We start from the raw sequence: 57,413 nt of genomic DNA on the forward strand, positions 1-57,413 counted from the left end.
GTGCCTTCGGGTTGAGCGGGTGACGATCAGACCAGCCGAACGTTTCCAAGCAGTGTCGGTCGCGGTTCACGTGTCGAACCTCGGCCAGCCACGTGATCAGGTACGGTGCGGCGGCGTTGATTCCCACCCTGACGGGCGGTTGTGGCGTGCGCGTAGCTCCTCTTCGACAAAGGTCGTCGGCGCACCTATCCGGCGTACCGGATCTGAGTGGGCGCCAGAAAAGTCAGCAGGGAGTCAGCATCCATCCGACCAGACCCTGTCGCAGGCTCCCAGAACTGAGACTGCGCGGGCCGTGATGGCGAGCGCCTGAGAGGGGCACAGTCGATCGATCGCCGGCCCCCCCGGCCGGCCGGAGAGCCCGCACGGCGATTCGGCCAGGGCTCCACCGGCTGCACGGAATGCATTTCCGCAGGTCAGCAGGCACTTTCAGGGGGACGTTGGGGAGCTGCGGGGCCGGCAGGCCGACACCACCACGAGCAGCGGCATCGTCTACAGCGCCGCCCACGCCAGCGCGAAGCTCGGCGAGCGGGTCGCCGGCCAGATCGCCCGGCAGCTCGCCGAGGCCGTCCTGCGGGAGTTCACCGCGCCCCTCCCGTTCTGACCCCGGGTCCGCGGGCCCGGCCGGGGACCCCTCGAAGCAGGTCCACCTCATGTCCGTCAGCACCGACCTGTTCGTGTTCTCGCCCTCCGCTTCCTACCCGCGGCCGTTCCGCAGCCGTCATCGACGACCACGCCCGGATCGTCCACGCTTGGTCAAGCCCGGTCGATCAGCCCGACATCGAGACCAGCCCGCCGTCCTAGGGCGCTCTGGGCGATCTTCCCGGCGCCACCGGCCGGGTGCCTCACGGAGGCCACCGAGGGCCGCCGGGCCGCCGGCGGATGATGGAACGGCGGCTCCAGATGTAGTGCTGTCTTCACTGGGCGCTCGAGCGAACGGTCATCGAGCCCGCTCCCGAGCACCCATGCCCGTCCGATCTCGCAGCCTCCTCCCGTTGCTGGGGGAGAGGCGGGCGTCGCGGCCATCCTTCGGGCACGCAAGAGACAGAATGTCCAGCCGGATAAGCCACCGCGTGGCAGTCAGGCGGTGGTCGCCGTGGGGGTGAGCAGGTGTCCCATCGCAGCCAGGACGGACGGCTCCACGCGGTAGTACACCCAGGTACCGCGGCGCTCTGAGAGCAAAAGTCCGGCGTCCTTGAGCTTCTTTAGGTGGTGGGAGACGGTCGGCTGCGAGACGCCCACGTCCGAGATGTCGCAGACGCAGGCCTCACTGTCAGGGTGCGAAGCGACCTTGGAGAACAAGCGCAGCCTTACCGGGTCGCCGAGCGCCTTGAACATGGCGGCAGTGATCTCTGACTCTTCCACCGTCAATTCGCGCTCGGTCAGGGCAGGACAGCACGGCGCGGCGGGGAGCGGGGCCGCCGCCTCCCCCTGAAGCTTTGACATGTGTCTATGTTGACACCTATATAACGCTGCTGCCAAGATCGAATAATTAGATGTCTGTCTAATCACTAAGGAAGCCGTTCATGGCCATACCCACGCAGGCTCCGCGGCAGCCCACGGCGGTAGTGACGGGGGCGAGCAGCGGTATCGGGGCGGCCACCGCACGCGATCTGGCCCGGGCCGGGTTCGCGGTGGTTCTCACCGCTCGGCGGACCGACCGTCTGGAGGCCCTCGCCAAGGAGATCCAGGCCGACGGTGGGACCGCTGTCCCGTACACGCTGGACGTCACCGACCGCGACGCCGTCGCTGCCTTCGCCGGCGGGCTGGGCGCCTGCGATGTGCTGGTGAATATCGCCGGTGGTGCGTTCGGCGTCGAGGAAGTGGCCACCGCCGATCCCGGGGACTGGCGGCACATGTTCGAGGTGAACGTGGTGGGCGCGCTTCAGATGACACAAGCGCTTCTGCCTACATTGGTGGCCGGCGGTGACGGGGTGGTGGTTGTGCTGACCTCGACGGCCTCCTTCACCTGTTACGAGGGCGGCGGCGGTTACAGCGCCGCCAAGCACGGGGCGCACGTGCTCGCGCAGACACTGCGGCTGGAAACGGTCGGGCAGCCGCTGCGGGTGGTCGAGATCGCGCCAGGGATGGTCCACACCGAGGAGTTCTCCCTCAACCGCTACCGCGGCGACTCGGATAAGGCCGACGCGGTGTACGCGGGTGTGCCGGGGCCGTTGGTGGCCGATGACGTCGCCGAAATGGTGACATGGGCGGTGACTCGGCCGCCGCACGTCAACGTCGACCTTCTGGTGGTGCGGCCGCGGGCGCAGGCAGCACAGCACAAGGTGCACCGCACTTCCTGAGCCACCCTCTCCCGCCCACCCGCCGGGGTCCTCGGCCGCGCTGATGCCTGCACCCGGATTCAGGGGTACAGGCATCCGCGTATTGGCGGGTGGAATCAGCAGCCGGTGGCGCCAGGGGCGTCGAACAGCTCGGCGGCGTAGGCGGCCAATTGCAGGGCGGCTGTCTCGTCCACGCCGAGCTCGGCCGCCGCGGCCAGCACGGCGTCCGCGGCGCTGGAGGCGGTGCCCAGGTGCCGGGCAGTGACGTGCAGCAGCTGCTCGTGCTGCTCCGGGGACAGGCCCAGGCGCAGCGCGAGAGCCTCTCCGCCGGCGGTGGCCGAGCAGACGCCGGTCTCGGGCAGCTGCAGTTCGACGGACTGGGCGGCCTCCAGATCGCCGGCCAGGAAGGCGGCGATGGAGCGGACCTGCTCGTAGCCGGTGAGCATCAAGAAGGTGGGGGCGCGGCCGTAGCTCTTCATGCCCACGGCCCAGTAGCCGGGCTCGGGGTGGGCCAGTTCGCGGTATCCGTGGGGGGTGACGGTGCCACAGGAGTGCTGGTTGGGGTCGATCAGGGGTGCCAGGGCCCGGGGGGCGGACATGATCGGGTCGAGTTCCAGGCGCAGTTCGCTGCTGATGCCGTGGTCGGGGCGAAAGCCGGTGGCGGCCACGATGCGGTCGGCGGTGACGGTCTGCTCGCTGCCGTCGGGGCCTCGGGAGATCAGCTGGACCTGGTCTCGGGTAGGGTCGTCGCCCAGTCGGCGGATGGTGTGGGCGCGGAAGTTGGCGGCCAGGGTGACGCGGCCGGTGTCGACGAGCATCTTCAGGCCGGAGCCGAGGGCGCCGCGGGCGGGCAGTTCATCGTCGCTGCCGCCGCCGAAGGAAGCGGCCGGGTCGGTGGCGCGGATGGCCCAGGTGATGGTAGTGCCGTCTTCGGCGTCCGCGAGCTCGGCCAGGGCGAGCAGGGTGTTGGCGGCGGAGTGCCCGGCGCCGACGACGACGGTGTGGCGGCCGGCGTGCTGGGCGCGGTCGGCGCCGAAGACGTCGGGCAGGCCGTGGGTGATCCAGGCGGCGGCGTCCGGCTCGCCGTGGGCGGGCAGGCCGTTGGCGCCGACGTGGTTGGGCTGGCGCCAGGTTCCGGAGGCGTCGATGACGGCGCGGGCCAGCAGTTCCTCGCCGTCGGCCAGACGCAGCACGAAGGGGGCGTCCTCGCGGTAGGCGGTGCGCAGCCGGTCGATGCCCAGGCGGCTGATGGCGGTGACGATGGCGTTGCAGCGGATGTGCGGGGCCAGGGCGGGGAGTTCGGCCAGGGGCTGGAGGTATTGCTTGACCAGGTCGCCGCCGGTGGGGAGTTCGGTGGCGTCGGGTTCCTGCCAGCCGGTGGCGGCCAGCAGGCGGCGGGCGGCCGGGTCGGTGTTGTACTCCCAGGGGCTGAACAGCTGGATGTGGGACCAGGCCCGGACGGCTGCCGCGGGGGTGTCACCGGCTTCCACGACAGTGAAGGGGACGCCGCGTTCGGAAAGATGCGCGGCGGCCGCCAGGCCGATGGGGCCGGCTCCGATCACGGCGACGGGAAGCTGGTCGAGGCTGTGGTCAACCACGGTGTGGTGTCCTTTCAGGCACTGGGGCAGGCAGCGATGGGGGTCAGGCGCCGGGCGCGGGTTCGTGCGAGGCGGACGCGAAGGCTTCTGCCTGCGCGCGCTCGGCGGCGCGCTGCTGGACCCGGCGCTGTAATTCGGCGATGGCCGCGCAGCAGGGGCTGGCGTCGGCCGCGGGGGCGTCGGCTGGGGGCTGCGGCGGTATCTGTTCGCTCAACGGTGTCGGCTCCTGTCGCGACGGGTCCGGCGGTTGCCGGGAAGGGTCCCGCATCACAACCGCCTATATAGATAAACGACGAATCAACCTCCAGGGTCGCCGTTGATTCGATGAATGTCAACCTGGCGGCGCGGCATCGCCGGCTGTGACGAGGGTCACCTTGAGCCTCGTTGCGTCTGGCCCCCTGAGGAGCCAATCTCGATACATGTCGAAACAACGGGGGGAGTTCGGCGCGGGCAACCAGCCCGCGTCGTAACGCCATTGGGAACCGGTGGCTGATGCCGAAACGCCGCCTTCGACCCGTGAACCGCACGACGCGCTCGCCACGCGCCGCACGGTCCGCCTGACGGGACCGGCCGTTCCCTCACCCCTCGCACACCCTTTTGCGTGCACGCCCGCCACCGGGCCCGGCACTGTCGCCGGCCCGCCCGCGTGCACGCCATGGGCCTTCCCGTGCTGCGCACCGTGAACAGCTTCACCATGCCCGGAAGGACACCCATGCCCCACGACCCCACCACCACGGCCGCAGCCGGTGAGCCGATCGCCATCGTCGGCATGGCCGGACGGTTCGCCGATGCCACCAGCCCGCAAGAGCTCTGGGACATGCTGCTGCAGGGCCGCGACGCCATCACCGAGATACCTCCCGATCGCTACGACATCGACGCCGTCTACGACCCCGCGCCCCGCACGCCCGGCCGTACCGTCAGCCGGTGGGGCGGCCTGCTGCGCGACATCGACGCCTTCGACGCGGAGTTCTTCGGCATCTCCCCCCGCGAGGCCGACCGGATGGACCCCCAGCAGCGCCTGCTGCTGGAGACCGCCTACGAGGCCCTCGAAGACGCCGGCCAGCCGCTGGGCCGTATCGCCGGAACCGACACCGGCGTGTTCATCGGGCAGCTCGGCGGCGACTACTGGCACCTGCAGTACGCCGACCGTGACAAGCTCGACCTGTACGCGATGACCGGCGCCGCCTCACGCGCCATCACCTCCGGCCGCTTGTCCTACGCCTTCGACCTGCGCGGCCCCAGCTTCACCGTCGACACCGCCTGCTCCTCCGCGCTGGTCGCCGTCCACAACGCCGTCCAGGCCCTGCGGCTGGGCGAATGCCCCCTGGCCATCGCCGGCGGCGTCAACATCGTGCTGCTCCCCGAGGAAGGCGTCGTCTACTCCGGCGCCGGCATGCTCGCCTCCGACGGCCGCTGCAAGTTCGCCGACGCTTCCGGCGACGGCTTCGTGCGCAGCGACGGCATCGGCGTGGTGGTCCTCAAGCCGCTGTCCGCGGCGCTCGCCGACGGCGACCGCATCCGCGCCGTCATCCGCGGCTCGGCCGTCGGTAACGACGGTCAAAGCAGCGGCTACCTCGTCACCCCGGCCGTCGAAGGCCAGCGCGACGTGCTGCGCCGCGCCTACACAAACGCCGGAGTCGACCCCGCCGACGTCGATTACGTCGAGGCCCACGGCACAGGCACCAGCGTGGGCGACCCCGTCGAACTGCAAGCTCTTGCCGACGTCCTCGGCCCCCGCGAAGACGGCCGCCACTGCCTTGTCGGCTCGGTCAAGACCAACATCGGGCACGCCGAAGCCGCCGCCGGCATCGCCGGCCTCATCAAGGCGGTGCTGTGCCTGGAACACCGCACCGTGCCGCCCAACCTGCACCTGAACAACCCCAACCCCGCCGTCGCCTGGGACACCCTGCCCCTGGCCGTCCCCACCCAGGCCACCGCGCTGCCCGACCGGGGCCGGCCCGCCATCGCGGGCGTGAGCAGCTTCGGCTTCTCCGGCACCAACGCCCACCTGGTCATCGAAGCCGCCCCCCAGCCCGCCCCCGCCGCCACTGCGGCCGCGGCGCCCGAGCGCACCGAACTGCTGGCGCTGTCGGCGTACAGCCCCGAAGCCCTGGCCGACCTGGCCCGCCGCACCGCCGACCACCTCGACGGCGACGGCGCCGGCCACAGCCTGCGCGACATCTGCCACTCCGCCGCGCTGCGCCGCACCACCCACGACGCCCGCCTGGCGCTGCCGGTCGACAACCACACCGACGCCGCCGCCGCGCTCCGCGCGTTCGCCGACGGCGAGGACGAGCCGGGGCTGTCCTTCAGCGACTACACCGACCCCACAGGCCGTCCCCGGATCGCGTTCGTCTTCCCCGGCCAGGGCTCCCAGTGGCCCGGCATGGGCCGTGAACTCCTCGACACTGAACCGGTCTTCCACCAGGCCATGCAGGCCTGCGACACCGCGATCAAGGCCGAGACCGGCTGGTCGGTCATCGAGCTGCTGCGCTCCGCCGACGAGGAGCGCATGAAGGAACTCGACGTCATCCAGCCCACCTTGTGGGCCATGGAGATCGCGCTGGCCCAGCTGTGGCGGTCCTGGGGCGTGGAGCCCGACGTCGTCATCGGGCACAGCATGGGCGAGTCCGCGGCCGCCTACATCGCCGGTGCCCTGTCACTGGCCGACGCCGCCGCCGTCATCTGCCGCCGCAGCCGCCTGGCCAAGCGCCTGTCCGGGCGCGGCACCATGGCCTGGGTCGCGCTGCCCGCCGACGAGGCCGCCGCCGCGCTGGCCGGCCACGAGGACCTCGTCGCGGTCGCCGCCGCCAACAGCCCCACCTCCACCCTGCTGTCCGGGGACGGCAACGCCCTCGCCAAGGTCCTGGCCGGACTCGACGCCCGCGGCGTCGACGGCCGCAAGGTCAACGTCGACTTCGCCTCGCACTGCCCGCAGATGGACGCTCTGCGCGAGGACCTGCTCGCCGAACTCGCCCACCTCACCCCCCGGGCCGGCAGCATTCCGCTGCACTCCACGCTGCTCAACGAGGTGATCGACGGCTCCGGCATGGACGCCGACTACTGGGTGCGCAACATCCGCCAGCCCGTCGACTTTGTCGGCGCCGTCCGCGGCCAGCTCGACGCCGGTGACACCGTCTTCGTCGAAGTCAGCCCGCACCCGCTGCTCGTGGCCGGCATCCGCGAGACCAGCTGCGCCCACACCGGCAGCGACACCACCGCCGTCGGCAGCCTGCGCCGCCACACCGGCGAACGCGCCTGCCTGCTCACCAATGCCGGTGCCCTGCACACCGCCGGCACCGCCCTGGACTGGAACGCGCTCACCGACGGCGGCCGCTTCGTGCCGCTACCCGCCTACCCCTGGCAGCGCACCCGCCACTGGATCAGCCCTGCGCCGGCTGCTGCCGCCGAGGCCAAAGCGGCCGCAGCACCCACCCAGGCCTCGGATCAGCGGGCCGAGCACCCGCTGCTGGGACGCCCGATGCCCGCGCAGGACACCACCTTGGTCTGGCAGGGCCCGCTCGACCTGGCCGGCAACGCCTACCTGCGCGACCACCGCATCCAGGACACCATCATCCTGCCGGGCACCGCCCACCTCGAGCTCGTCGCCGCGGCCGCCCGCACCGTCCTGACCAGCGGCCCGCTGTCGGTGACCGACGTGCACTACCACCGCGCGCTGTTCCTCGACGACCACGGGCCCGCGCCCGAGGTCAAGGTCACCCTCACCCCGCGCCCGGACGGATCGCTGCACTGCTGCATCCACAGCCTGCAGGAGGGCGACGACGGCGAGTGGCTCCTGCACACCGAGGCCACCGCGCGCATGGCCCCCTCCCCCGGCGCCACCGCGCCCGCGCCCGAGTCGCTGGAGGACCTCCGCGGCCGCCTCACCGAGCACCAGGACGCCGCCGGTTTCTACCCCTGGAACGCCGAACGCGGCAACCAGTGGAACGGCACCTTCCAAGGCATCCGGGAACTGTGGCGCACCGACGGCGAGGTCCTGGCCCGCCTGGCCTGCCCAGCCCCGCTCACCGACACCTTGGCACGTCACCACTTCCACCCGGCCCTGCTGGACGCCAGCGGCCACGCCATGGCCGCCGCCCGGCCGCTGACCGTCCCCGGCGAGGAGGGCGTCTTCGTCCTCGGCGGCATCGACGAAGTCGTCTTCCACCAGCAGCCGCCCGCGTCGCTGTGGAGCCACGCCAGGCTGCTGCCCGCCGCGCGTGAGGACTCCTTTAGCGCCGACATCGGCATCCGCGCCGACGACGGGCGCCTGATCGCCCAGATGCGCGGCCTGCGCCTGCAGTACCTGGCCGGGCACGCTCCCGCCCCCCTCGCCTCCCGCCCCAAGGACACGCCCGTGATCGACCCGACCCCCGCGCCCGCCTCCGCTGCAGGCGGCAGCGGCATGGACATCTGGCTGCACACCCTCACCTGGGACAGCGCCCCGCTGCCCGCCCCCGACGGGCCTTCCGGTGCGGACGGCTTCTGGCTCGTGCTCACCGACAGCGGCCCCACCGGCCGCGCCCTGGTGCGGGAGCTGACCGGCCGCGGGCAGCGCGTCGTGGCCCTCACCACCGGATCCGGCCGCACCGCCGGGGCCGGGGACCGCTACCGCATCGACCCGGCGCGCGAAGACCAGTACGCCCACGTCCTCAAAGACATCGCCCGCGACGGCACCTGCCGCGGCGTCATCCACCTGTGGGCGCTGGACGCGCACGCCGGACTGGACGCCACTGCCACCGAGATCCGCCGCGCCCAGCTGCTGGCCGCCCACAGCGTCCTGCACCTGACACGCGCCCTGGAGCAGCAGGACCTGGGCTGGCCGCCGCTGTGGCTGGTCACCCAGCACGCCCAGGCCACCGGCACTGGCGACGGCGTCCGCAACCCCTTCCAGGCCGTGCTGTGGGGCCTGGGCCGGACTCTTGCCGCCGAAGCACCCGCGCTGGCCTGCCGCCTGGTCGACCTGGACCGCTCGGCCGCCAGCATCACGGCCCTTGCCGACCTGCTGCACCGCCCCGACGCCGAGGACCAGATGGCCCTGCGCGACGGCCACCGCTACGCCGCCCGGCTGCGTCCCGCCCCGGCCGCCCCTGCCGCCCCGCGCGCCCTGTCGCTGCCGGCCCCGGGCGTGATCGACGACCTGCAGCTGCTCGACGTGTCCCGGCGGGACGTCGCCGCCGACGAGGTCCGGATCCAGGTCAGCCACGCCGGGGTCAACTACCGGGACGTGCTGCTGGCTCTGGGCATGTATCCCGGCCAGGACAACCGGCCGCCCGTCATGGGCTGGGAGTGCTCCGGCACGGTCATTCAGACCGGGCCCGCGGTCACCGGTGTCGCCGTCGGCGACGAGGTCGTCGCCTTCGCCGAGGGCGCCCTGGCCGGGGAAGTCGTCACCCGCGCCTGTCTGACCGCTCCCAAGCCCGCCCGCCTGACCTTCGCACAGGCCGCGACGGTGCCCGCCGCCTACCTCACCGCCTACCACGCCCTTATCGACCTGGCCGGCCTGCGGAAGGGCCAGAAGATCCTCATCCACTCCGCGACCGGTGGGACCGGGCAGGCCGCACTGACCATCGCGCGGTGGAAGGGCGCCCGCATCTTCGCGACCGCCGGCAGCGACGCCAAGCGGGACCTGCTGCTGCGGCTCGGGGCCGAACAGGTCGCCGACTCCCGCTCCCTGCAGTTCGCCGACGCCTTCCGGCCCGCCGTCGGTGACGGCTTCGACGTCATCGTCAACACCCTGGCCGGCGACGCCATCGCGGCCAACCTGTCGCTGATGGCGCCCTACGGGCACTACCTGGAGCTGAGCAAGCGCGACATCCTCGAGGACAACCCGCTGCCGCTCGGCGCGTTCGCCCGCAACCTGTCCTTCCACGCGGTCGACGTCGTCCACATGATCCAGCACGCGCCCGAGCGGGCCGGGCGGGTCCTGCGCGACGCCGCCGCCCTGATCGACCAGGGCGCCCTGGATGCGCTCCCGCACACCGTGTTCCCCGCCGAACAGGCCGCCGACGCCTTCCGCCTGATGGCCCAGTCCCGCCACACCGGGAAGATCGTCTTGTCCTTCGACGGCGCCGCCACCGGAGCAGCGGCCCCGGTCCGCACCCGGCCCGCGGCCATCCACGCCGACGGCACCTACCTGGTCACCGGCGGCGCTGGCGGCATCGGCGGCCGCCTGGCGCTGTGGCTGGCCGACCAGGGAGCCCGCCACCTGCTGCTGACCGGCCGCAGCGCCCTGCCCGACCCCGGCACCCCCCTGCCCGACGGCCACCCGCAGGCCGGTGCGCTGGCCGTGCTGAAGGAACTGTCCGACCGGGGCGTGGACGTCACCTACGCGGCTGTCGACGTCGCCGACCAGCACGCCATGCGCGACCTGCTGCAGGCCCGCAGCAAGCAGGGCCTGCCGCCCGTGCGGGGGGTGTTCCACGCGGCCGGCGTCATCGACTACACCCCGCTCGCCGACCTGGACCCGGCCGGCCTGGAGCAGGTCCTGGCCGCAAAGGTCTCCGGCGCCTGGAACCTGCACCGGCTTTTGAGCAGCCACGACCTGGACGCGTTCGTGCTGTTCTCCTCCGGCTCCGCGCTGCTCAGCTCCCCCATGCTCGGCGGGTACGCGGCTGGGAACGCGTTCCTGGACGCCCTGGCCCACTACCGGCACACCCACGGCCTGCCGGCGACCGTGGTCAACTGGGGCTTCTGGGACAGCGTCGGCATGGTCGCCCGCAAGGAACAGCAGGAAGAGCGCACCCTGCTGCCGCAGGGCATGGCCTCCTTCAGCCCGAAGGACGGGCTGGCCGTTCTGGGGCGGATCCTTGGCGAGGGCCGGCTGCACACCGCGGTGCTGCGCGCCGACTGGCCGGCCTGGGCCGCCGCCTACCCGTCGGCTGCGACCGCTCCCCTGCTCACTCCGCTGACCACCGCCCGGCCCACAGCCAAGCCCACTTCTGCCGCCACGGCGGTGCAGGCGCCCGCCCGGACGCCGGCGGCCCCGGCCCCGGCGCGGGCCTCGCAGTCCGCCCCAGCACCGGTGGTGGCGGCCGAGCCGGCCGAACCGGCGGCTCCTGCACCCGCTCCCGCCGCCGCGCCTGCGGCGTCCCGACCCGACACCGCTCACGACGAGGACGTCCTGGCGTTCGTCAAGCAGGAAGTCGCCCTCGTCATCGGACTGCGCCCCGAACGCCTCAACCTCAGCCGACCCCTCAACCGGCTCGGCATGGACTCCCTCATGGCCGTCGAACTGCGCAACCGCATCGAACGCCGCTACCACGTCAAGCTGCCCATGGTGCAGCTCCTCAAGGACGGCACCATCACCACCGTCGCCCAGGCCCTGACCACCGCACTCGCCCCCGCCCCGCAGACCGCCGCGCCCGCGCCGGCTCCTTCACCGGCCGCCGAGCCTGCGGCCGCCCCCGCTCCCGCATCGGCGGTGGCGGCTGAAGCAGCAGGCGAGGCCGAAGCACCAGCCCCCGCAGCCCCGGCGCCCGCGCCTGTGGCGTCCCGGCCCGACACCGCCGCCGACGAAGAGGTCCTGGCGTTCGTCAAGCAGGAAGTCGCCCTCGTTATCGGACTGCGCCCCGAACGCCTCAACCTCAGCCGACCCCTCAACCGGCTCGGCATGGACTCCCTCATGGCCGTCGAACTGCGCAACCGCATCGAACGTCGCTACCACGTCAAGCTGCCCATGGTGCAGCTCCTCAAGGACGGCACCATCACCACCGTCGCCCAGGCCCTGACCACCGCACTCGCCCCCGCCGACACCACGGCCTGACCCGACGAGGACCTCGCAGCCCATGAAGACCACCGACATCCGCATAGCCGGACTCGGCACCTACATCCCCGACATCGTCGACGCCCGCAAGGCCGTCGCCCTGGGCCTGTACGACGCCGACGACTACGAGTTCTACGGCTGGACCGGGGCCGCCGTCGCCGACGACATGCCCGCCCCCGACATGGCCGTCGCCGCAGCCCGCCAGGCCATGGAACGCTCCCGGCTCCACCCGCACGACATCGACCTGCACATCCACGCCTGCGGCCATGAGCAGGGCCCCGAAGGCTGGTCGCCGCAGCACTACATCCTGCGGCACATCACCGACCGCGACGTGCCCTCCTTCCGCGTCTGGCAGGCCTGCAGCGGCCTGATCGGTTCCCTGGAGATGGCCGCCTGCTATCTCATGGCCGTCCCCGAACGCACCACCGCGCTGCTGACCGGTGCCGACAACGTCGGTACCCCCAACTTCAACCGGTGGGCATTCGGCATCCAAAACGGCGTCCTGGGCGACGGCGCCAGCTCGGTCCTGCTGTCCAAGACCGACGGCTTCGCCAGCCTCCTGTCGATCAACACCGGCTCCACCGCCGAAGTCGAGGAGCAGTACCGCGGCTCGGAGCCGCTGTTCCCACCGTCCCTGACCGTCGGCCGCGGCATGGACTTCAAGGAGCGCCTGGCCGCCGCTGGAGGGCTGGAGGAGACAGTCGCCGAAGTCGTGCGCCGCCAGGGCGAGCTGCGCACCGAGATCGCGCTGCGCACGCTGGCCGAGGCCGGCCTGGAACCGGGCGACGTCACCCGCGTCGCCCACGTCTTCACCGGCCAGGAGAGCTACCTGAAGGTCATACTCGACCCGATGGGACTGTCCCCGCAGCAGGGCCTGCTCGACTTCGGCCGGAACCTGGGCCACATGACGGTCAACGACCAGGTCGTGGGCCTGACCCACCTCGTGGAGACCGGCCAGGTCGGACCCGGCGACCACGTCCTGATCGTCGCTCACGGCGGGGGTGTCTCCATCACCTGCGCCGTCGTGCGCATCGACCAGCGGCCCGCCTGGGCCGCCGGTTGAGCACCCCCGCACCGTGTGCCGGCCCCGTCACAGGGGCCGGCACACGGGCATGACCACCCGCTGGCACCACCACATCCCAGGGATTGACGTCCATGCTGACCACTGCCGCATCACCCTTGCTCAACGCCGAGGCGCTGATATCCACCTTCGGCCTGCTCGGCATCATGGCCACCGTCTTCGCCGAGTCCGGCCTGATCGTCTGCTTCTTCCTGCCCGGCGACTCGCTGCTGTTCACCGCGGGCCTGCTGGTCGCCAACGACCAGATCCTGCACCAGCCGCTGTGGCTGGTCATGCTCGCCATCGCCGTCGCCGCCGTGCTGGGCGACCAGTTCGGCTACGCCTTCGGCCGCAAGATCGGGCCGGCGCTGTTCCGGCGGCCCAACTCGCGGTTGTTCAAGCAGGAAAACGCGCAGCGCGCCCAGGAATTCATGCTCAAGCACGGCCCCAAGGCGCTGGTGATGGCCCGCTTCATCCCGGTCTTCCGCACCTTCATCCCGATCACCGCCGGCGTCGGCCGGATGGCGTACCGCACGTTCTTCCTCTTCAACGTCATCGGTGCCGTGCTGTGGTCGGTCAGCCTCACCCTGGTCGGCTACTACCTCGGCCAGATCGCGTTCGTCCGCGACAACATCGAGGGCATCGTCATCGGCATCGTCCTGGTCTCCGGGATCCCGATCATCATCGAGGGCATCCGGATGCGGCGCCGTGCCCGCGCCGCGAAGACTGAGCAGACTCCCGCCGCCCCCGCAACCCCCGCCGCCAGCCCGGAAACGGAGATGCCCCGCGCATGATTTCCGCTGAAGACTTCTGCGTCATCCTCGCCGACCGCGGCTTCACCACCGCCAGCGGTGTGCCCTGCTCCCACTTCGGCGGGCCGATCGCCCACCTGAGCACACAGAGCGGCCGGTACGTGCCGGCTCCGAACGAGGGCAGTGCCCTCGCGGTGGCCGCCGGCGCCGCCCTGGCCGGCCGGCGCGCCTACGTCATGCTCCAGAACTCCGGGCTGGGCAACCTCATCAACCCGCTCACCTCGCTGGTGATGACGTACCAGCTGCCGATCCTGACCTTCACCAGCCTGCGCGGCTGGCCCGACCCGGCCACCGACGAGCCCCAGCACGCCGTGATGGGCCCGGCCACACCCGCGCTCCTGGACAGTGTGGGCAGCCCGCACTACACGCTGCACGCGGCCGACACCGCCGAGGAGTTCCAGGCGATCCTCGACGCGGCGGAGAAGGATCTGGCCGCCCAACGAGCGCCGTTCGTGCTCGTCGAGCGCGGCGCCATCGGCAAGGCCACGGCTGCCGCCGAGCCAGCAGACCAAGGCCTGGAAGCGGCCGTGGCCATCGGTGTGGTCACCGCCGCCGCGCCGCAGGCCGCGGTCATCGCCACCACCGGCTACACCGGACGGGACGTGTTCGCCGTCGCCGACCGACCCGGCAACTTCTACATGCAAGGCTCCATGGGGCACGCCGGTTCCCTCGGCCTGGGCGTGGCGTTGTCCCAGCCGGAACGGACCGTGGTCGTGCTGGACGGGGACGGGGCGGTGCTCATGCACCTGGGGGCGCTGTCAATGATCGGGCACGAGGCCCCGGCGAACCTGATCCACGTAGTGCTCGACAACCGGGTGCACGAGTCGACCGGCGGGCAGGCGACGACGTCGGCTACCACCTCCTTCCCGCAGGTGGCGCTGGCGGCCGGATACGCCAGCGCGGTGGCGTGTGACAGCAGCGACGCACTGAGCGAGGCCATGGGGCGCGCGCAGGCCGCCCCGGGGCCGCACCTGATCAGTGTGCGGACGCTGCCGCGGACCGGGGCGATCCCGCCGCGGGCGACGAACGCGCTCAGCCCGCAGGACATCCGTGACCGCTTCCAGGCCAGCCTCACGCAGTAGGGGCTGCGCCCACCACACGCCAAGGGCCGTACCCCGCAGGTCGGGGGTACGGCCCAAGGCATGGCGTTCAGGTCAGCTGCCGGCGGCCGCCAGGGGTGTGTCGGCCTCGGGGTGGAGGCAGGCCGCCACCGTCTCCGGGTCCAGCGCGGCCAGGCTGGCGATCATCCGCAGCGGCTCGGCCAGAGTCTGGCAGCACATCACGTACTGGTTGCTGCGGCCCTGGGGGATGGCCTCCACCAACTGCTGCTCCCGCAGCGGGGCCAGGTGGTGGCTGACCAGGGTCTGACTCAGGCCGGTCGCTTCCTGCAACTCCTTGACCGTGCGAGGACGCTGGGCGATGAGCAGGATCAGCGTCAGCCGTGTCTCGTCGGCCAGCGCCCGCAGCTTGGGCGCCAGCATCTGGGCCCGCTCGCGTTCACTGAGCCACTGGGCGGGATCACTGACCGCGACCTTGAGCTTCGACGGCCGGGCCATCGCCACCTCCTCATCACCCCCGGGCCGGCCGCCGGCTGGCCCTCCCGCTACGGGAACGCTCCGGGCAGGCCGGGCGGTGCCTTCAATCCTACGCACGACGTTCCTCCCGGTCAGTTACGAGGTGGCATGTACGTCAGCGCTGCCGGGCTGGGTTGCCGGCTCGGCCTGCGCGGTGCCGTCGTCGGTGGTGCGGGCGCGGGGCAGAACGATCGCCGAGGCGACCGCGCCGGCCAGGGCGATGCCCACCGCGATCAGCAACGTGGTGGCGAAGCCGCCGACGAAGGCGTCCTGGGCGGCCTGCAGCACCCGCTGCCCGGCCGCTCCGCCGACTTCCTGGGCGACCGCCGAGGCACCGGCCAGGGACTCGCGTACGGCCTCACCTGCCTGGCCGGGCAGTTGTGCGGCCTGCGGGAGGTCATCGCGGTACAGGGTGGCGATCACACTGCCGCTCACCGCGATGCCGAGTGCGCCGCCGACCTGCATGCCGACGTCGGCCACCGCGGAGCCGGCGCCGGCCTGGCGGGCGGCGGAGACCACCAAGATGGCGTCCACAGCGGCCGGCAGCGCGATTCCCATGCCCAGCCCGAACACCGCAAGCCCCCACAGCGCCTGGGCCTGGTCGTCAACCTGGAGTCCGGCCAGCAGGCCCAGGCCTGCCGCGCACAGCAGCAGACCGATGACCACGGTGGCCTTCAGCCCGGCGCGCTCCACAAGCTTGGCCGACAGCGGGGCGCCGACCATCATGGTGCCGATCGCGAGCATCCGCAGGCCCGCGCCGAGCGGGTCCAGCTCGAGCACGGACTGCAGATACTGGGTCAGCAGGTAAAGGCCGCTGTAGAGGCCGAAGGAGGTGCAGGCGATGGCCAGTGCGCCGCCGCCGTAGCGGGCGTTGAAGAACAGACCGATGTCGATCATGGGGTGGGCGATGTTGCGTTCCCAGACCACGAAGGCGACCATCAGCGCGACACCGATCGCAAGGGAGGCGAGGGTGACGACGTCGCCCCAGCCGTAGTGCGGGGCTTCTACCAGGCCGTAGACAATCGCGACGAGGCCGGCCACGGACAGCAGGGCTCCGGTCAGGTCCAAGCCGGGGTGGCCTTCGGCCTTGGACTCGGGGATCAGCTTGGCGCCGCCGATCAGGGCGATCGCGGCCAGGGGGACGTTGATGAGGAACATCGAGCCCCACCAGAAGTGCTCCAGCAGCACGCCGCTGACCAGCGGGCCGAGCGGCACGCCGACGGCTGCGGCACCGGACCAGATGCCGATGGCCTTGCCCTGCTCCTCGGGCGGGAAGACGTCCTTGATGATGGCGAGGGTGGCAGGCATCATCAGCGCCGCCGCGATACCCATCAGGGCCCGGAAGGTGATCAGCAGTTCGGTGCTGGCAGCGAAGGCCGCGCCCAGGCTGGTCACCGCGAACGCGGCCAGTCCGATGGCCAGCAGCCGCTTGCGGCCGAACCGGTCGGACAGGCCGCCGGCCATCAGCAACAGGCCGCCGAAGGCCAGCGCGTAGGAGTCGACCGTCCACTGCAGTTGGCTGCTGGTGGCGTCCAGGTCCTTCTGGATGCTGGGCAGGGCCAAGTTCAGGATCAGGGTGTCGAGCCCGATCAGGACCAGGCTCAGACAAAGGATGGTCAGGATCTGCCATCGGCGCGGGTGTCCGGCGGGGCGGTTCACTAACAGATCTCCCTCAACGGTGTGTAAGTGGCAGCGCCGGCTCGGTGGTTGCGAAGGCACAAAAGCGGCAAGACGCTGCTCGATCGGACCGGCCGAGCACTGGCCGGTGCCTGCGGGATGTCGGCGCCGACCAGTCCCGGCCCCTCACAGGGTTATCAGCAGATCCTGCTAATAACAGTGAACGCTGTTGGAAATGGTCACCCGACGCTATGAGTTCCGGCCATCTGGCCGACCCCTCCCTACCTACCGGTATACCGAGCAGTACAGCGTGCTGACCTGGCCGAACATGAACTCGCCATGGCGCAAGCGCTCCCACAGACCAACCGGTCGGGATCTTGCGCCACCACACATCGCCGACACGCCCGTCATATGCCAAACCCGCAGTTCAGCTTCGTTTCCCCCGACCACAGCCTCTCAGTGAGGACGTCGGGCGACGAAATCTTGTCGGTATGGCGCAAAAGGTTCGCCGCCCGACGACCTACCCTCGAACACTTCGACCGCCATCGATAAATTGAGCGTGTAGCAGCACGAGGGGTGCCTGTGCAGGTTCCCTTCCAGATGCGCAGGGGGGTTGAACAACGTGCGCGCAACAGCCGGCAAGCCGTCACTTGGTGCGGTCACCTCCGGCACCGCCGCAGTCAGCCCCGCCGCATCCTCGGATTCTCTGGGACCGCGCGTGGCGGCACGGTCCCTGACATCTCCCCAGACACCCATCACGGCAGCGGCCTACGCGGTCGGCACGCGCACCGCTGCCCTCCCGAGGCTGGAACCGTCAATGGCGACGGCTGCGTTCCAGACCCTCTGAATCCTGTTCCGAAAGGGAAAACGATGTCAGTCTCTACGCAGCCGCGCCTTGCCCTGGTGGGAGACCGAGGCAATCACAACGAGCCCGCCCACCCCAAGATCGATGCAATGCGAGAGCAGTGGGACCTGGCTACCGAGTGGATCCCGACCGTGGACATCCACGACGCGTCCCTGCTGGAGGGCTTCGACGGCATCTGGGTGGTTCCCGGGGCGCCGTACTTCAACCAGAAGGGCGTGCACATCGCCGTGCGGCACGCCCGCGAGAACCAGCTGCCGTTCCTGGGCACCTGCGGCGGCTTCTTCAGCGCCCTGATCGAGCACGCCCAGAACGTGCTGCACCTGCCGGCAGCCGAGGGCGTGGACGAGGACCCGGAAAAGCTCATGCCGCTGGTCACGCCGCTGTCGTGCTCCTTCCGCGGGGAGAAGGCCCCGCTGACGGTCCGGGAGGACTCCCTGCTCGCCTCGATCTACGGCACGACCGAGGTCGACGAGATCTTCCACTGCGACTACGGGCTGACCGACGAGTTCATGGACGACGCCAGCCAGGGTGCGCTGCGCATCAGCGCCTGGGACCGTGACGGCGCGCCCCGCGCTCTGGAGATCACCGGTCACCCGTTCTTCATGGGCAGCCTCTTCCAGCCGGAGCTGTCCTCCGAGCCCGGAGCCGAACACAAGATCCTGCAGGCCTTCCTGGCGGCCGTGCGCACCAGGGCCGCCGCCCTGCAGGCCAAGACGGTGGCCTGACCTCCACAACTTCAGCAGTTCACGCGGCCGTGCGCCCCCAGTGGAGCGCACGGTCCCGGGCACCGCCATGCCCGCCTTGTTCCCCCACGCCAGGCGGAAGGATCCCTCACCTTCATGAAGCACGATCACAGCGGCCTGTCCCGGCGCAGTTTCGTTCGCGGCAGCGTCGTCGGCAGTGCAGGCATCGGCGGCCCCATGCTCCTGCCGGTGGTGTCCGCAAACGCTTCCGGAACCTCGAGCGCCGGTTCCGGCACAGGCGCTCATGGCGCCGGTTCGGGCCAGGCGGGCGCCGGCGGTGTGCCGGCGGCGTTCACCGACCAGTCCGCGGCCCTGACCCCGGACCGCACGGTGGCCACGGCCTGCCAGTTCTGCAACTCCAACTGCCGGCTCAACGTCGATCTCAAGGCCGGCCGGGTGCTCGCGGTCCGCGGCGAGGACGACGACCCCGTGCAGCAGGGGCAGATCTGCGTCAAGGCCGAGATGATGCCCCAGCTCGTGTACAACACCGAGCGCCTGACCACACCGCTGCGCCGCGTATCGGGCAAGAAGGGCTCCAGCAACTCCCGGTTCGAGGCCATCAGCTGGGAGGAGGCACTGCGCACCATCGCCGCCAAGCTGCTGAAGCTGCGCGACGCCGGGCAGGCCCACACCATCGCCAACCGCACCACCGGGCGGCTGCCCCGCGGCACCGGATCGCTGGTGGCGCGGCTGTTCGCGATGCTCGGCAGCCCCAACAACACCGACGTCGGCCCGGTGTGCAACGACGCCGGCGGCAACGCGCTCGCGGCCACGTTCGGGCTGGGCAACTTCACCAACGGGTACGGCGTCGACGGCGCCACCGGCAAGGACGACCTCGGCTCGGCGCGCCACTACCTGTTCCTGGGCACCAACCAGGCCGAGACCCACCCCGTGACCTTCGACTACCTGCTGCGCGGGCGGGCCAAGACCAAGGCCACGCTCACCGTCGTCGACCCGCGGCTGACCCCCACCGGGGCGGCCGCCGACCGGTGGGTGGCGCCCAAGCCGCACACAGACCTCGCGCTGCTGCTGGCCATGCTCCACCACATCGTCGAGCAGGGCCTGTTCGACCGGCAGTTCGTCAAGCGGTGGGTGATCGGCTTCGAGGAGCTGCGCGCCCACCTGGACAAGCACCAGTACACCCCGGCGTGGGCGGCAAAGGTCACCGGCGTGCCCGCCACGACGATCACAGCCATGGCCGAGGAGTACGCGTCGGCGAAACCGGCGGCGATCTTCTGCAACGCCGGGATCTCGCACCAGCTCGGCGCCTTCGACACCTACCGGGTGGCGACCTTCCTGGCCGCGGTGACCGGCAACATCGGCCGGCCCGGCGGCGGCTGCAACTTCATGCACAACACCTGGCCCGGTGATCTGCACCTGCCGCCGTTGAAGGCGGCGGTACCCGAGCGGCGCGAGGCGCTGCCGGTCGGCCCGGACTACTTCGCCCAGTCCATCCTGACCGGTGAGCCGTACGGGCTGCGCGCCATCATCACCCAGGGCAACCCGCTGGTGTCTTCCGCCAACACCAGCAAGGTCCGCAAGGCCTTCGAGCAGCTCGACTTCTACGTCTACACCGGGCTGTTCATGGAGGAGGCCGCCTACTACGCCGACATCATCCTGCCGGTGTGCAGCGGCCTGGAGATGGGCGGCGTCTACATGCGGCGCGACGACCGGGCCATCCGCTGGCAGGAGCAGGTCGTCGACCGCGTCGGCCAGTCCCGCCCGGACTGGGAGATCTGGATCGGCCTGGCCCATGCGCTGGCCGAGCTGGACACCCGCCGACCCGCCCACGAGTGGCGCGAGGCCTTCCCGAAGCGGTGGATGGACTACCGGCAGCTGTGGGACGACTTTGTCGCCCACACCCCCGGCATGGGCGGCATGACCCGCGAGCGCATGGCACAGCGCACCGAACCGCTGCGCTGGCCGTGCCCTACCACCGAACACCCCGGGGTCAGCACCCTGTATCTGGACCACCCCAGCTGGTACGAAGCCGTCGAGTCGCTGGATGCGGCCCATCGCGGCAAACGCTTCCTGACCCCCAGCGGCAAGGTCGAGCTGACCACCCCCGAGCTGGACAAGCAGCTCGCCGTGACCGGGCACAGCGCTCTTCCGATCTTCTACACGCATCCGGAAGTCACCGGCGCGCATCCCACCCTCGCCTACAGCCGCAAGCTGGTCACCAACCCCGTCAACCCGCAGGCGGTCACCCACCCGGTGCGGCTGGGCGTGCCCGGCAGCGACGAGGTGCACCGGCGCTTCCCGCTGATGGGCATGACCGGGCGTCCCAGCGTCGTCCACTTCGCCGAGGTCACCCACTGGACGGCCACCGGCAAGCAGCTCAACGGCATCCGCTTCGTGCAGATTCACCCCGACACCGCCCGCCGGGCCGGCATCGCCGACGGCGACGAGGTCCGCGTCGAAAGCCCCCGCGGCGCGGTGACCGGCACCGCGTTGCTGTGGGAGGGGATCCGGCCGGACACGGTGTTCGTGCCCAACACCTTTGGCCCGGCGCAGAAGGTTGGCGACGTCTTCGACGACCCGCGCTACGAGGCGGCCAACACCCTGCCCGACGACCAGTACTACGACAATCTCTCCGGCCAGCAGGCCTACAAGTGCTTCGCCTGCCGGGTCGTCAAAGCCTGACCCGGCAGACGAAACCGTGCGTCACCCGTCCCCCAACCATGGAGGCAGCCCATGACCCCCACTCCTGACCCCCGTCTGAAAGCCGAGACTCTCACGGTTGTTCCTCTGGCCGCCTTCGACGAGACCGTGCGCGTCCTGGGCTCCAAGAGCTACACCAACCGGTACCTGGCCATCGCCTCCCTGTCCGGGCAGGAGACGGTCATCGACAACGCGCTGCTGTCGGACGACACCGTCTTCCTCGCCCGGGCCATCGAGGCGTTCGGTCACGTCACCTGCGACATCGAGCACGATGCGGCGCGGATCCGGGTCACCCCCACCGGGCAGCCGATGCGCGCTCCGGACCAGGACATCTTCGTCGGCGGCGCCGGCACCCCGCTGCGGTTCCTGATCTCCATGGCCGGGCACGCCGAGGGCACTACGATCATCACAGGCAACGCCCGTATGCAGGAACGCCCCATGGGTGACCTCCTCAAGGCCTTGCCGGCCCTCGGGGTGGACGCCACCGCGGTGCGCGGCAACGGCAGCCCGCCGATCCGCGTGGTCGGCGGCTCCTTCAAGGGCGGCGCCACCAGCATCAGCGGCGCGGTGTCCAGCCAGTTCACCTCCAGCCTGATCATCAACGCGCTGCGCGCGGAGAACGACACCGAGATCACCATCAGCGACGAGCTGATCTCCAAGCCGTATGTGGAGATGACTCTGGCCGCGCTGGAGGAGATGGGCGTGTCCGTCGAGCGGGACGGCTACCGGCGCTTCACCGTGCCGGCCGGGCAGCAGGCGCGCGGCGGGCAGGTGACCGTGGAGCCGGACGCCTCCGGCATGTCGTACTTCCTGGCCGCCGCGGCCATCCTCCAGTCGCGGGTGACCATCCCCGGGATCGGCGCCGGATCCCACCAGGGCGACGTGCACCTGGTAGAGGCGCTCGAGCGGATGGGCTGCCACACCCAGGTCTCCGACAGCGAAATCACCCTGAGCGGTGGCCGGTTGCGCGGCATCGACATCGACATGGAGGCCATGCCCGACGTCGTCCCGTCGCTGGCCATCGCCGCCGCCTACGCCGAGGGCGTCACCCGCATCACCAACATCGCCTCGCTGCGCGTCAAGGAGTGCGACCGCATCGCCGCTGTCACCACCGAGCTCCGCAAGATGGGCATCGAGGTCGAGGAGCACCCCGACGCGATGTACATCACCGGCGGCACCCCGCACGGGGCGGTCATCGACACCTACGACGACCACCGCATCGCCATGACCTTCGCGATCGGCGGGCTGCGCACCGAGGGCGTGGTCATCAAGGACCCCGGCTGCGTCGCCAAGTCCTTCCCCACCTTCTGGCAGACCCTCGACACCCTGCACCCCACCCTGGAGAGCACCAAGTGAGCACTTCCGGTGCCGAGTTCGCCGGGCCGGGCATCCTGCTGGTGCTGGACGGCTGGGGGCACGCGCCGCCGGCCGCCGACAACGCCCTGGCCGCCGCGCACACCCCTGTCCTGGACGAGCTGGTGGCGCAGGGTGCGAGCACGTTCGCCGATGCGTCCGGCGAGGCGGTCGGCCTGCTGCCGGATACGGTCGGCAACTCCGAGATCGGGCACATGGTCATCGGGGCCGGCCGGCCCCTGCCCTATGACAGCCTGCTGGTCCAGCAGGCCATCGACTCCGGCGCCCTGCGCACCCACCCCGAGCTGGGCACGGCCCTGGAGGACGTGGCTGCCTCCGGCGGCGCCCTGCACCTGATCGGCCTGTGCTCCGACGGGCAGATCCACGCCCACGTCGAGCACCTCGGCGACCTGTTGGCCGTCGCGGCCGCCCACCGGGTGGGGCGTGTGTTCATTCACGCGATCACCGACGGCCGGGACGTCGCCGACCACATGGCCGGGGCCTACCTGCAGCGCGTGGCCGAACTCGCCGAGCGGGCCGGGACGGGACAGGTCGCCACGGTCATCGGCCGCGGGTACGCCCTGGACAAGGCCGGGAAGCTCGAGCTGACCGAGCAGGCGGTCGCGCTGGTCGCCGACGGTGTCGGTGCCCGCGTCGGCACTGCGCCCGAGGCGGTGACCGGCTCGGAGCGCGGTGATGAGTGGGTGCCGCCGAGCGTGGTGGCCGCGGCCGGGGACGCGCGCGTCGCCGACGGGGACGCCGTGGTGTGGTTCAACTTCCGCAGCGACCGCATCCAGCAGTTCGCCGACGCCCTGGTGGAGCACCTGGCTGCGTCCGGCCGCACGGTGGGCATGCTCAGCCTCGCCCAGTACGACACCCGCGCTTCGATTCCCGCCCTGGTCAAGCGGGCGGACGCCTCCGGCGGCCTGGGAGATGAACTCGCCGCGGCCGGGCTGCGCAGTGTCCGCATCGCCGAGGCGGAGAAGTTCGAGCACGTCACCTACTACATCAACGGCCGTGACGGCACCGTGCGGGACGTTGAGGAGCACGTGCGGATCACCGGGGCCCAGGCGCCGGACTACCTGACGCGGCCGCAGATGAACCTGGACCGGGTCACCGACGCGGTCGCGCAGGCTGCGACCCGCGACGACGTCGACCTGGTGATCGCGAACCTGGCCAACATCGACGTCGTCGGGCACACCGGCAACTACCAGGCCACCGTGACGGCGTGCGAGCACACCGATGCCGCGGTGGCCCGCATCCTCGATGCGGCCCGCGGCAGCGGCCGCTGGGTGCTGCTGGTCGGCGACCACGGCAACGCCGAGAAGATGACCAAGCAGGCTCCCGACGGCACCACCCGCCCCTACGGCGGGCACACCACCAACCCGGTGCCGCTGGTGATCGTCCCCGCCGCTGCGGGCACCGCGCCGGCCGCGTTGCCGGAGCAGGCCACGCTCGCCGACGTGGCCCCCACCGTGCTGCACCTGCTGGGACACAAACCCGGATCCGCCATGACAGGAAGGCCTTTGCTGTGAGCACGCTCGCCCCCGCTGCCGCACCCAACCGCACCGATGGCGCGCTGCCCGGTCTGCTCGCGTCCTTGCAGACGACCCTGCAGCACGCGCCCGGCCTCACCGGCTGCATGGCGTCCTCGCCGATCGCGGCCGCCTTCGCCGAGGACTCCGTCGTTCGGCCTCTCACCATCCCCGAGGGTGTGTGGGCCGTTCTGCGCGAGTCCGGCGACCGGACGCAGGCAGTGCTGTGCCTGCACAATCCGTCCGCCGACGCCGTCCGCGTCCGTCTCGACGCGGTCCTGCCCGGCCGTGCGGCCGAGCAGCTGCGCTTCGTCAGCGGCGCCATGCACACCACCCAGGAGGGCGACCAGCACTACGTCCACCTGGACGCCGTCGGCCACGTCTGGCTGGCCTACACCCCCTAAGGAGGATCTCCCGTAACACCCGGGCCGCTCGCTGCCGGATTGGCCGCGAGGTCAGGCCCGGTTCTGCAACCGGCCGCCGGTCGACAACGGCCGCCGGCCTCTGTGGTCCAGATCCACTTGCAGCCTGACGCAGGGCAGCCGCCTCCTGGCGGCGCTACTGCCCCGCGTTTCCTTTCAGGGCACCGCCAACCCCGAAGGATCTGACATGGACATACTCGTACTCGTCTTGGTGCTGGCGTTAGCCGCCGCCAACGGAGCCAATGACGTCCCCAAGGGCGTCGCCACCCTCGCCGGCGCCGGCGAGGCAAAGATCAAGACAGCCATCGCCTGGGGAACCGTCACCACAGCCATCGGCTGCCTGGTCTCCCTGCACTTCGCCAACAAGATGACCGCCCTGTTCTCCAAGGGCATCGTCTCCGCCTCCCCCACTACCTCCTTCGCCGCCGCCGTGCTGCTGGGCACCGCCGCCTGGATTGCGCTGGCCACCTGGCGCGGCCTGCCGGTGTCGACCACGCACGCCCTGACCGGTTCGCTGCTGGGCGCCGGCGCGCTGTTCGCCGGCAGTTCCGTGCAGTGGAATGTGCTGCTGGTCAAGGTGGTGCAACCGCTGCTGCTGAGCGTCCTGATCGCGTATGCGATCTCCGCGGCCCTGTCCACGGTGGGGCGCATCACCGCCCGGCGCCGCGCCTCACGCAGTCTGCAGCCTCAGCCCGACCCGGAGCCGGTACTGGTGACCACCGGCAGGCAGCAGACGCAGCGTGTCGCCGAGGCCGCCGTCGCGCAGCCGCAGGAGGCCGGTTCCGGGCGGATGAGCCCGGTCAGCATCGCCCATTGGGCCACCAGCGGGCTGACCAGCTTCGCGCGCGGCATGAACGACGCTCCTAAGATCGTGGCGATCGGTTCGTTCGCCATGGTCTCCGGCATGACGACCACGCATCTGCTGGTCGCGGTCACGCTCGCCATGGCCGTCGGTGGTCTGCTGGTCGGGCGCCGGGTGGCGGAGCGGATGGCCAACGACGTCATCAAGATGACGCACGTTGAGGGCTTCACCGCCAACCTGACCACCGCCGCTCTGGTCGGTGTCGGCGCGTTCCAGGGGCTGCCGATGTCGACCACGCAGGTGTCCATCGGCGGGATCTCCGGCACCGCGGGCACCGACCTGTCACGCATCAAGAAGAAGACGGTGCGTGACTTCGCGATCGCCTGGCTGGTCACACCGCCGTTCTCGGCCGCTGTGGCTGCCGTGGCGTATCTGCTGCTGCGCTGACCGGGGCCCCTGAGCAGGCAGTGCTCAGGGCCCCCGGCCCCTTATCCGGCCCCGTACCGCGGTGATTGGCCCACTGCGGTGCGGGGCCGGAGCCTTCCTCCCCGCCAGGTCCGTGCGGCTGGTCGAGCGGCCGCGAGGGCGGACCGGGCAGGTGCGCGATGCGCAGCAGCGCGGCGTGGGCCTCCTCGTTCATGCGATAGAAGACCACGCGTCCTTCGCGCCGCCCCTGGATCAGGCCGGCGCAGCGCAGGCGCTTGAGGTGGTGGCTGACGGTCGACAACGACACTCCGACGTCGCCGAGTTCGTGGACGGGGAGCTCGGCGCCTTGCTGCGCGGCCAGTTGGGCGAGCAGTTGCAGGCGTACCGGGTCGCCGAGGGTTTTGAACAGGTCGGCCCATCGCAGGGCGTCGACGGCGCTCAGTTTCAGGCATTGTCCGGTGCAGGCGGCGTCACCGGCCTGGTGGCACATGTCGTCTCCTTACCCCAGCGTCCCTCTGGGTGATGTGGATGGCAGGCATGTCCCACTGATCTCTGGCCGTGTTGTGCGCGCCGCGTGCTCCGTTGCGGGTTCAGGCTGCCGGGGACAGCAGGCCCGCGATGCTGGAGAGAACGCCGGGTGCTACGCGGTAGTACACCCAGCTGGCCCGCCGCTCCGACACCAGCAGTCCGGCTTCGCGCAGTTTGCGCAGGTGGTGGCTGACGGTGGGCTGGGATACCCCGACGTCCTGGATGTCGCAGACGCAGGCTTCCCCGCCGGGTTGGGCGGCGACCCTGGAGAACAGCCGCAGCCTGACCGGATCGGACAGCGCCTTGAACATGGCGGCGATCCGTTCCGCGTCGGGGGCGGAGAGTTCTTCTCGCCCCAGCGGCTGGCAGCACTCCAACGACGCGGTGATGTCCAGAACGCCGGAGTCCAGATTAGACATGCCTCTATGTTGACACTCATCTAATCACTTGCCAACCCTGCACGAAAGACGAATTCTCCTCGCTGATTCGACACACCTCTATGTTGACGGATGTCTATTCAGGGTCCATGCTGAGTGGCATAGACGCACATCGAAACCGAGGAGCGCTCCGTGACCCCGCCCGTTACTGCCGAGCTGCCCGTCGCCGTCATCGGGGCCGGACCCATCGGTCTGGCCGCCGCCGCCCACCTGGTGGAGCGCGGTCTCGTTCCCCTCGTCCTGGAGGCCGGACCGGCTGCGGGCGCCGCGCTGCGCCAGTGGTCGCACGTGCGGCTGTTCTCCACCTGGTCCGAGCTCACCGACGAGGCCGCCGAGAAGCTGCTCGCGCCTACCTGATGGGCCAAGCCCGACGCCGCTTCCTACCCCACCGGCGGCGACTGGGCCGCTCAGTATCTGGAGCCCCTGGCCGGCGTCCTCGGCGACAAGATCCGCTACGGCGCCACCGTCACCGGTGTCTCCCGTGCCGGGCGTGACCGCATCGTCGACGCCGACCGCGACACCCAGCCGTTCGCGCTGCACGTGAGTTACGCCGACGGCCGCGAGGAGCGCGTGGTGGCGCGCGCCGTGATCGACGCCTCCGGCACCTGGACAACGCCCAGCCCGGCCGGCGGCAACGGCCTGCCCGCGCTGGGCGAGAAGGCGGCGGCCGACCGGATCACCTACCGCGTCCCGGACCTGAAGGACCCTGCCGTGCGGGCCCGTTACGCGGGCAGGCGCACCGCCGTGATCGGTTCCGGCGCCTCCGCCTTCACCGCCCTTGCCCTGCTCGCCGACCTGGCCAAGGCCGAGGAGGGCAGCGGCACGCACGCGGTGTGGATCCTGCGCCGCGGGATCTCCGGTTCCACCTTCGGCGGGGGCACGGCCGACCAGCTGCCCGCCCGCGGCGCGCTGGGCCTGGCCGCCAAGGCCGCCGTCGACGCCGGCCACGCCGACGCCGTCACGGGTTTCCGCACCGAGGCGATCGAGCGCGACAGCGACGGGCGTCTGGTGCTGGTCGCCGACGACGGCCGGCGGCTGGAGCCGGTCGACGAGGTGATCGTGCTGACCGGGTTCCGGCCCGACCTGTCGTTCCTGTCGGAGATCCGTCTCGGCCTGGACGAGCGTCTGCAGGCCCCCGTGGAGCTGGCGCCGCTGATCGACCCCAACGTGCACTCCTGCGGCACCGTCTACCCGCACGGCCGCAAGGAGCTCTCCCACCCCGAACAGGGCATCTACCTGGTCGGCATGAAGTCCTACGGCCGCGCCCCGACGTTCCTGGCCATGACCGGCTACGAGCAGGCACGCTCCGTGGTCGCCGCCATCGCCGGTGACCTGGAGGCCGCCGACCGGGTCGAGCTGGTGCTGCCGGAATCCGGCGTGTGCGGCGGAGCCGGCCTGTTCGACACCCCGAACGCGCAGCAGGACACCGCAGGTGGCTGCTGCTCGGCCCCTGCTCCGCAGCTGATCCAGATCGCGCCCGGCGCCCTGACCCTCCCGGTCGCCGGCACCACGGGTTCCGGCAACTGCTGCTGACCCCGTCCTGGGTCCAGGGCCGGTGAGCCGGCCCCGGAACCGGTTTCCTTCCCCAACACCCCTGGAGGAACGACGATGTCCCGGCTCCAACTCGCCCTGCGCGTCCCCGACCTCGACGCGGCCATCGCCTTCTACAGCAAGCTGTTCGCCACCGAGCCCGCCAAGCTCCGCGACGGCTACGCCAACTTCGCCATCGCCGAGCCCCCGCTCAAGCTCGTCCTGTTCCAGGGCGAGCCCAGCGAGGACACCCGCATGGACCACCTCGGCGTGGAGGTCGCCTCCACCGACGACGTCACAGCTGCCACCCGCCGACTCGACCAGGCGGGCCTGGCCACCTTCGAGGAGAACGACACCACCTGCTGCTACGCCCTGCAGGACAAGGTCTGGGTCCACGGCCCCGGCAAGGAGTCCTGGGAGGTCTACGTCGTCAAGGCCGACGCCCCCGCCAAGGAACCCGCCGCCGGCGCCTGCTGCAGCACGGCCGAGCCCGGCACCAGCCAGACGGCTGCGGCCGGTTGCTGCTGATCCAGACGTGAACCTGTCCGCCCGCACGCGCGCGGCCGCACCCGACACCGGTCATCAAACGCGGCCGCGCGCCGCCCTGCCGGCGCTGTGCCTGACCCAGATCACCGGCTGGGGCATCGTCTACTACGCCTTCCCCGTCCTGAACCCGCAGATCACCGCAGCCACCGACTGGTCCCCCGCCGCGACCACCGCGGCGTTCTCCGCCGCACTGCTGGTCTCCGCGCTCTGCGGCATCCGCGTCGGACGCATCCTGGACGCCCGCGGACCGCGCACCGTCATGACCGCCGGGTCCGCCCTGGCCACCCTCGCCCTGATCGTCATCGCCACCGCCCCCAGCCTGCCCGTCTTCATCGCCGGCTGGCTGCTGGCCGGACCGGCCATGGCCGCCACCTTCTACCAGCCCGCGTTCGCCGCCGTCACCCGCTGGCGGGCCCCCGACCACGTGCGCGCCCTGACCGTCGTCACCCTGGCCGGCGGGCTGGCCTCCACCGTCTTCGCCCCCCTGACCGCCCAACTGTCCGGCCACCTCACCTGGCGCGGCACCTACCTGGTCCTGGCCGGCGTGCTCGCCGCCATCACCATCCCCGCCCATGCCATGGCCCTGCGCGCTCCCTGGCCCCCCGCGCCCCGCCCGACCGCCGGAGCGCCGCACACCACCACCGCGGTGGCACGCAGCCCCGTCTTCTGGCTGCTGGCCACCGCGCTGACCCTGTCCGCGTTCGCGATGTACGCCGTGGTCGTCACGCTCGTCCCGCTGCTGCTGCACCGCGGCTTCTCCACCACCCAGGCCGCCTGGCTGCTGGGCCTGGGCGGAGCCGGGCAGACCCTCGGCCGCACCCTGTACGCCGCGCTCGCCCGGCGCACCTCCCCCGCCGTGCGCACCACAGCCCTCATCGGCCTGGGCTGCCTGACCACCGCCGCTTTCGCGGTCATCCCCGGCCCCTATGCACTGCTGGCCGCCCTGTCCGTGCTCGCCGGAACCATCCGCGGCAACCTCACCCTGCTCCAGGCCACCGCCATCACCGACCGCTGGGGCACCACGCACTACGGGCGGCTGTCCGGGCTGCTGGCCGCCCCGGCCACCACGGCCTCCGCTCTCGCCCCGTTCGCCGGCACCGCCCTGACCGCTCCCCTGGGCGGCTACCCGCACCTTTTCGCCGTCCTGGCCCTCATCTCCGCAGCCGCCGCACTCATTGCATGGCACACCGCCCCGCGCACGCCCTGAGCCCCTGACCGGGCAATCACCGCAGGTCAGGGCGGCCGGACCCCTATGGTTCGATATGTGTGAACATAGATGCATGTCGAAAGCCAAAGGTCCGCCGGTACTCGACCTCGAGTCCGTGGCTCCGTGCTGCCCCTCGCTGACCGAGCGCCCGCTGAAGGTGGAGGAGGCCGAGGTCGCCGCCCGGATGTTCAAGGCGCTGGGTGACCCGGTCCGGCTCCGCCTGTTCTCCGCGGTCGCCTCCCATGAGGGCGGCGAGGCCTGCATCTGCGACATCTCCGACGTCGGCGTCACGCAGCCGACCGTCTCCCACCACCTGAAGAAGCTTAAGGAATCCGGCCTGCTCACCTCCGAGCGGCGCGGCACCTGGGTCTACTACCGCGTCGAGCCGTCCGTGCTGACCGCGATGGGCAAGCTGCTGTCCAGTGCCGGGGCGGCCTGACCCAAGCTCTCCCGGGCCGGCTCGCCGCTCCAGCGGTGGTCCTGGGGCCGACTGGCGGTCCCTGGCCCACCGCACCCGCGCCGACCTGGAGGCCGCCAGCCTCGACCTGCAGCTGAACACCCGCGCGGTGTCGATCGATGCGCAGCGGCGCACCGTCACCGTCCAGCACGCCGAGGACGGCACCCATGACGAACTGGGCTACGACCAGCTCGCGATCGGCACCGGTGCCGTTCCGGTACGCCGCCCGCCGATCGACGGCCTGGTGCTCGTGGTCGTCGGCGTGCGCCCCGACACCGCCGTGGCCGAGACCGCCGGGGTGAAGTTGGGGGTCCGTGGCGCGATCGCCGTCGACCGGACCATGCGCACCAGCGTGGACGGCATCTTCGCCGCCGGGGCCTGTGCGCAGACTTGCCACCGGGTGCTGGACACCGACACGTATCCCGCTGGGCACCACCGCCCACAAGCAGGGCCGCGTTGCCGGCGAGAACGCCCTCGGCGGCGCCCGGCAGTTCACCGGATCGCTGGGCACGCAGGCGGTGAAGGTGTTCGACCTGGTCATCGCCCGCACCGGACTGCGCGATAACGAAGCGGTCGCCGGAGGCTTCACCCCGGTCACGATGGCCGCGGCCGCCGACGACCACAAGGTGTACTACCCGGGCTCCCGCACGATCCGCTCGCGGATCACCGGCGACGCCGCCACCGGGCGGCTGCTCGGCGCGCAGCTCGTCGGCCACCTGGACAGTGCCGTGCACAAGCGGGTCGATGTCTTTGCCACCGCCTTGTTCCACGGCATGACCGTCGACGCGATCGAAGTTCTCGACCTGTCCTACACTCCCCCGCTGGGCAGCCCCTTCGACGCCGTGCAGAGGGTCACCCAGACCTGGGCCCGCGGTCGTCACCTTCACGACACCCGCTAGCGACCCGCGAAGTACGGGGCTAGGCACCTGAACGGCATCGATAGGTACCGGTGGCACCTATAAATTCAGGCAAGATAGACGGGCATCAATTTTAGGGCTGCTCTTTCGGTGGCCTCCATGCAAGATCGGGGCCCGTCTATCGCCGTCGTCGACCGTCGGCTGTGCCCGGGTAGCGGCAACGGCCCGCGCTGCCCTGCCCCGTGTGTGTGGGGCACGGCGGGCCGACACGCTCCGAGTAGCCGACCGAACCCGTGCAGCCAGGCGGTCAGCTCAGATGGCGCCGCACAAGGTCTCGCTCGGCACAGTGATCTGCATCCGGAAGGTCGTGGCGTCACGACCCACGAGTTCTGCGCCGTCGGGCATCTGGAACTCGTCGTTGTTCCTCACGGATTGATTGTGGCCCCGGGACTGACACTCAGGGGCGTCTTGCAGCCGAGGACGCCCGCGCCCGAACCGACAGGCATGCCCCCTCGCTCGCTGTCGGTTCGGGTCTATCACTGTGGGCCGTGCTCTGGGGTGAGGAGGGCTTTGATCTCGCGTGCCGCTTCGCGCGCGGGGCGGCCGACGCCGATGAGGGTGGCTGAGGCGGGGCCGGTCCAGTCTCCGTAGCCGAGCAGGTGCAGGCGGGGTTCGCCCAAGGCCCGGGTGCCGGTGGTGGCGACGCGGCCGTGCCGGTCACGCAGACGCAGGGGCGCCAGGTGGGCGAGGGCGGGGCGGAAGCCGGTGCACCAGATGACGGCGTCGGTGTGGGTGATGCTGCCGTCGGGCCACTGGGGTCCGGTGGCGGTGAGCCCGGTGAACATCGGGACCGCGTTCAGCAGGCCGGCATCCCGCGCAGCACGGACTGGGGGCACAGCAACGATGTCCCCAAGTCCTGCCACGCCGCCGGTGTCGGCATTGCCGTTGTCCAGGGCGCGCCGGCGGGCGGTGGCGGCATCGAACAGTGCCCGGCCGTCGATGTCGTCGGCCAGGAAGCGGGGGGCTCTGCCGGTGCGGGCGGCTCACCGGCTGGTTCCCTGCAGGGTCGGCGCGGCGAACTTCTTGCGCCAGGCCAGGGAGACGTAGACCAGGGCCACCAGGACGGGCACCTCGATCAGCGGGCCGACGACGCCCGACAGGGCCTGGCCGCTGGTGACCCCGAAGGTGGCGATGGCGACCGCGATGGCGAGTTCGAAGTTGTTGCCGGCTGCGGTGAAGGCCAGCGTGGCGGTGCGGTCGTAGGCGAGGCCGATGCCCTTGCCCAGGGCGAAGGTCCCGAACCACATGACGGCGAAGTACACCAGCAGCGGCAGGGCGATGCGGACGACGTCCAGCGGCTGGGACGTGATGGTCTTGCCCTGGAGGGCGAAGAGGATCACGATCGTGAACAGCAGGCCGTACAGGGCCCACGGGCCGATCTTCGGCAGGAAGTTGGTCTCGTAGTTCTGGCGGCCGAGCTTCTTCTCGCCGATCCGGCGCGTGAGGAAGCCTGCGATCAGGGGAACGCCCAGGAAGATCACGACGTTGAGTGCGATCTTCCACATGGAGATGTCCAGGTGCTGTCCGTCGCCCAGGCCGAGCCAGCCCGGCAGCAGGTCGAGGTAGAACCAGCCCAGCAGGCCGAAGGCGATGACCTGGAACACCGAGTTCAGGGCGACCAGGACGGCGGCGGCTTCCCGGTCACCGCACGCGAGGTCGTTCCAGATGATGACCATGGCGATGCAGCGGGCGAGACCGACGATGATCAGGCCGGTGCGGTATTCCGGCAGGTCGGGCAGGAACGTCCACGCCAGGGTGAACATCACGGCGGGCCCGATCAGCCAGTTGATGGCCAGCGAGGACACCATCAGCTTTTTGTCGCCGGTGACGGTGTCGAGCTTGTCGTAGCGGACCTTGGCGAGCACCGGGTACATCATGATCAGCAGGCCGAGGGCAATGGGCAGTGAGATGCCGCCGATCTCGACCTTGCTGAGGGCGTCGTTCAGGCCGGGGATGAGCCGGCCCAGTCCCAGGCCCAGTGCCATCGCGGCGAGGATCCACACGGCAAGAAAACGGTCCAAGGTCGACAGTTTGCCGACGATCCCCGCAGGGGCCGTTGTCGTGTCGGGAGGAGCGGTGGTGGTCACGGGCAGGCCCTCTTGGTGTCGGTTTCGAAGGTGGCGCGAGCAGTGGCGGCCAGTTCCGTGAAGGAGCCGGCCAGGGCTTCGATGACCTCAGGCCGCAGCTTGTAGTACGTGAACCGGCCGCAGGGCTCGGTCTCCACGACGCCGGCGTCTCTGAGCACCTTCAGGTGGTTGGAGAGGTTGGTCTGCCGGGCGCCGGTCTCCTCCACCAGGTGGGTGGTGCACAGCGTCTCGCGGGCGAGCAGGGTCACGATCTGAAGCCTGAGCGGGTCCGCCAGCACCCGGATCAGATCAGTGTCGACTGACGTCATCATGGACTGATACTGTCACATCAGCCGGGGCTGACACCAGTCCGGGCTGACTTTTCCCCGTCGTGAGACAAGAGAGACCGCCATGTCCGACAAGCCCTCCGTGCTCTTCGTCTGTGTCCACAACGCCGGCCGCTCCCAGATGGCCGCCGCGTGGCTGACCCACCTCGCCGGGGACCGCGTGGAGGTCCGCTCGGCCGGTTCCACCCCCGCCGACCAGGTCAACCCGGCCGTTGTCGAGGCGATGAAGGAGGTCGGCATCGACGTGTCGGCCGAGATCCCGAAGGTGCTGACCGTCGAGGCGGTCCAGGCTTCGGACGTGTGCATCACCATGGGCTGCGGCGACGCCTGCCCAGTCTTCCCCGGCAAGCGCTACCTGGACTGGACGCTGGAGGACCCTGCCGGTCAGGGCGTCGAGGCCGTCCGCCCCATCCGGGACGAGATCAAGGCCCGGATCGAGGGCCTGATCGCCGAGATCGCCCCGGAGCCCAAGGCATGAGCGAGCAGGTCCGCGACGTCATCGTCATCGGCTCCGGACCCGCCGGGTACACCGCCGCCCTCTACACCGCCCGCGCGTCGCTGAAGCCGCTGGTCTTCGAGCGCTCGGTCACCGCCGGCGGCGCGCTGATGCAGACCACCGAGGTCGAGAACTTCCCCGGTTTCCGCGACGGCATCATGGGCCCGGACCTCATGGACAACATGCGGGCCCAGGCCGAGCGGTTCGGCTCCGAACTCGTCCCAGACGACGTGAGTGCGGTCGACTTCAGCGAGGACGTCAAGACCGTCACCGACTCCGAGGGCACCGTCCACCGGGCCAGGGCCGTGATCGTCGCCACCGGCTCGCAGCACCGCAAACTCGGCCTGCCGGGCGAGGACGAACTGTCGGGGCGGGGCGTTTCGTACTGCGCCACCTGCGACGGGTTCTTCTTCCGCGAGCACGACATCGCCGTCATCGGCGGCGGCGACACCGCCATCGAAGAGGGGTGTTCCTGTCCCGCTTCGCCAAGACCGTCACCATCGTGCACCGCCGCGACACCCTGCGTGCCTCCAAGGCCATGCAGATGCGGGCCTTCGCCGACCCGAAGATCTCCTTCGCCTGGGACAGCGAGGTCGCCGCCATCCACGGCACCGACGGCAAGCTGTCGGGCCTGACGCTGAAGGACACCCGGACCGCCGACAGTCGCGAACTGCCCGTGACCGGCCTGTTCGTGGCCATCGGCCACGACCCGCGCACCGAACTGTTCAAGGGCATCCTCGATCTCGACGGCGAGGGCTACCTCAAGGTCGACGCGCCCAGCACCCGCACCAATGTCGCCGGCGTCTTCGCCGCCGGCGACGTGGTCGACCACACTTACCGCCAGGCCATCACCGCCGCCGGCACCGGCTGCTCCGCTGCCCTGGATGCCGAGCGCTACCTCGCCGCCCTGAACGACACCACCGCCTAGCAAACCGCGGCCGCCCGGCCGCAACCATCCTTTCTGCAGGTCAGCGGGCACTCCCCCGAGGCTTGAGAGGGACATTGGGGAGCTGCGGGGCCGGCAGGCGGTCTCCGTGGTAGCCCGTGACCTCACCGAACCGGGACCCGTTCTCCCAGTCGGCTCGCGCCTGCACGATCTCCTCGCTGGTCCGGCCGATGAAGTTCCACCACATGATGATCCGCTCACCGAGGGGCGGTCCCCCGAGCAGCACCGCGCGGGCGGGGGCGTCGGAGTGGTTGGTCAGGGTCAGCTCGTCGCCGCCGGGGGCCAGGTAGCCGAGCTCGGACGGGCTCAGGCGCGTGCCGGCCGTCTCGATGTCGCCGCTGTCGACGAGCAGGCCGTGCTCGTAGGCCGGGTCGACCGCCAGCGTGACGGTCGCACCGGGGTCGAGGGTGAGTTCGGCGCCGAGCAGCGGGGTGAACGTCGCCACCGGCGAGGCGTCTCCGGCCAGAGCCCCGAGGAACACCCGTGCTGTGCCCCCGCCGAGCGGCACGGGCCGCGGGGCGTAGTGCTCGAAGGCGGGCGCGGCGCCGCGGTCCCGCTCGGGGAGCACGACCCACAGCTGGACGCCGTGCAGGACAGTGGTGCGCTCGGTGGAGACCTCCGAGTGACTGATGCCGTGCCCACTGGTCATGAGGTTGAGTTCGCCGGGCCGCACATAGGCGTGCGTCCCGAGGCTGTCGCGGTGCTCGATCTCGCCGCTGAAGAGCCAGCTCACGGTCTGGAGCCCGATGTGCGGATGCGGTGCGACGTCCATGCCCCCAGTCTCGGAGACGTCGTCCGGACCGTAGTGGTCGGCGAAGCACCAGGCGCCGATCAGCGAGCGCTCCCGCTGCGGCAGGGTGCGCCGCACCGTCATCGCGCGGGGTCCGCCGAGCGGGACGTCGCGGGGGGACAGGATCTCCACGGCGGTCTCTGCCTGGGCCCCGTTCATGTCGCGCTTCTCACACGACAACTGCTTCGAAATTCAACAATCATGGTGTCGATGATACGGCGATGCCCGGGACGGACGACAGGGCATCCCGACGACGGCCGGAGACGGCCAGGCGAAGGAGTACCGGTGAGCGACACCACGGCGGTCCGGCGGCGCAGGCGGATCTTCATCGACAAGCAGAGTCCCCGGGCCTACAAGGCGATGCTGGCGGCCGCCGAGACCGTGCGCGACGTGGCCGCCGAGGCCGGTCTCGAACGCGAGCTGGTGGAGCTGGTGAACATCCGCGTGTCGCAGCTGAACGGTTGCGCCTTCTGCCTCGACCGCCACACCAGGGCCGCCCTCGAAGCGGGGGAGACGTCGCGGCGGCTGAGCCTGCTGCCGGCCTGGCGCGACACCGAGCTGTTCAGCCCGCGCGAGCGGGCCGCGCTCGCGGTGGCCGAGGTGACCACCGACCCGACCGACGCCACCGCCCAGGAACAGGCCTACCAGGCCGCGCTCGAGGTGTTCGGCGACGACGAGCTCTCCGCTCTCATCTGGGTGGCGATCACCATCAACTCCTTCAACCGGGTCTCCATACTCAGCAAGCACCCGGTCCGTGCCGTCCAGAAGCGATGAGGCGCCCACGCCGGGCCGCGCGGCACGGAACGCACAGGTGAAGGGCGCGGAACGCACGTAGGGAAGGGCGCGGTCACGCCGTTCCTGACGGCGGGACCGCGCCCTTCCTGGACCGGCGTCGTCAGCCGAGCGGCTCCCGTCGCGCACCCGGGCCGCTCTGCACCCGCTCGATGTACTCGGGCGCCAGCCGGCTGACCTCGTCGAGCGCGGCGAGGTCCTCCTCTGTGAGCGTGAGCCCGGCCGCGGCGAGGGAGCTGCTCCACGCGAGTCGCGCCGACCAAGACGCTGCTGACCCCGGGCTGCTGCATCACCCGGGCGAGGGCGACCTGCGCGACCGTCGCACCGTGCCGTGCGGCGATCTCGTCGAGGCCGTCGACCACGACGTAGCCGCGCGCCTCCTCGACCGGCGGGTTCGATGCCTTGCCCCAGCGTGTCGACTGGTCGCGCTCGCGACGCGGCGGAACTTGCCCCTCAGGAAGCCGCCGGCCAGGGGGCTGCAGACCATCAGGCCCAGGCACTGGTCGCGCACGGCGGGCAGGATCTCGCGACCGATGTCCCGGCCGACGCGGGAGTAGTAGGTCTGCAGGGAGACGAAGCGCTCCAGGCCATGCAGGGCCGAGACGCCCAGCGCGGTACGACTCGCCGGATGGCGAGGCCGACGCACCCCGTGGCGCCCGGGAGACCCGGAGACGCACCGCCCGTCCGCACCGCCTCGTGCCCGACGTCGTCGCGCAGCCGGGCGGCGCGAGGTCTCGGGCCGTCAGCTCCCTTCGTACGGCCGCAGCCCGGCCACCGAGCGGCGGACGGCGTCGGCGTGCCCGAAGAGCCGGGGCAGGCCGCCGGTGTGCAGGAAGACCGTGCGCTGTCCGCGGTGGATGACGCCCTCGCGGACGGCGGCGAGAAGGCCGGCCATGGCCCGCCCCGTGTAGGTGGGGTCCAGGACGATGCCTTCGGTGGCCGCCGCCGTCCGCATCGCGTCCAGGACGGGCTCATGGAGCGCCGCGTAGCCGGCGCCGACCTGGTCGGAACGAATGCGCAGCGCGTCCGGGGCGACTCGGCGGTGGGCGACCGCCCCGGCCAGGTCCGCCACGATCGGGGCGGGCCTTGTCACGGCGCCGCAGTGGACGCCGAGCACCCGCTCCTCACCCAGCGCGGCGACAAGACCGGCCATGGTGCCGCCGGAACCGAGTGCCACCACCACGTGGGCGAGGTTGGGCAGTTGGGCACGCAGTTCCTCGCCGCCCTCGCCATAACCGCGGGCGCCGGCCGGGCTGGAACCGCCGAAGGGAATGAGGTGGGGCAGCGCACCCGCGCGGCGCAGCCGGTCGCAGACCTCCATGGCCGCGTCCGCCAGGCCGGCCGGTTCGGCGTCGCCGGCCCAGACCACCCGGGCGCCGAAGAGGCCGTCGAGGACGAGGTTGCCGGTACCGGACCCTGCGGCGGGTTCCTTGCCGGGGAGGACGAGGACGACGTCGAGGCCGAGCCGTGCGCCGGCCGCGGCGGTGAGACGGGCGTGGTTGCTCTGCGCCGCACCGACCGTCACCAGTGTGTCCGCGCCCGCGTCGATTGCCTCGCCGACCGTCCACTCGAGCTTGCGGACCTTGTTGCCGCCGCCGCCGAGCCCTGTGAGGTCGTCGCGCTTGATCCACAGGTCGTCCGGGTCGAGGCCGACAGCTGCGGCCAGCCGGGGCAGGGGCTCGACAGGGGTGGGCCAGGCGGACAGCGTGATCTTGCCGGGCATCGGCGGCGCTCCAGGGTCTGACGGCGGCGGTGACCGGCGTCCGAGACGTCGGCGACTCCATTGTGGGCGCTGCGTGTGGGTACTGCGTCTGAGCCCTGCGTATGGTCCGCCGAGCGTCGCTCCGGCGGGCGGGCGGGACGCGCCCGGTCCGGCGTCGTCGGCCGAGTCCGCTGTGATCGACACGCTCGACACGCCTCCTTCGCCGCCTGACCGCCTGGGGCCGTGGCAGGCGGTCGCCGCGGCACGCCGTTCGCCTACGGGGCGTGCGTGCCGGGCGCGTTGGGGCTCGGCCTCCGTCGGCGGGTGGGGAGCGGGCCCATGACGCGTTCCTCCACCGCGGACAGCACAAGGAGCATCCCGAGCAGGAGCACCGGCAGTCCGAGCAGCAGCGCGTGGGTCATCGCCGATCCCCCGTGTGCGGCAGTCGGGTTCGTGGGTGGCGGGCAAGGGCGCGTCCGGATCGAGGGCGGCGGCCTCGGGTGCGGTGGAACACGGCGGACATGAGCACCTCCACTTCGGCGTCGCGTCCCCGCCTTCCCCGCTGTAGGCGTTGTATGGGTGCGTCGCCCGCACTCCGTCGCCTCCTCGCGTTCCGGCGCCGGGCGCCACCGCGCCCCGTCGGGTCAGTAGCGGAAGGCGTCGGAACCGTCCAGCCGCCCGAAGCGCCGCGGACGCGGGATCTGCTCCGGCCGCTGGGCCCACCGCGCGCGGTGGTTCGGGGCGCTTGCGCGCTCGCCCCGGGAGAGGACCGCTACGGCACCGGCAGCAGCGCACAGCAACGCCCCGACGACCACGCTGGAGAGCGTGCCCGCCGAGATCGCGCCGACCACCGCGCCCAGCACGACTACCGGCATCACGGCACCGGAGATGAGCCTGCGAATCTTCAAATCCATGAAGAATCACTTCCTTTCACAGGAACGCATTCCCCGGTGAACGTACGCCTATCCATGGATCGCCTTAACGAGTGACCGCCTGGATCGGCATGGTGATGCCTCCTCAGGCCGCTTCAACGGCAATTCCCGGCCACGTCAGGAAGGATGGCGTCAGCTGAGGGCGGACACCGCGGTTCCGTACAGGACTTCCTCGGCCCGGTCCCATGACCAGCCGTTCTCCACCACGAGTGTGCGCCAGCCGGTGGGGCCGAACCAGAACCAGAGCAGGTCCGCGGTCTCCTCGGGCGAGTACCGCCGGGCAGGAGCGCCGACTTCCAGGAAATGCCGCGCGACCGCGCGCAGCGCCTTCCGGTAGTCGGCCGTCGCCCTTTCCCACAGCGCTTCGCCGTTCTCGTGCACGGGCAGCGCCTTGCGAATCGCCTCGTGCGCCTTGAACTGGCTCTCGTTGCCGGCCCGGGTGCCGTGAGCGAGCGCCCGCAGCACGCCCTCGGGCGTCCGCACGGACAGGATGCGCGCGACGGCCTCCTCGTATCCCGACTGGGCGACCGCCTTGTCGACGATCCGGTCCAGGATGTCCGACTTGCTGCCGACGCTGGCGAAGACGGTCTTCGAGGCGACCCCGGACGCCGCCGCGATGTCCGCGACGGTCACCCGGCCGTAGCCGCGTTCGGCGAAGAGCAGCTCAGCGTGTTCGAGGATCAGCGCGCGCGTCCGCGCCGCGGCCTGTTCCCGGAGCGGTGATACATAAGCGCGCTTGGTGGCCATGACGGCATCCTAAGGGATGTCCATGCCGCTTTGACCTATCCAATCGGTCATCTATAACCTCAATAGTCGATGCGCGTCCTGCGTATCCGATGAGACCGGCCACGCGGGGCCGGCGGGCGAAAGGTGGGACCGATGGCGATGGACGCCAAGGACGTGGCCGAAGGCCTTTTCCGGATCCTGGAGACGGGCGACGCGGCCCTGGCCGCCGAGGTTGTGGCTCCCGACAACGACAACCGTGAGGCGGCCGTCGCGCCCGCCGCCTGTTCGATACCCGGTCCGGCGGGCGCCCTCGCCTCGGGCGCGTGGCTGCGCTCGGCCTTCAGCGATCTGCGCTTCCCCGTGCTGGACATCGCCCGCAATGACGACCAGGTGTGGATACGGCTCCGTATGCAGGGCCGGCACACCGGCCCTTTCGTGCGCTTCCGGAACGGCGTCCTCGACCAGGCGGTCCCTCCCACGGGGCGCGAGGTCGACTTCGAGCAGGTGCACCTGCTCGACCTGCGCGACGGCAAGGTCGTCCGGCACGAGGCACTGCGCGACGACATGACGATGCTGAGCCAGCTCGGCGTCTTCCCCCCGTCGCCTGCCATCGCCCTGCGCATGGCGGGCTGGAAGCTCTCCGGACGCGCCAAGCGGGCCGCCGAGGAGGTCACGAAGCTCGCCGCAGAGGCTGCCGGACAGGCACACTGATGAGGGCCGCCGACCCGAGTCGGCTCGCACGAACCCGCAGATGCGGGCGGGGTCACATGTGCGGGTAACGGCGGCGGCGCCAGATCCAGGCGATCGCGGCGGCGGCCACTGCCCAGCCGAGGAGCACGAGGTAAGGGAAGGCGTACTGGTCGTCGGCGAAGTAGATCGCGTTGTGCTGCGCGTTCACCGACGCCCCGGGCGGCAGCCAGCGGCCGATGACGCCCAGCGGCTGCGGCAGGAGCAGCCAGGAGACCGCGCCGCCCGAGGACGGGTTGCCCAGCAGCACCATCAGCAGCCACGTGGGCAGGATGGCCCACTTGTCGAACAGCATGTAGAACGCCGTGAACACCAGCCCCGAGGTCACCATCGTCAGGGTGAGTACCGCCCAGGACTCGGGGAAGGGCAGCCGCAGCACATGCAGGCCCCAGTCCACCACCGCGACGATGGAGAGGCTGCCGAGCGCGGAGTACACGACGATCGCCGCGAAGCGCTCCAGTGGTCTCAGCTCGGACGCGTGCACGGTCAGCTGCACCGCGCCGAGAAAGCCCACGATGACGGCGGCCAGCGTGATGTAGAAGATCGCGAGGCCCTGGGGGTCGCCGGGCTGCAGCGGTTTGAGATCGCCCAGGCTGAGCCGCACCCCGGCCTGCGCGGCCGCCGTCGGGGCGGCCGCCGCCAGGACGCGGGCCACCGACGCCCCCGCGGCGGACACGAGGTCGAAGGAGATCGCGCCGTTCTCGGCCTTCGTCTGCACCACGGCGAACACCCGCTGCCGCTCGACGGCGTCGACGGCGGCGGCGCGCGTTGCGAAGCGCCGCTGCACCAGCCGGGTGCTCAGCTCCGCGTCCATCCGTGCCACGAACCGCCGCGCCGACGGGGAGTCGTCCACGACCGCGACCGGGATGTGATGCGGCGTCGGATGCGCCATGGCGAAGCTGTAGGAGCCGGCGAAGAGGCCCGCGCCCACGGCGAGCAGCAGGACGATGACCACGGCCGGCCGGAAGCGTGAGCGCCCGGAGGGGTCGGTCATCGGCATACCCCCATCGCGCCCTCCGGACAGCAGGGGCCGCCCCGGCGGCGGCTGCAGGGGCCCGGGCCGTACGGCGGACCCGCCGCCCAACGTAATCCCGGTGGTCCACCCCCGCTACCGGACGGGAATGCGGCCCCGAGCACCGGCGCAGCCGCCTCCGGGGCGGCCCCGCTGCGCACCCGGCCCCGCGCCGTCGCTGGAGGCGTCGCGCGGCCGGCCCTGAGCACGACGGCGGCAGACGGTGCGCGCCGACATCATGGGCGCCGACGTCGTCCTGCTGCTCGGCGGCATCCATCAGACGGCGGCGCTGCTGCTGCCCGTGCAGCCGCAGGCGTGGCGCCGTTATCTCGCGCTGGCCTTCGACGGCCTGGTCGCCGCCGGCGCCGGGCCGCTGCCGGAACCGCCCCCCGCGCGCCTGGAGATCGTCGAACCCGCGACGCAGTCGTAGGACATACCTCGCCAGGCACCCCTCCCCGGTGCCCCTCCCCCGGCGTCAGTCACCCCTGCGGCCGCACTCCTCCGGCGCCAGTCGCCCCTCCGGACTTCGGAACACGCCGGGCAACCGATGTATACACACCAACGGGTGTTGACCGCACCCACCCCAAGGGAGAGCATTGCTCTCGTCGGTAAGTGATGCTCTCCACGGGGATGGCGATGATGACGACCTGGTTCAGTGCGGGCCCGCCGCTGCGGGAACTCCACGAGCTGTATGCCAAGAAGGGCCGGCTGGACGAGCGGGCGCCGATCAGGTCGACGAGCTCGATCTTGGTGGACGCACCGGTCGCCGTGGTGTGGCGGCTCGTCAGTGACCTGGGCTCCTGGCACACCTGGCGCTCCGACGCCCGGGTTGTCGACTTCGGGGCGCTGGAGCCCGACGCGCGCTTCCGATGGAAGCTGCGGGGGGTGGCGATCACGTCCACCTTCGCCATGGTTGCGCCCGAGCGGGAGCTGTCCTGGACCGGCGTGGCGATGGGCTGTATGAGAGCCGTCGAACGGATACGGATGACGCCCGTAGACGACGACCGGACGGCGGTCACCATGGAGGAGTCGCTCTCCGGACCGCTGCTGACGCTCTTCTACGACGAAGCGCGCCTCCGGAAGGGCCACGAGGCGATACTTCGCATGCTCAGGGCCGCTGCCGAGACCGGACGAGGCGGCGGCCGACCCGAACACCCGGAGGCGCCGGCCAGGACGGGGGAAGCCTGACCGGCGCCGGTCCTACGATGCGGGGCCGTGGTGGCGGTCACCCCCTGCAGGAGGCTCCGTGGGGCTGCAGCGGACGACGTCCCCACGGGCGGAACCACAGGGCCCGGGGACATCGGCCCACGCACGGCACCCGCGTCCATCCGGACCGTGCCGCGGCCCGCGTTGTTCCCGCGTCCCGGTGGTCCGTGCCCCGGGAAGGCATGCCGGTGGCCCGCTGCGGGGAAGCGCGTTGCATGACGAAGACCGGTCTCCCGGAGGGCATCCGGGCCTGCCTGTTCGATCTCGACGGAGTGCTGACCAAGACCGCGGTCGTCCACGCCGCCGCCTGGAAGGAGGTCTTCGACGACTTCCTTCGCCGTCGGGAGGCCGCCGGCTTCCGCCCCTTCGACGAGGTGGCCGACTACGACGAGTACGTCGACGGCCGCCCGCGCGCGGACGGCGTGCGGGCGTTCCTGGCGTCACGCGGCATCGAGCTGCCCGAGGGCGCCGCGGACGATCCGCCCGAGCGCGACACGGTGCACGGGGTGGGCAACCGCAAGAACGAGATCCTGCTGCAGAAGATCCGCGCCGAAGGCGTCGAGGCCTATCCGGGCTCCGTGCGCTATGTGGAGGCCGTACGGGCCGCCGGCCTGCGGACCGCCGTGGTCTCCTCGAGCGCCAACTGCCGCGACGTGCTGGTCTCGGCCGGCATCGAGGACCTCTTCGAGGTGCGCATCGACGGCGTCGTCGCAGCTGAGCGCAAGTTGCCGGGGAAGCCCAACCCGGACACCTTCCTGGAGGCAGCGCGCGAGTTCGGGCTCCAGGCGAAGGACGCGGTCGTCTTCGAGGACGCGCTGGCCGGTATGGATGCCGGCCGCTCCGGCCACTTCGGCTACGTCGTGGGGGTGGACCGGGTGGGCCAGGCGGACGCGCTGCGCGCGCACGGCGCCGACATCGTCGTACGGGACCTCGCCGAGCTGCTGGAGGCGGACGCGTGATCAGCCACTCCTCGTACATGGTCGAACCGTGGTGCGTGCGCGAGACCGAACTGGACCTCGAGGTGCTCGCCCAGAGCGAGTCGGTGTTTGCTCTGTCCAACGGCCACGTCGGCTGGCGCGGCAACCTCGACGAGGGCGAGCCGCACGGGCTGCCCGGCTCCTATCTGAACGGTGTCCACGAGCGCCACCCGCTGCCGTACGCGGAGGCGGGCTACGGCTATCCGGAGGCCGGCCAGACCGTCATCAACGTCACCAACGGCAAGATCATTCGTCTGCTCGTCAACGACGAGCCCTTCGACGTGCGCTACGGGCGACTCGTCTCGCACGAACGCGTCCTCGACCTGCGCAGCGGGCACCTGCGCCGGACCTGCGAATGGACCTCGCCGGCTGGCTGCACCGTCCGGGTGACCTCGACCCGGCTGGTCTCACTCACCCAGCGGTCCATCGCGGCGGTCGTCTACGAGGTCGAGGCCGTGGACGATGTGCGGCTGGTCGTCCAGTCCGAGCTGGTGGCCAACGAGCAGCTGCCGCAGACCTCGGGCGACCCCCGGGTCTCCGCCGTGCTGGAATCACCCATGATGCCGGAGGAGAACCAGGCGCGGGACAACCGGCTGCGCCTGGTGCACTCCACCGCGGTCACCGGGCTGCGGGTCGCGGCCGCGGCCGATCACACCGTGGACGGGCCGCCCTCGACGCGCTGTTTCAGCGAGAGCGCCGACGACACCAGCCGGCTCACCATCACCTGCTCCCTGGCCGCCGGGGAGAAACTCCGCCTGGAGAAGATGGTCTCCTACGGCTGGTCGCAGGTCCGCTCGCTTCCCGCCGTGCGCGATCAGGTGGAGGCGGCGCTCACCGGCGCCCGCAGCACCGGCTGGCAGGGGCTGTGCGACGAGCAGCGCGACTATCTCGACGCGTTCTGGGCGCGGGCGGACGTGGAGATCGACGGGGACGCCGAGATCCAGCAGGCGGTCCGCTTCGCCATGTTCCACGTGCTGCAGGCGGGCGCTCGCGCCGAGCAACGGGCGATCCCGTCGAAGGGCCTGACCGGCTCGGGATACGACGGGCACTCCTTCTGGGACACGGAGACCTTCGTCCTGCCGCTGCTCACCCTGACCTCGCCCGACTCCGTCGCGGAAGCCCTGCGCTGGCGCCAGGCCACCCTGCCCGCCGCCCGCGACCGTGCCCGCCAACTGGGCCTGAGGGGTGCAGCCTTCCCATGGCGCACCATCGACGGCTCGGAGGGCTCCGGCTACTGGCCGGCGGGAACGGCCGCGTTCCACATCAACGCGGACATCGCCGACGCCGTGGTCCTCTATGTCTCCCTCACCGGCGACGAGGACTTCGAGCGCGAGACGGGCGTGGAGATCCTCGTGGAGACGGCACGCATGTGGCACTCCCTCGGCCACCACGACCCGCACGGCAACTTCCACATCGACGGGGTCACCGGACCCGACGAGTACAGCGCCATCGCGGACGACAACGTCTACACCAATCTCATGGCCCGGGCGAACCTGCGGGCCGCCGCCGACATCGTCGAACGCCATCCCAAGGAGGGCGCGGCCCTCGGCGTCGACGACGAGGAGACGGCGGCGTGGCGGGACGCGGCCGCGGCCATGACCGTGCCGTACGACAGCGCGATCGGCGTCCACGAGCAGTCGGCGGGGTTCACCCGGCACCAGGCGTGGGACTTCGCCGCCACGCGGCCGGACCAGTATCCGCTGCTGCTGCACTTCCCCTACTTCGACCTGTACCGCAGGCAGGTCGTCAAGCAGGCGGATCTGGTGCTGGCGATGGTCAAGCAGCCGGAGGCCTTCACCGAGGAGCAGAAGGCCCGCAACTTCGCCTACTACGAGCCGCTGACGGTGCGTGACTCGTCCCTGTCGGCGGCGACGCAGGCGGTCATGGCCGCCGAGGTGGGCCATCTGCGCCTCGCCTACGACTATCTGGGCGAGGCGGCGCTGATGGACCTGCACGACCTGGAGAACAACACCCGCGACGGGCTGCACATCGCCTCCCTCGCGGGCACCTGGGCCGCCCTGGTCGGCGGCTTCGGGGGGATGCGGTACCGCAACGGCCGTGCCGCCTTCGCGCCGCGGCTGCCGGAGAAGCTGCGTCGGCTCGCGTTCACGGTGCAGGTGCGGGGTCGGCGGCTGAAGGTGGAGATCACGGGCGCCGCCGCGACGTACACCCTGCTGGACGGGGAGCCGCTGGAGCTGCAGCACTACAACGACCTGTTCACGCTCGCCACCGGTGACCCGCAGACACGCAAGGTGCCGGTCCTCCCGAGCCGTACGGCCCCGGAGCAGCCGCCGGGACGCAGTCCCCGGCACCGTTGACCCGGAGGGCCGGAGGGCCGGGGGGCCGGGGGGCCGGAAGGGCTGAGGAGCACCGTGCCGGCGCCGCGTCCCGGGGCCGGGCCCAGTGCCGCGTGCACGGCCGGGAAGTACGGCTGTGCCTTCCCGGCCGTTCACGCGGCGCCTCTGGGCGGGACGGCCCTGGACCGGCGATGCCGGTGATCTCCTCCCCGGCACTCCCCTCCTCCGGCGGTCAGTGCGGGGCGGTCAGCACGCTGTCCTCGGAGGTCGCCGCCCCCGTGACGAGCCGGCTGGGCCGGCCGCCGCCCCTCTTCTCCAGCGCCGCGGAGACGACCGCGAGCACGAGGGCCGAGGCGGTCAGGAGCGCGCCGACGAGATTCGGCGAGGTATAACCGAAGCCCGCGGCGATCACCACCCCGCCCAGCCAGGCGGAAAGGGCGTTGCCGAGGTTGAAGGCGCCGATGTTGACCGCCGAGGCCAGGGTGGGGGCGCCGGACGCCTGGTCCAGGACCCGCTTCTGCAGCGGCGGCACGGTCGCGAACCCCAGGGCGCCGATGAGGAAGATCGTCAAGCCGGCGGTGAATCCGTTGTGCGCGGTGAGCATGAACAGCGCCAGCACCGCTGCCAGGGCGCCCAGCGCCGTGTAGAGCATCGGCATCAGGGCGCGGTCGGCGTACCTGCCGCCGATCAGGTTGCCGACGACCATGCCGAGGCCGAAGAGCACGAGCAGCCAGGTGATCGAGGAGTCGGCGAAGCCGGTGACCTCGGTCATCATCGGAGCGATGTAGGTGATGGCCGCGAAGACGCCCCCGAAGCCGAGCACGGTCATCGCCATGGCCAGCAGCACCTGGACGTTGCGGAAGGCGCCCAGTTCGTGGCGCAGGCGCACGCCGTGCGGCTTGGGCATGTCGGGCACCAGCGTGAAGACGCCGGCGAGTCCGACGACGCCGAGGACGGCGACGACGGAGAAGGTCACGCGCCAGCCGGCGCTCTGCCCGATGAACGTGCCCAGCGGAACGCCGACCACGTTGGCCACGGTGAGGCCGGCGAACATCATCGAGATCGCGCGTGCCTTCTTCTCCGGGGCCACCAGGTCGGCGGCGACGACCGAGCCGATGCCGAAGAAGGCGCCGTGGGTGAAGGACGCGAGGATGCGCCCGGCCATCATCACCACGAAGGCGGGGGCGAGGGCGGAGACCAGGTTGCCGAGCACGAACAGGCCCATAAGCAGCATCAGCATGTTCTTGCGGGACACCTTGGTGCCGAGCAGCGTCATGATCGGTGCGCCGATCATGACGCCGAGTCCGTAGCCGGTCACGAGCAGGCCGGCGGCGGGGACCGAGACCCCGAAGTCGGCGGCGACCTCGGGCAGCAGACCCATGATCACGAACTCGGTGGTTCCGATCCCGAAAGCCCCGATGGCGAGGGCCAGGAGCGCGAGAGGCATAGCGGAGACCTTCCCTGTAGTGCAATGGCACCTAGCAGGCGCATACAATAATTGCAGGCGCGCTATAACGTCAAGCGCTAGACATCTACGCAGGGCGGCTTACCATGACCAGTAGGGGGAACATGCCTTCACCCGCACCCGCAGCCGCCGCACGAAGGGGACTCTCGATGACCGCCACCGATCCGGCACTGACCGCCCTCGCCCAGGGATGGCACGCCCTGTCACTGCTGCACGGACGGATCGAGGGGCGGATCGAGAAACAACTGCAGACCCACCACGATCTGAGCGTGCGGGAGTACTCCCTGCTCGACGTCCTCAGCCGCCAGCACGACGGCGAGGGAGGCCATCTGCAGATGCGCCAGGTCGCCGACGCCGTGGTGCTCAGCCAGTCGGCGACGACCCGCCTGGTCACCCGGCTGGAGGATCGCGGCCTGCTGGCCCGCTACCTGTGCCCCACCGACCGGCGCGGCATCTACACGGATGTGACCGAGACCGGCCTGAAACTGCTCGAGGAAGCACGCCCCACCAACAACGCGGCGCTGCGCGCGGCCATGGACGAGGCGGCGCTCGTCCCGGAGCTGGCACCCCTGGTCAAGGCGGTGGAGGGCCTGCAGGGCGCGAAGGTGCCGACCGCCTGAGCCCATCCGGGCATTCATCGACGCACGAGCTTAGTCCGCGCTTGCAATTAACTGCGTTTACAACTAATGTGGTCGTGGAGCCCGGGGCGGCGCGTCACCGCCCCTCCCTGGGACGTTCACCCGTCCGCACGCGCACCGGCGCCGCCGCCGGCCGCGACGCGAAAGGATCGCCTCATGGCCACTCCCGTCCCGCACATCACCCTGAACAACGGCGTCACCATGCCGCAGCTCGGCTTCGGCGTCTTCCAGGTGCCTGACGCCGACACCTCGGCCACCGTCGCCTCGGCCCTTGAGAGCGGCTACCGCAGCATCGACACGGCGGCGATCTACGGCAACGAGGCCGGTGTCGGCCAGGCCCTCGCCGCCTCAGGCATCGCCCGCGACGAACTCTTCGTCACCACCAAGCTGTGGAACGCCGACCAGGGCCACGACAGCACCCTCGCCGCCTTCGACGCCTCGCTCGCCAAGCTCGGCCTGGACCACGTGGACCTCTATCTGATCCACTGGCCGGCCCCTGCCCGCGACGCGTACCTGGACACCTGGCGGGCCTTCGAGAAGATCTATGCGGAGGGCCGGGCCCGGGCCATCGGGGTCTCGAACTTCCAGCCCGCGCACCTGCAGCGCCTGATCGACAACAGCGATGTCGTCCCCGCCGTCAACCAGGTGGAGCTGCACCCTCAGCTCCAGCAGGCAGAGCTGCGCTCCTTCCACGCCCGGCACGGCATCGCCACGGAGGCGTGGAGCCCGCTCGCGCAGGGCGCCCTCCTGCAGGACCCGGTCGTCACCGGCATCGCCGGCCGCCTGGGCAGGACCCCCGCCCAGGTGATCCTGCGCTGGCACCTGCAGCTCGGCAACGTGGTCATCCCCAAGTCGGTGACTCCCGAACGGATCCGCCAGAACATCGACGTCTTCGACTTCGTGCTCTCCGACGACGACATCGCGGCGATCACCGCCCTCGACAGCAGCACCCGCATCGGTCCGGACCCCGACGCCTTCAACTGACCATCCGGGCCGAAGCCGTCCGCCGGAACGCGGCGCCGACCCCACGACCCGACGGACGGCCCTGGCCGCACAGGCTCAGGAAGCGGCGGCGCGCTCCTCGATGCGGCGCAGAGCCTGCTTCAGGTAGCCGGCGAAGCGCGGGTAGTTCTCGCTCATCGGGAAGTGCCCGATCTCCTTCATCTCGATGAACTCGGCGCCGCGGATCTGCTCCGCGGTACGGGCCCCGTCCGCGGGCGTGGTCAGGTAGTCGTACTCGCCGGTGAGCATGACGACCGGACAGCGTTCCCCGTCGATCTCCCCCAGCCTGCCGCGCAGGTCGTGGTCGACGGAGTAGAAGTACAGGTCGCCCTTGAACGCCTCGGAGCCCTGGCTGTAGTAGAACCAGGTCGCCCAGCGGTCGGCGTCGGGCGACTGAGGCGCCATCAGGTCCCATACCCCGCTGGCGCAGACCTGTGCCGCGTTGACGTGCGGATGCTGCCACCAGTCGAGGTAAAAGCCCGGCGAGTAGTCGGCGCCCTCCACGGGGATCACCGCTTTGAAGCGGTCCGGGTGCCGCAGCGCGAGCTGCAGCGCCACGTTCCCGCCGAAGGAGGAACCCATGAAGATCGGGTCCTCCAGGCCGAGCGCGTCACAGAACGCGGTGATGAAGGCGACGTAGTGGTCGGCGGTGAGCTTGTACTCCTCCTTCCACCACTCCTTGTTCAGCGGCGGGTCCGACTTCCCGTGGCGGGCGAGGTCGTAGGCGATGACTCGGTGGTTGCCGGTGATCTCCTCGTCCTCCAGGAGGCCGCGCCATTGGTGGTTGTGGCAGCCCGCCGTGTGCTGGCACACCAGCGGCTGCCCCTGGCCGTTCTCCAGGTAGAAGACCCTGTACTGGACGTCCTCCACGTCGATCGTGACGTAGTGGCCGGTCACAGGGGAGATGCGGGAGGCGGTGCTCATGAAGGGGTCCTTTCGGCGGTGCGGAACCGGAGCGGTGGTTCAGCCCAGCGGGCCGGTGAGGCGGAGCAGTTCCAGCTGACGGGTGAGGCAGCGCAGGTTCTGCATGAGCACCAGCAGGTCGCCCTCAAGCCGCATGTCCCGCTGGAAGCTCGCCGCCCAGATGCCGTGGTACATCGGCTTCGGCGTCGGCACGCAGAACTCCCGCCAGGTCTCGGCACTGGCCCTGATGGCGAAGTCGTAGGCCGTGAGCGGCTCGGGGTCGACGACGAGGTCCTCCACCCGGCCGCGGTGCATGCGCACCAGGAAGGTGTGCCTCTCCATGTCCAGCAGATAGGTGCAGCTGAAGTACGCCCCGTGTGCCGTGAGCTCCGTGTCGCCGTCACTGAGGCGGCGGAACTCCGCCACGGGCCCCTGTTCCGTTGCCGTCGTCATGTCCACTCCTCGCTGACGCCGATCTTCCGGTCAGTCACAGCTAATACACCGTCAGGTTGCAGGGGACGCGGGCACGCCGGTACGTCCCCCGCACGGCGCGCTCCCCGAGTGCCGGGGCCCGGCCCGGGAAGGGGGGAAGGGGCCGGTCGCGCCGCGTCCGACGCCATCCGAGACCGTGACGGACCGAAGCAGCGGTACATGCGCATCGACCTCACCGGCCCTCCCGGGACGGCAGCCGGCGGGCCCTGAGCGGCTGCACCGCTCTGCCCTACGACATGGCCCCGCGGCTGCGCGGCCGGCTGAACGCCGGAGATGAACGTGCTCATCGCCGCGAACGACTACAGCCGGCAGAGCGAGCAGCCGCTGATGAAGAGCGTGAGGGTCACCATCGGACCCACTCCCTGAAGCGGATCCATCCCGGCACCGCGGCGCGGCGAAGCCGCCCCGCCACTGGCGGGGCGGCTCCCGGACGGGTGGTTCAGCCCACGACGGTGGCGTGGAGCGCCTCGAGGCCGTCGCGGTAGATGCCGGTGAACAACTCCACGACCTGCGCCTCGCTCGCCCCCTCCGAGACGAACCGGCCACTCCACACGACCTCGGCGGCTTCCGGCTGTCCGGGCACGGCGTGGACCCGCAGGTCGGAGAGATATCCGGTCACGGGGAAAGGCGATTCCACGATCGCGTAGGCATAGTGGCGCTCGGCTTCGCTGAAGGCCACCATGCGCTCGACGATCACCTCACCCTCGGGATTGCGGAGCCTGCGCGCCCGCCCGCCCTCCAGCGGGGTGCTCTCGGCGATGAACGGGAGCCAGTCGGGCAGGGCGTGAAAGCCGCCGATCAGGTTCCAGACGCGTTCGGGCGACGCGGGTACGACACGGCTGACCGAGGTGGATGCCATGGCCTTCCTCCTTGATTGTGGGGGTGCTTGACGTGCGGGCGTGTTTGATGTGCGCACGTCGGGGAGACGGCGGCAGGACCGGTTCAGGCGCCGGCAGGGAGCGGCGCTGCGGGGCTGACGAGGCCGGATGCGCGCAGATCCGCCCAGAAGTCGGCCGGGATCTCCTGGTGGAGCGCGGCGACGTCCTCCGCGATGCGACTCGGCTTGGTCGCGCCGGGGACGGCGGCGACGGCCACCGGATGCGCGAGGGAGAACTGCAGGGCCGCTGCCTTGACGCTCACCGCGTGGCGGGCCGCGACCTCCTTGATGCGCCGTACGCGCTCCACGACCTCCGGGGGCGCGTCCTGGTACTCGAAGTGGGTGCCGCCGGCGAGAACCCCCGAGCTGTAGGGGCCGCCGACGACCATGCCGACTCCCTGCTCCTGCGCCTTGGGCAGCAGCCGCTCCAGCGGGCGCTCGTGGTCGAGCAGGGTGTAGCGGCCAGCGAGCAGAAAGCCGTCTGGCTGCGGCTCGTCCAGGTCCAGCGTCAGCTCGATGGGCTCGACCCGGTTCACACCGAGGCCCCATGCCTTGATGACGCCCTCGTCGCGCAGCCGCGACAGCACGCGGAAGGCGCCGGTCCGGGCCTCCTCGAACGTGCCGAGCCAGAGGTCGCCGTGGAAGTCCTGGGCGATGTCGTGCACCCAGACGATGTCCAGGCGATCGACGCCGAGGCGCTGCAGACTGCCCTCGATCGACCGTTCGGTGGCGTCGGCGGTCCACTCGTGCAGCATCGCGTTCGGCCGGCCGTGCTGGAACAGTCCGCCTTTCTCGCCGAGGGCGCGGGCGCCCGGTTCGGGCTCGTCGAGGATGACACGGCCGACCTTGGTGGCCAGCACGAACGCGTCGCGGGGCTGCTGCGAGAGCAGCTCGCCGAGGCGCAGCTCCGCGAGGCCCGCGCCGTAGAAGGGGGCGGTGTCGTAGAAGCGGATGCCCTGCTCCCAGGCGGCTGCCAGGGTCGCGCGCGCCTCCTCTTCGGGGATCGCGCGGAACATGTTGCCGAGGGGGGCGGTACCGAAGCCGAGGCGACCGGGGATGAGTTCCTTGAGCGACATGATGGTGCCTTTCGTACGACCGAGCGGGGAGCGGGGTGCTCTGCCGTGGGGGCCGGGTGGTGAGGGGATCGTCTCCGGGGACGGGGCCGACGACTGCGGAGCGAGACCAAGTCCGCCGGAGTGGCGGCACAGGGCGTATCCCGCGTTCGGCGCCTCACCCAAACTACTTGCAAACGCACACTAATGCAAACGCTTGATATTTGCGTCATCTGGATGTGGGCGCAGGGTGGCGTACGAAGCATCTGAGCGCGCAATTATTGATTGAGCCTGTTGGGCGCAGGCGCATGGCGCGCGCGAGGGATGCGCGGCCGCCCCGACCGCCTGGACCGCTTGACCGCCTGCAAGAGGAGACAGTTTCGTGAGCACCACCCTGTTCGAACCTTTCACGCTCCGCTCGCTGACCGTTCCGAACCGGATCTGGATGGCCGCCATGTGCCAGTACAGCGCCGCGCCGGACGGGGAGCTCGCGGGCGTCCCGAACGACTGGCACTTCACGCACCTCGCCGCTCGTGCCGCCGGCGGCACCGGGCTGATCATCACCGAGGCTACCGCGGTCGGCCTGGACGGCCGGATCAGCCCGTACGACCTCGGCATCTGGAACGACACCCAGGTCGAGGCCTTCCGGCGGATCACCTCGTTCCTGAAGTCCCAGGGCACGGTGCCCGGCATCCAGCTCGCCCACGCCGGCCGCAAGGCGTCGACCGAGCGGACCTGGATGGGCGGTGCCCCCTTGCCCCCAGGGAAGCCGTACGGCTGGACGCCCGTCGCGCCCAGTGCCATCCCGTTCCACACCGGATCCACCACGCCGGAGGAGCTCAGCACCGAGCAGATCGACCGGGTCGTGACCGAATTCGCCGACGCCGCGCGGCGCGCACTGGACGCCGGCTTCCAGGTCGCCGAGATCCACGGCGCCCACGGATACCTCATCAACCAGTTCCTTTCCCCGCACAGCAACCACCGCACCGACGGCTACGGCGGGGACTTCGAGGGCCGCACCCGCTTCGCGCTGGAGGTCGTCGAGGCCGTCCGCGCCGTGTGGCCGCAGGAGCTGCCGGTCTTCTTCCGCATCTCCGCGACCGACTGGCTGAGCGAGAACGCCGACGACCACCGCGAGGGGTGGACCGCCGACGACACCGTCCGGTTCGCCAAGGAACTGCAGGCCCGGGGCGTCGACCTGATGGACGTCTCCACGGGCGGCAACGCGCCGAACGCCAAGATCTCCCCGGCTCCGGGCTACCAGGTGCCGTTCGCCGAGCGCGTCCGCAACGAGACGGGCATGCCCGTCGGCGCCGTCGGCCTCATCACCGAGCCGGAGCAGGCGCAGGCCATCGTCGCCTCCGGCCAGGCGGACGCCGTCCTCCTCGGCCGCGAGCTGCTGCGGGACCCGTACTGGGCGCGCCGCGCGGCCTCCGCACTGGGCGGCGAGGTCAACACCCCGATCCAGTACCACCGCGCCTGACCGGAGAGGAGCCCCGTCCCCGTCGTGCCGCAAAGGCACGGCGGGACGGGGCGCCCCTGGGGATGGGCCTGTGCCTGGACCGGGGCACGGACATCACCTTGCGCGGCACCATCCGGCGCGGGGAGCATCGCCTCCGTCATCCACCGACGCCGTGAGAGGTTCCCCCGGCATGAGCTACACACTGCGTGAGTACACCCCAGCCGACGAGTCCTCCTGGCTGCGCTGCAGGGTGCTCGCATTCCTGCGCACCGCCTACTACGACGACGTCGACCGCGCCAAGCCGTCGATCCCCGCCCCGGGCCTGCAACTCGTCGCCGTCGACACGGCCGGGACGGTCGTCGGCATCATGGACACCGCCGTCGACGCCTCGCTGGCGACCATCGACACCGTCGCCGTCCATCCCGACCACCAGGGCCGGGGCCTCGCAGCCGCCCTGCTGCGCCGCACCCGCGCCGTGGTCCGCGAGCGCGGCGCGTCCACCCTGGACGCCTGGACCCGCGACGATCCCGACACCCTGTCCTGGTACCACGCCATGGGCTTCACGGAGAGCGACCACTACCTGCACGTGTACGCCCACGAGTACACCGCCCCCGGCGAACCGGACCGCGCGGTCCTCACCCCCCGCCCGGGGCTGCGGCTCATGGCGGCCTTCCTCCACGCGAAGCTGGAGGACGAGGAGCGCATGCGGGCGGAGTTCAGCCGGGTGCATGTGTGCCGGCGCTTCTCGATGACGGCCTGACACTCCGGCAGAGGCGTTGCTCCGGAGCAGGCGAACCGACCTGCCTGACGACGGCCGCACGGCGGTAGTGTCGGACCCGTGATCGTATGGCTCAACGGCACCCATGGCGCGGGCAAGACGACGACCAGTGCGCTCGTCCAGCAACTGATCCCGGATTCGCGGGTGTTCGACGCCGAGAAGGTCGGCGAGACACTCATGGACATCTCCCCGGGGCTGCCCGAGACGGACAACTTCCAGCACTGGCCGCCGTGGCGGCCGCTGGTGGTCGAGACGGCCCGCCGCGTACTCGAGTACACCGGCGGCACTCTGGTGATCCCCATGACGGTCCTGGTCGAGCCGTACTGGCGAGAGATCAGCGCGGGCTCGCCCAGCACTCCATCCCGGTGCGGCACTTCGTCCTCCATGCCGACGCCGACACCCTCCGCGCGCGCATCGCGGGCGACACCGCGGTCGGCCCCGACTCCCCGTTCCGTCTCCGATACCTCGAGCCCTACGCCGAGGCGGCCCGCACCTGGCTGCACGCCGAGGCCGAGGTCGTCGACACCACGCACCTCACGCCCGCGCAGGCGGCCCTGCGTGTGGCGGAGGCCATGGGGCGGTGACACCAGGCCGTTGTGCGTGCCCAGCCTGCCCGAGCCGGCCGCGGTCCAGATCGTCGGCGAGGTCCCCGATGGGCCGCCGGGGCCCGAACCGCCACGGCCTTGAACGCAGTCCCCTGCTCCACGCCGTTCTACCCGACAGCGACGGCGTGCTGCGCGCACGATGGTGACCCGATTCATGAGCCGACGCTCAGAAGTTGTCCGGGCACCGGGCTGAGCCGGCGAATGGTGGCGGAGCTCGCGGCCTTGGACCCGCAGCGACGTCCTCATCGAGAAGATCGATTCCGGCACCGGCATGTCCTCCGGCCAGGCGGAGCGACCGCCCCCTGTCCGGTCAGCGCACCGGCCCGATGGCAGTGACATTCCCTACCCTGCGCTCAGGCCCGGGACGGCTCTGAAACCTCGTCCCGACCGGCGCTCTCTCGTCAAGTTCAACGGCTTTGCGACGATGGTTGGTTCCGAATAGGGACGTGACGTTTCGCTCAGCCCGTTGACCTGTAGCAGCACACCGAGACGGCGCCATACTCCAGGACCTGACGAACCGACCGGCGAAGGAGCACGGTGAGCGCAGCAGCTGCAGCAGGTACCTGGAAGCTCGGGGACCTGGAGGTGAATCGCATCGGCTACGGCGCACTGCGGCTGACGGGCAACGGCATGATGGGGAACTCCGGCGGCACGCCGATCGATCGCCATGCCGCCGTCGAGTTGCTGCACAGCGCGTTCGAGCAGGGCGTCAACCACATCGACACGGCCGCCTTCTACTTCTCACCACTGCGGTCCGCGAACGAGCTCATCAACCGCGCCCTCTCGACCTGGCACGGTGACGTGGTCGTGGTGACCAAGGTCGGCCCGGCACGCGATCCCTCCGGCGAGTGGATCTACGCCGTCCGCCCCGAACAGCTGCGTGGCCAGGTCGAGGAGAACCTGCGCCAGCTCGGCCGGGACTGCCTGGACGTGGTGAACCTGCGCGCCGGCGGCCCGGCCTCGATCGCCGAGCACTTCGGCGCCCTCGCCGAACTGCGCGATGCCGGCCTGATCCGGCACCTCGGGCTCTCCGCTGTCCGGCCCGAGCAGGTGACCGAGGCCCAAACGATCGCACCCGTGGTCTGCGTGCAGAACTCCTACGGCCTGGACTGGCGCCGCGCCGACGAGAGCGGGCTGGTGGACCTGTGCGGGGAACAGGGCATCGCCTTCGTCCCGTTCTTCGCGGTCTCCGGCCTGCGTCGCGAGGCAGCCGCAGGCCAGGAGCAGGATGCGCGCGTCCACTCCGTCGCCCGCGCCCACAACGCGACGCCGGCCCAGATACGGCTCGCCTGGACCCTCCACCGCGGTCCGCACGTGCTGGCCATTCCCGGCACCACGAATCCGGCGCACCTGGCGGAGAACATCACCTCCGGAAGCCTGCGCCTGACCGAGGAGGAGCTGGCCCTCCTCGACAAGCCGGACGAGAGCACCGCCTGACTCTGTGCCCGCGTTGCTCGGCGAACTTCCCCAGTCCGTTCGAGAACCGGACCGAAGGGGGCGAGGAGTGTCCCCGGCCGGTGTCAGGAACGTGTCCCGGGCATGGAAGCAAGCCTGGTCGGCGCCGATTGCGACTGGTTCCGACTCTCGTGACCAGGTTCCGACCAAACGTGTCACGGCTCAGGGTCCCGAGAGCGTTCAGTGACAGCGGCTGGTGACAAGCCTGCCCATGTGACAACCACCGTGCTCCGGGCCGCCCCTTGTGACTGAGCGCTTCAGCTGGCGAGTTGAGCGCTGTGGTCGGTGAGCAAGTCGATCGGTGACAACCAGCCTGCCTATGTGACAACCATCGTGCTTCGGCTCAGTGAGTGTGCCGAGGCTCGATAGTTGTCACCGGCGGAGCCGAGTGGCCTGGCAGAAGGGCCCGGCCGAAGCAGCCTGGTCGTCACCTGGAAGGCAGGCTACTTGTCACAGACGCTCGGTGCCTTTCGGTCCCTCACCTCGTTGGTCGGCCGTCGGCGGCTCGGGCTCG

At 71.0% G+C, this 57,413-nt stretch carries 47 protein-coding genes and 6 pseudogenes; 31 read left to right on the top strand and 22 right to left on the bottom strand.

The genetic code is table 11. The features are described 5' to 3' along the window. Positions 1-1,077 precede the first annotated feature (1,077 nt). Positions 1,078-1,443, bottom strand: a complete 366-nt coding sequence (locus ACRWND_RS10975; protein ID WP_431948503.1) for an ArsR/SmtB family transcription factor — start codon at positions 1,441-1,443, stop codon at positions 1,078-1,080. 80 nt (positions 1,444-1,523) lie between these two features. On the opposite strand from ACRWND_RS10975, the gene ACRWND_RS10980 reads away from it, so the two are divergent. Further along, on the top strand, positions 1,524-2,300 hold the full coding sequence (locus ACRWND_RS10980) for an SDR family NAD(P)-dependent oxidoreductase (protein ID WP_431948504.1): 777 nt from the start codon (positions 1,524-1,526) through the stop codon (positions 2,298-2,300). Between the two features lie 95 nt (positions 2,301-2,395). On the opposite strand, the gene ACRWND_RS10985 is transcribed toward ACRWND_RS10980, so the two are convergent. Continuing rightward, entirely contained in the window at positions 2,396-3,877 is a 1,482-nt protein-coding gene (locus ACRWND_RS10985; protein ID WP_431948505.1) for an FAD-dependent oxidoreductase, read from the bottom strand. Positions 3,878-3,920: 43 nt separating this feature from the next. Next, the gene (locus tag ACRWND_RS10990; RefSeq protein ID WP_431948506.1) at positions 3,921-4,091 is read right to left on the bottom strand and encodes a hypothetical protein; all 171 of its coding nucleotides are present in this window, start codon (positions 4,089-4,091) and stop codon (positions 3,921-3,923) included. Between the two features lie 498 nt (positions 4,092-4,589). Between ACRWND_RS10990 and ACRWND_RS10995 the strand changes: the two genes are divergently transcribed. The 4 genes from ACRWND_RS10995 to aepY all read left to right on the top strand — a co-directional run bounded on the left by ACRWND_RS10995 (position 4,590) and on the right by aepY (position 14,596). Beyond that, positions 4,590-11,642, top strand: a complete 7,053-nt coding sequence (locus tag ACRWND_RS10995; protein WP_431948507.1) for a type I polyketide synthase — start codon at positions 4,590-4,592, stop codon at positions 11,640-11,642. Positions 11,643-11,664: 22 nt separating this feature from the next. Then, positions 11,665-12,705, top strand: a complete 1,041-nt coding sequence (locus ACRWND_RS11000; RefSeq protein WP_431948508.1) for a ketoacyl-ACP synthase III family protein — start codon at positions 11,665-11,667, stop codon at positions 12,703-12,705. A 92-nt stretch (positions 12,706-12,797) separates the two neighbouring features. Then, positions 12,798-13,496, top strand: coding sequence for a DedA family protein (locus ACRWND_RS11005; protein WP_431948509.1), 699 nt, complete (start codon positions 12,798-12,800; stop codon positions 13,494-13,496). Further along, positions 13,493-14,596 carry a phosphonopyruvate decarboxylase gene (gene aepY, locus ACRWND_RS11010; RefSeq protein ID WP_431948510.1) on the top strand — a complete coding sequence of 368 codons (1,104 nt, stop codon included), beginning with the start codon at positions 13,493-13,495 and terminating at the stop codon, positions 14,594-14,596. The genes ACRWND_RS11005 and aepY overlap by 4 nt, the downstream gene beginning before the upstream one ends. Before the next feature lie 72 nt (positions 14,597-14,668). Here aepY and ACRWND_RS11015 read toward each other — a convergent pair whose 3' ends face one another. Then, positions 14,669-15,070, bottom strand: a complete 402-nt coding sequence (locus ACRWND_RS11015) for an ArsR/SmtB family transcription factor (RefSeq protein WP_431948511.1) — start codon at positions 15,068-15,070, stop codon at positions 14,669-14,671. 114 nt (positions 15,071-15,184) lie between these two features. Beyond that, complete coding sequence (locus ACRWND_RS11020; protein ID WP_431948512.1) at positions 15,185-16,747, bottom strand: MFS transporter; 1,563 nt, start codon at positions 16,745-16,747, stop codon at positions 15,185-15,187. A gap of 912 nt (positions 16,748-17,659) precedes the next feature. On the opposite strand from ACRWND_RS11020, the gene ACRWND_RS11025 reads away from it, so the two are divergent. The 6 genes from ACRWND_RS11025 to ACRWND_RS11050 all read left to right on the top strand — a co-directional run bounded on the left by ACRWND_RS11025 (position 17,660) and on the right by ACRWND_RS11050 (position 25,533). Next, complete coding sequence (locus tag ACRWND_RS11025) at positions 17,660-18,295, top strand: glutamine amidotransferase-related protein (RefSeq protein ID WP_431948513.1); 636 nt, start codon at positions 17,660-17,662, stop codon at positions 18,293-18,295. Positions 18,296-18,409: 114 nt separating this feature from the next. Then, a complete protein-coding gene (locus tag ACRWND_RS11030; RefSeq protein WP_431948514.1) occupies positions 18,410-20,956 on the top strand; it encodes a molybdopterin-containing oxidoreductase family protein in 2,547 nt (848 codons plus the stop codon). A 51-nt stretch (positions 20,957-21,007) separates the two neighbouring features. Next, on the top strand, positions 21,008-22,330 hold the full coding sequence (gene aroA / locus ACRWND_RS11035; RefSeq protein ID WP_431948515.1) for a 3-phosphoshikimate 1-carboxyvinyltransferase: 1,323 nt from the start codon (positions 21,008-21,010) through the stop codon (positions 22,328-22,330). Then, the gene (gene gpmI / locus ACRWND_RS11040) at positions 22,327-23,862 is read left to right on the top strand and encodes a 2,3-bisphosphoglycerate-independent phosphoglycerate mutase (RefSeq protein ID WP_431948516.1); all 1,536 of its coding nucleotides are present in this window, start codon (positions 22,327-22,329) and stop codon (positions 23,860-23,862) included. Before aroA ends, gpmI begins: the two co-directional genes overlap by 4 nt. Beyond that, complete coding sequence (locus ACRWND_RS11045) at positions 23,859-24,266, top strand: hypothetical protein (RefSeq protein WP_431948517.1); 408 nt, start codon at positions 23,859-23,861, stop codon at positions 24,264-24,266. Before gpmI ends, ACRWND_RS11045 begins: the two co-directional genes overlap by 4 nt. 205 nt (positions 24,267-24,471) lie before the next feature. Beyond that, positions 24,472-25,533 (top strand): inorganic phosphate transporter, encoded by a 1,062-nt coding sequence (locus tag ACRWND_RS11050; protein WP_431948518.1) that lies wholly within the window; start codon positions 24,472-24,474, stop codon positions 25,531-25,533. Here the strand turns inward: ACRWND_RS11050 and ACRWND_RS11055 are convergent. Continuing rightward, a complete protein-coding gene (locus tag ACRWND_RS11055; RefSeq protein ID WP_431948519.1) occupies positions 25,478-26,002 on the bottom strand; it encodes an ArsR/SmtB family transcription factor in 525 nt (174 codons plus the stop codon). The two genes, ACRWND_RS11050 and ACRWND_RS11055, sit on opposite strands and share 56 nt — an antisense overlap. 100 nt (positions 26,003-26,102) lie before the next feature. Continuing rightward, positions 26,103-26,459 carry an ArsR/SmtB family transcription factor gene (locus tag ACRWND_RS11060; protein ID WP_431948520.1) on the bottom strand — a complete coding sequence of 119 codons (357 nt, stop codon included), beginning with the start codon at positions 26,457-26,459 and terminating at the stop codon, positions 26,103-26,105. A gap of 150 nt (positions 26,460-26,609) precedes the next feature. On the opposite strand from ACRWND_RS11060, the pseudogene ACRWND_RS11065 reads away from it, so the two are divergent. From ACRWND_RS11065 to ACRWND_RS11085, 5 genes and pseudogenes are all read left to right on the top strand, one after another. Further along, positions 26,610-28,010, top strand: a pseudogene (locus ACRWND_RS11065) (NAD(P)-binding domain-containing protein). Between the two features lie 75 nt (positions 28,011-28,085). After that, positions 28,086-28,535: an ArsI/CadI family heavy metal resistance metalloenzyme gene (locus ACRWND_RS11070; RefSeq protein WP_431948521.1), complete on the top strand. Its 450-nt coding sequence runs from the start codon at positions 28,086-28,088 to the stop codon at positions 28,533-28,535. Between the two features lie 7 nt (positions 28,536-28,542). After that, the gene (locus ACRWND_RS11075; protein ID WP_431948522.1) at positions 28,543-29,760 is read left to right on the top strand and encodes an MFS transporter; all 1,218 of its coding nucleotides are present in this window, start codon (positions 28,543-28,545) and stop codon (positions 29,758-29,760) included. Positions 29,761-29,833: 73 nt separating this feature from the next. Then, positions 29,834-30,199: an ArsR/SmtB family transcription factor gene (locus ACRWND_RS11080; protein WP_431948523.1), complete on the top strand. Its 366-nt coding sequence runs from the start codon at positions 29,834-29,836 to the stop codon at positions 30,197-30,199. A 398-nt stretch (positions 30,200-30,597) separates the two neighbouring features. After that, the gene (locus tag ACRWND_RS11085) at positions 30,598-31,116 is read left to right on the top strand and encodes a hypothetical protein (protein ID WP_431948524.1); all 519 of its coding nucleotides are present in this window, start codon (positions 30,598-30,600) and stop codon (positions 31,114-31,116) included. Positions 31,117-31,610: 494 nt separating this feature from the next. On the opposite strand, the pseudogene ACRWND_RS11090 reads toward ACRWND_RS11085, so the two are convergent. From ACRWND_RS11090 to ACRWND_RS11100, 3 genes and pseudogenes are all read right to left on the bottom strand, one after another. Beyond that, positions 31,611-32,108, bottom strand: a pseudogene (locus ACRWND_RS11090) (pyridine nucleotide-disulfide oxidoreductase); the annotation flags it as partial. A 9-nt stretch (positions 32,109-32,117) separates the two neighbouring features. Continuing rightward, positions 32,118-33,221, bottom strand: coding sequence for an ACR3 family arsenite efflux transporter (arsB, locus tag ACRWND_RS11095; RefSeq protein WP_431948525.1), 1,104 nt, complete (start codon positions 33,219-33,221; stop codon positions 32,118-32,120). Next, positions 33,218-33,532, bottom strand: a complete 315-nt coding sequence (locus tag ACRWND_RS11100) for an ArsR/SmtB family transcription factor (protein WP_431948526.1) — start codon at positions 33,530-33,532, stop codon at positions 33,218-33,220. The genes arsB and ACRWND_RS11100 overlap by 4 nt, the downstream gene beginning before the upstream one ends. 79 nt (positions 33,533-33,611) lie before the next feature. Between ACRWND_RS11100 and ACRWND_RS11105 the strand changes: the two genes are divergently transcribed. Together ACRWND_RS11105 and trxB are read left to right on the top strand one after the other, a co-directional pair. Continuing rightward, entirely contained in the window at positions 33,612-34,025 is a 414-nt protein-coding gene (locus tag ACRWND_RS11105) for an arsenate reductase ArsC (RefSeq protein ID WP_431948527.1), read from the top strand. After that, a pseudogene (trxB, locus tag ACRWND_RS11110) lies at positions 34,022-34,971 on the top strand (thioredoxin-disulfide reductase). The gene ACRWND_RS11105 and the pseudogene trxB overlap by 4 nt, the downstream one beginning before the upstream one ends. A 40-nt stretch (positions 34,972-35,011) precedes the next feature. On the opposite strand, the gene ACRWND_RS11115 reads toward trxB, so the two are convergent. Further along, complete coding sequence (locus tag ACRWND_RS11115) at positions 35,012-35,938, bottom strand: pirin family protein (RefSeq protein WP_431948528.1); 927 nt, start codon at positions 35,936-35,938, stop codon at positions 35,012-35,014. Between the two features lie 126 nt (positions 35,939-36,064). Here ACRWND_RS11115 and ACRWND_RS11120 point away from each other — a divergent pair, with 126 nt between their 5' ends. Then, on the top strand, positions 36,065-36,553 hold the full coding sequence (locus ACRWND_RS11120; protein WP_431948529.1) for a carboxymuconolactone decarboxylase family protein: 489 nt from the start codon (positions 36,065-36,067) through the stop codon (positions 36,551-36,553). Between the two features lie 263 nt (positions 36,554-36,816). Here ACRWND_RS11120 and ACRWND_RS11125 read toward each other — a convergent pair. From ACRWND_RS11125 to ACRWND_RS11145, 5 genes and pseudogenes are all read right to left on the bottom strand, one after another. Then, a pseudogene (locus ACRWND_RS11125) lies at positions 36,817-37,248 on the bottom strand (hypothetical protein); the annotation flags it as partial. Positions 37,249-37,313: 65 nt separating this feature from the next. Next, on the bottom strand, positions 37,314-38,294 hold the full coding sequence (locus tag ACRWND_RS11130) for a D-cysteine desulfhydrase family protein (protein WP_431948530.1): 981 nt from the start codon (positions 38,292-38,294) through the stop codon (positions 37,314-37,316). A gap of 254 nt (positions 38,295-38,548) precedes the next feature. Continuing rightward, positions 38,549-38,695: a hypothetical protein gene (locus tag ACRWND_RS11135; RefSeq protein WP_431948531.1), complete on the bottom strand. Its 147-nt coding sequence runs from the start codon at positions 38,693-38,695 to the stop codon at positions 38,549-38,551. 222 nt (positions 38,696-38,917) lie between these two features. Then, complete coding sequence (locus ACRWND_RS11140; RefSeq protein ID WP_431948532.1) at positions 38,918-39,187, bottom strand: hypothetical protein; 270 nt, start codon at positions 39,185-39,187, stop codon at positions 38,918-38,920. A gap of 150 nt (positions 39,188-39,337) precedes the next feature. Beyond that, complete coding sequence (locus ACRWND_RS11145) at positions 39,338-39,952, bottom strand: TetR/AcrR family transcriptional regulator (RefSeq protein ID WP_431948533.1); 615 nt, start codon at positions 39,950-39,952, stop codon at positions 39,338-39,340. Positions 39,953-40,084: 132 nt separating this feature from the next. Between ACRWND_RS11145 and ACRWND_RS11150 the strand changes: the two genes are divergently transcribed. Beyond that, a complete protein-coding gene (locus tag ACRWND_RS11150; protein ID WP_431948534.1) occupies positions 40,085-40,642 on the top strand; it encodes an ester cyclase in 558 nt (185 codons plus the stop codon). 52 nt (positions 40,643-40,694) lie between these two features. Here the strand turns inward: ACRWND_RS11150 and ACRWND_RS11155 are convergent, their stop codons facing one another. Beyond that, a complete protein-coding gene (locus tag ACRWND_RS11155) occupies positions 40,695-41,672 on the bottom strand; it encodes an ABC transporter permease (RefSeq protein ID WP_431948535.1) in 978 nt (325 codons plus the stop codon). Positions 41,673-41,913: 241 nt separating this feature from the next. On the opposite strand from ACRWND_RS11155, the gene ACRWND_RS11160 reads away from it, so the two are divergent. From ACRWND_RS11160 to ACRWND_RS11175, 4 genes are all read left to right on the top strand, one after another. Then, positions 41,914-42,120, top strand: coding sequence for a hypothetical protein (locus ACRWND_RS11160; RefSeq protein WP_431948536.1), 207 nt, complete (start codon positions 41,914-41,916; stop codon positions 42,118-42,120). Positions 42,121-42,305: 185 nt separating this feature from the next. Next, a complete protein-coding gene (locus tag ACRWND_RS11165; RefSeq protein WP_431948575.1) occupies positions 42,306-42,878 on the top strand; it encodes an SRPBCC family protein in 573 nt (190 codons plus the stop codon). Between the two features lie 233 nt (positions 42,879-43,111). After that, the gene (locus ACRWND_RS11170; protein WP_431948537.1) at positions 43,112-43,855 is read left to right on the top strand and encodes an HAD family hydrolase; all 744 of its coding nucleotides are present in this window, start codon (positions 43,112-43,114) and stop codon (positions 43,853-43,855) included. Beyond that, positions 43,852-46,191, top strand: a complete 2,340-nt coding sequence (locus ACRWND_RS11175; RefSeq protein WP_431948538.1) for a glycoside hydrolase family 65 protein — start codon at positions 43,852-43,854, stop codon at positions 46,189-46,191. Before ACRWND_RS11170 ends, ACRWND_RS11175 begins: the two co-directional genes overlap by 4 nt. A gap of 211 nt (positions 46,192-46,402) precedes the next feature. Here the strand turns inward: ACRWND_RS11175 and ACRWND_RS11180 are convergent, their stop codons facing one another. Beyond that, positions 46,403-47,617 carry an MFS transporter gene (locus tag ACRWND_RS11180; protein WP_431948539.1) on the bottom strand — a complete coding sequence of 405 codons (1,215 nt, stop codon included), beginning with the start codon at positions 47,615-47,617 and terminating at the stop codon, positions 46,403-46,405. A 167-nt stretch (positions 47,618-47,784) separates the two neighbouring features. On the opposite strand from ACRWND_RS11180, the gene ACRWND_RS11185 reads away from it, so the two are divergent. Beyond that, on the top strand, positions 47,785-48,255 hold the full coding sequence (locus tag ACRWND_RS11185) for a MarR family winged helix-turn-helix transcriptional regulator (protein ID WP_431948540.1): 471 nt from the start codon (positions 47,785-47,787) through the stop codon (positions 48,253-48,255). A 174-nt stretch (positions 48,256-48,429) separates the two neighbouring features. After that, entirely contained in the window at positions 48,430-49,257 is an 828-nt protein-coding gene (locus tag ACRWND_RS11190) for an aldo/keto reductase (protein WP_431948541.1), read from the top strand. Positions 49,258-49,332: 75 nt separating this feature from the next. Here ACRWND_RS11190 and ACRWND_RS11195 read toward each other — a convergent pair whose 3' ends face one another. Together ACRWND_RS11195 and ACRWND_RS11200 are read right to left on the bottom strand one after the other, a co-directional pair. Then, on the bottom strand, positions 49,333-50,199 hold the full coding sequence (locus ACRWND_RS11195; protein WP_431948542.1) for an alpha/beta fold hydrolase: 867 nt from the start codon (positions 50,197-50,199) through the stop codon (positions 49,333-49,335). Between the two features lie 39 nt (positions 50,200-50,238). Continuing rightward, entirely contained in the window at positions 50,239-50,631 is a 393-nt protein-coding gene (locus ACRWND_RS11200) for a hypothetical protein (RefSeq protein WP_431948543.1), read from the bottom strand. Between the two features lie 221 nt (positions 50,632-50,852). Here ACRWND_RS11200 and ACRWND_RS11205 point away from each other — a divergent pair. Continuing rightward, a pseudogene (locus ACRWND_RS11205) lies at positions 50,853-51,036 on the top strand (hypothetical protein); the annotation flags it as partial. Positions 51,037-51,109: 73 nt separating this feature from the next. Here ACRWND_RS11205 and ACRWND_RS11210 read toward each other — a convergent pair. Together ACRWND_RS11210 and ACRWND_RS11215 are read right to left on the bottom strand one after the other, a co-directional pair. After that, the gene (locus tag ACRWND_RS11210; RefSeq protein WP_431948544.1) at positions 51,110-51,529 is read right to left on the bottom strand and encodes an SRPBCC family protein; all 420 of its coding nucleotides are present in this window, start codon (positions 51,527-51,529) and stop codon (positions 51,110-51,112) included. Positions 51,530-51,612: 83 nt separating this feature from the next. After that, on the bottom strand, positions 51,613-52,623 hold the full coding sequence (locus ACRWND_RS11215) for an aldo/keto reductase (protein ID WP_431948545.1): 1,011 nt from the start codon (positions 52,621-52,623) through the stop codon (positions 51,613-51,615). A gap of 358 nt (positions 52,624-52,981) precedes the next feature. Between ACRWND_RS11215 and ACRWND_RS11220 the strand changes: the two genes are divergently transcribed. The 4 genes and pseudogenes from ACRWND_RS11220 (at position 52,982) to ACRWND_RS11235 (ending at position 56,881) form a co-directional block, all read left to right on the top strand. Next, a complete protein-coding gene (locus ACRWND_RS11220) occupies positions 52,982-54,082 on the top strand; it encodes an NADH:flavin oxidoreductase/NADH oxidase (protein WP_431948546.1) in 1,101 nt (366 codons plus the stop codon). 169 nt (positions 54,083-54,251) lie between these two features. Next, positions 54,252-54,821, top strand: coding sequence for a GNAT family N-acetyltransferase (locus ACRWND_RS11225; RefSeq protein WP_431948547.1), 570 nt, complete (start codon positions 54,252-54,254; stop codon positions 54,819-54,821). Between the two features lie 78 nt (positions 54,822-54,899). Further along, positions 54,900-55,423, top strand: a pseudogene (locus tag ACRWND_RS11230) (AAA family ATPase). A 558-nt stretch (positions 55,424-55,981) separates the two neighbouring features. Continuing rightward, positions 55,982-56,881 carry an oxidoreductase gene (locus tag ACRWND_RS11235; RefSeq protein ID WP_431948548.1) on the top strand — a complete coding sequence of 300 codons (900 nt, stop codon included), beginning with the start codon at positions 55,982-55,984 and terminating at the stop codon, positions 56,879-56,881. The last annotated feature ends 532 nt before the right edge of the window (positions 56,882-57,413 follow it).

Source organism: Actinacidiphila sp. bgisy167, assembly GCF_965342175.1.
Taxonomy (GTDB): Bacteria; Actinomycetota; Actinomycetes; order Streptomycetales; family Streptomycetaceae; genus Actinacidiphila.

Coding starts and splice junctions, on each gene's coding strand:
- ACRWND_RS11215 (WP_431948545.1), bottom strand. CDS start 52,623: ATGTCGCTCAAGGAACTCATCCCCGGTCGCCTCGGCTTCGGTACCGCC.
- ACRWND_RS11105 (WP_431948527.1), top strand. CDS start 33,612: ATGTCCGACAAGCCCTCCGTGCTCTTCGTCTGTGTCCACAACGCCGGC.
- ACRWND_RS11145 (WP_431948533.1), bottom strand. CDS start 39,952: ATGGCCACCAAGCGCGCTTATGTATCACCGCTCCGGGAACAGGCCGCG.
- ACRWND_RS11025 (WP_431948513.1), top strand. CDS start 17,660: ATGCGAGAGCAGTGGGACCTGGCTACCGAGTGGATCCCGACCGTGGAC.
- ACRWND_RS11180 (WP_431948539.1), bottom strand. CDS start 47,617: ATGCCTCTCGCGCTCCTGGCCCTCGCCATCGGGGCTTTCGGGATCGGA.
- ACRWND_RS10995 (WP_431948507.1), top strand. CDS start 4,590: ATGCCCCACGACCCCACCACCACGGCCGCAGCCGGTGAGCCGATCGCC.
- ACRWND_RS11015 (WP_431948511.1), bottom strand. CDS start 15,070: ATGGCCCGGCCGTCGAAGCTCAAGGTCGCGGTCAGTGATCCCGCCCAG.
- ACRWND_RS11150 (WP_431948534.1), top strand. CDS start 40,085: ATGGCGATGGACGCCAAGGACGTGGCCGAAGGCCTTTTCCGGATCCTG.
- ACRWND_RS11130 (WP_431948530.1), bottom strand. CDS start 38,294: ATGCCCGGCAAGATCACGCTGTCCGCCTGGCCCACCCCTGTCGAGCCC.
- ACRWND_RS11030 (WP_431948514.1), top strand. CDS start 18,410: ATGAAGCACGATCACAGCGGCCTGTCCCGGCGCAGTTTCGTTCGCGGC.
- ACRWND_RS11140 (WP_431948532.1), bottom strand. CDS start 39,187: ATGGATTTGAAGATTCGCAGGCTCATCTCCGGTGCCGTGATGCCGGTA.
- ACRWND_RS11100 (WP_431948526.1), bottom strand. CDS start 33,532: ATGATGACGTCAGTCGACACTGATCTGATCCGGGTGCTGGCGGACCCG.
- ACRWND_RS10975 (WP_431948503.1), bottom strand. CDS start 1,443: ATGTCAAAGCTTCAGGGGGAGGCGGCGGCCCCGCTCCCCGCCGCGCCG.
- ACRWND_RS11200 (WP_431948543.1), bottom strand. CDS start 50,631: ATGACGACGGCAACGGAACAGGGGCCCGTGGCGGAGTTCCGCCGCCTC.
- ACRWND_RS11170 (WP_431948537.1), top strand. CDS start 43,112: ATGACGAAGACCGGTCTCCCGGAGGGCATCCGGGCCTGCCTGTTCGAT.
- ACRWND_RS11115 (WP_431948528.1), bottom strand. CDS start 35,938: ATGAACGGGGCCCAGGCAGAGACCGCCGTGGAGATCCTGTCCCCCCGC.
- ACRWND_RS11135 (WP_431948531.1), bottom strand. CDS start 38,695: ATGACCCACGCGCTGCTGCTCGGACTGCCGGTGCTCCTGCTCGGGATG.
- aepY (WP_431948510.1), top strand. CDS start 13,493: ATGATTTCCGCTGAAGACTTCTGCGTCATCCTCGCCGACCGCGGCTTC.
- ACRWND_RS11225 (WP_431948547.1), top strand. CDS start 54,252: ATGAGCTACACACTGCGTGAGTACACCCCAGCCGACGAGTCCTCCTGG.
- ACRWND_RS10980 (WP_431948504.1), top strand. CDS start 1,524: ATGGCCATACCCACGCAGGCTCCGCGGCAGCCCACGGCGGTAGTGACG.
- ACRWND_RS11070 (WP_431948521.1), top strand. CDS start 28,086: ATGTCCCGGCTCCAACTCGCCCTGCGCGTCCCCGACCTCGACGCGGCC.
- ACRWND_RS11055 (WP_431948519.1), bottom strand. CDS start 26,002: ATGTGCCACCAGGCCGGTGACGCCGCCTGCACCGGACAATGCCTGAAA.
- ACRWND_RS11210 (WP_431948544.1), bottom strand. CDS start 51,529: ATGGCATCCACCTCGGTCAGCCGTGTCGTACCCGCGTCGCCCGAACGC.
- ACRWND_RS11050 (WP_431948518.1), top strand. CDS start 24,472: ATGGACATACTCGTACTCGTCTTGGTGCTGGCGTTAGCCGCCGCCAAC.
- ACRWND_RS11195 (WP_431948542.1), bottom strand. CDS start 50,199: ATGAGCACCGCCTCCCGCATCTCCCCTGTGACCGGCCACTACGTCACG.
- ACRWND_RS11190 (WP_431948541.1), top strand. CDS start 48,430: ATGGCCACTCCCGTCCCGCACATCACCCTGAACAACGGCGTCACCATG.
- aroA (WP_431948515.1), top strand. CDS start 21,008: ATGACCCCCACTCCTGACCCCCGTCTGAAAGCCGAGACTCTCACGGTT.
- ACRWND_RS11080 (WP_431948523.1), top strand. CDS start 29,834: ATGTCGAAAGCCAAAGGTCCGCCGGTACTCGACCTCGAGTCCGTGGCT.
- ACRWND_RS11005 (WP_431948509.1), top strand. CDS start 12,798: ATGCTGACCACTGCCGCATCACCCTTGCTCAACGCCGAGGCGCTGATA.
- ACRWND_RS11000 (WP_431948508.1), top strand. CDS start 11,665: ATGAAGACCACCGACATCCGCATAGCCGGACTCGGCACCTACATCCCC.
- ACRWND_RS11165 (WP_431948575.1), top strand. CDS start 42,306: ATGCTCTCCACGGGGATGGCGATGATGACGACCTGGTTCAGTGCGGGC.
- ACRWND_RS11155 (WP_431948535.1), bottom strand. CDS start 41,672: ATGACCGACCCCTCCGGGCGCTCACGCTTCCGGCCGGCCGTGGTCATC.
- ACRWND_RS11060 (WP_431948520.1), bottom strand. CDS start 26,459: ATGTCTAATCTGGACTCCGGCGTTCTGGACATCACCGCGTCGTTGGAG.
- ACRWND_RS11185 (WP_431948540.1), top strand. CDS start 47,785: ATGACCGCCACCGATCCGGCACTGACCGCCCTCGCCCAGGGATGGCAC.